This is a genomic window from Chitinivorax sp. B, assembly GCF_005503445.1.
Taxonomy (GTDB): domain Bacteria; phylum Pseudomonadota; class Gammaproteobacteria; order Burkholderiales; family SCOH01; genus Chitinivorax.
Window position 1 is genome coordinate 1 of record NZ_SCOH01000019.1, and the last position, 57,671, is coordinate 57,671.

General features: G+C 53.0%; 47 protein-coding genes and 2 CRISPR repeat arrays (1 of these 49 running past the window's edge). Of the genes, 13 read left to right on the forward strand and 34 right to left on the reverse strand.

What is annotated here, in order from left to right; genetic code table 11:
* Together FFS57_RS12865 and FFS57_RS25815 are read left to right on the forward strand one after the other, a co-directional pair.
* On the forward strand, nucleotides 1-414 hold a 414-nt coding region (locus FFS57_RS12865; protein ID WP_137938207.1), incomplete at its 5' end, for an RHS repeat-associated core domain-containing protein.
* Between the two features lie 1,032 nt (nucleotides 415-1,446).
* Nucleotides 1,447-3,375 (forward strand): DUF6445 family protein, encoded by a 1,929-nt coding sequence (locus FFS57_RS25815; RefSeq protein ID WP_137938208.1) that lies wholly within the window; start codon nucleotides 1,447-1,449, stop codon nucleotides 3,373-3,375.
* 12 nt (nucleotides 3,376-3,387) lie between these two features.
* Here the strand turns inward: FFS57_RS25815 and FFS57_RS12875 are convergent, their stop codons facing one another.
* From FFS57_RS12875 to FFS57_RS12925, 11 genes are all read right to left on the reverse strand, one after another.
* The gene (locus FFS57_RS12875; RefSeq protein WP_137938209.1) at nucleotides 3,388-4,812 is read right to left on the reverse strand and encodes an aminotransferase-like domain-containing protein; all 1,425 of its coding nucleotides are present in this window, start codon (nucleotides 4,810-4,812) and stop codon (nucleotides 3,388-3,390) included.
* A gap of 659 nt (nucleotides 4,813-5,471) precedes the next feature.
* Nucleotides 5,472-5,903, reverse strand: a complete 432-nt coding sequence (locus tag FFS57_RS12880) for a hypothetical protein (RefSeq protein ID WP_171013912.1) — start codon at nucleotides 5,901-5,903, stop codon at nucleotides 5,472-5,474.
* A 104-nt stretch (nucleotides 5,904-6,007) separates the two neighbouring features.
* Nucleotides 6,008-7,316: direct repeats of the CRISPR family, unit length 28 nt; unit sequence GAAACACCCCCACGGGCGTGGGGAAGAC.
* 47 nt (nucleotides 7,317-7,363) lie between these two features.
* Nucleotides 7,364-7,603, reverse strand: a complete 240-nt coding sequence (gene cas2e / locus FFS57_RS12885; RefSeq protein ID WP_249383990.1) for a type I-E CRISPR-associated endoribonuclease Cas2e — start codon at nucleotides 7,601-7,603, stop codon at nucleotides 7,364-7,366.
* Nucleotides 7,604-7,631: 28 nt separating this feature from the next.
* Nucleotides 7,632-8,504: a type I-E CRISPR-associated endonuclease Cas1e gene (cas1e, locus tag FFS57_RS12890; protein WP_137938212.1), complete on the reverse strand. Its 873-nt coding sequence runs from the start codon at nucleotides 8,502-8,504 to the stop codon at nucleotides 7,632-7,634.
* The gene (cas5e, locus tag FFS57_RS12895) at nucleotides 8,497-9,216 is read right to left on the reverse strand and encodes a type I-E CRISPR-associated protein Cas5/CasD (RefSeq protein WP_137938213.1); all 720 of its coding nucleotides are present in this window, start codon (nucleotides 9,214-9,216) and stop codon (nucleotides 8,497-8,499) included. Before cas5e ends, cas1e begins: the two co-directional genes overlap by 8 nt.
* A gap of 7 nt (nucleotides 9,217-9,223) precedes the next feature.
* On the reverse strand, nucleotides 9,224-10,246 hold the full coding sequence (cas7e, locus tag FFS57_RS12900; RefSeq protein WP_137938214.1) for a type I-E CRISPR-associated protein Cas7/Cse4/CasC: 1,023 nt from the start codon (nucleotides 10,244-10,246) through the stop codon (nucleotides 9,224-9,226).
* 12 nt (nucleotides 10,247-10,258) lie between these two features.
* Nucleotides 10,259-10,912 (reverse strand): type I-E CRISPR-associated protein Cas6/Cse3/CasE, encoded by a 654-nt coding sequence (gene cas6e / locus FFS57_RS12905; RefSeq protein WP_137938215.1) that lies wholly within the window; start codon nucleotides 10,910-10,912, stop codon nucleotides 10,259-10,261.
* On the reverse strand, nucleotides 10,909-11,427 hold the full coding sequence (casB, locus tag FFS57_RS12910; protein WP_137938216.1) for a type I-E CRISPR-associated protein Cse2/CasB: 519 nt from the start codon (nucleotides 11,425-11,427) through the stop codon (nucleotides 10,909-10,911). Before casB ends, cas6e begins: the two co-directional genes overlap by 4 nt.
* Nucleotides 11,424-12,920, reverse strand: coding sequence for a type I-E CRISPR-associated protein Cse1/CasA (gene casA / locus FFS57_RS12915; RefSeq protein ID WP_137938217.1), 1,497 nt, complete (start codon nucleotides 12,918-12,920; stop codon nucleotides 11,424-11,426). The genes casB and casA overlap by 4 nt, the downstream gene beginning before the upstream one ends.
* A 13-nt stretch (nucleotides 12,921-12,933) precedes the next feature.
* Nucleotides 12,934-15,426 carry a CRISPR-associated helicase Cas3' gene (cas3, locus tag FFS57_RS12920; RefSeq protein ID WP_137938218.1) on the reverse strand — a complete coding sequence of 831 codons (2,493 nt, stop codon included), beginning with the start codon at nucleotides 15,424-15,426 and terminating at the stop codon, nucleotides 12,934-12,936.
* A gap of 711 nt (nucleotides 15,427-16,137) precedes the next feature.
* Nucleotides 16,138-18,299: direct repeats of the CRISPR family, unit length 28 nt; unit sequence GTCTTCCCCACGCCCGTGGGGGTGTTTC.
* Nucleotides 18,300-18,503: 204 nt separating this feature from the next.
* Entirely contained in the window at nucleotides 18,504-18,992 is a 489-nt protein-coding gene (locus FFS57_RS12925; protein WP_137938219.1) for an Lrp/AsnC ligand binding domain-containing protein, read from the reverse strand.
* Between the two features lie 144 nt (nucleotides 18,993-19,136).
* Here FFS57_RS12925 and FFS57_RS12930 point away from each other — a divergent pair, with 144 nt between their 5' ends.
* Together FFS57_RS12930 and alr are read left to right on the forward strand one after the other, a co-directional pair.
* Nucleotides 19,137-20,450, forward strand: a complete 1,314-nt coding sequence (locus tag FFS57_RS12930) for a D-amino acid dehydrogenase (RefSeq protein WP_137938220.1) — start codon at nucleotides 19,137-19,139, stop codon at nucleotides 20,448-20,450.
* On the forward strand, nucleotides 20,447-21,541 hold the full coding sequence (alr, locus tag FFS57_RS12935) for an alanine racemase (RefSeq protein ID WP_137938221.1): 1,095 nt from the start codon (nucleotides 20,447-20,449) through the stop codon (nucleotides 21,539-21,541). Before FFS57_RS12930 ends, alr begins: the two co-directional genes overlap by 4 nt.
* Before the next feature lie 69 nt (nucleotides 21,542-21,610).
* Here alr and FFS57_RS12940 read toward each other — a convergent pair whose 3' ends face one another.
* On the reverse strand, nucleotides 21,611-22,459 hold the full coding sequence (locus FFS57_RS12940) for an alpha/beta fold hydrolase (protein ID WP_137938222.1): 849 nt from the start codon (nucleotides 22,457-22,459) through the stop codon (nucleotides 21,611-21,613).
* A gap of 180 nt (nucleotides 22,460-22,639) precedes the next feature.
* Between FFS57_RS12940 and clpB the strand changes: the two genes are divergently transcribed.
* Nucleotides 22,640-25,225, forward strand: a complete 2,586-nt coding sequence (clpB, locus tag FFS57_RS12945) for an ATP-dependent chaperone ClpB (RefSeq protein WP_137938223.1) — start codon at nucleotides 22,640-22,642, stop codon at nucleotides 25,223-25,225.
* 61 nt (nucleotides 25,226-25,286) lie between these two features.
* On the opposite strand, the gene FFS57_RS12950 is transcribed toward clpB, so the two are convergent.
* Nucleotides 25,287-26,111 carry a substrate-binding periplasmic protein gene (locus FFS57_RS12950; protein WP_137938224.1) on the reverse strand — a complete coding sequence of 275 codons (825 nt, stop codon included), beginning with the start codon at nucleotides 26,109-26,111 and terminating at the stop codon, nucleotides 25,287-25,289.
* A gap of 235 nt (nucleotides 26,112-26,346) precedes the next feature.
* On the opposite strand from FFS57_RS12950, the gene FFS57_RS12955 reads away from it, so the two are divergent.
* Nucleotides 26,347-28,416 (forward strand): Ig-like domain-containing protein, encoded by a 2,070-nt coding sequence (locus FFS57_RS12955; protein ID WP_137938225.1) that lies wholly within the window; start codon nucleotides 26,347-26,349, stop codon nucleotides 28,414-28,416.
* A gap of 38 nt (nucleotides 28,417-28,454) precedes the next feature.
* On the opposite strand, the gene FFS57_RS12960 is transcribed toward FFS57_RS12955, so the two are convergent.
* Nucleotides 28,455-30,932 (reverse strand): GGDEF/EAL domain-containing response regulator, encoded by a 2,478-nt coding sequence (locus FFS57_RS12960; protein ID WP_137938226.1) that lies wholly within the window; start codon nucleotides 30,930-30,932, stop codon nucleotides 28,455-28,457.
* A 369-nt stretch (nucleotides 30,933-31,301) separates the two neighbouring features.
* Here FFS57_RS12960 and FFS57_RS12965 point away from each other — a divergent pair, with 369 nt between their 5' ends.
* On the forward strand, nucleotides 31,302-35,864 hold the full coding sequence (locus FFS57_RS12965; RefSeq protein ID WP_137938227.1) for a PAS domain S-box protein: 4,563 nt from the start codon (nucleotides 31,302-31,304) through the stop codon (nucleotides 35,862-35,864).
* A 31-nt stretch (nucleotides 35,865-35,895) separates the two neighbouring features.
* Here FFS57_RS12965 and FFS57_RS12970 read toward each other — a convergent pair whose 3' ends face one another.
* The 4 genes from FFS57_RS12970 to FFS57_RS12985 all read right to left on the reverse strand — a co-directional run bounded on the left by FFS57_RS12970 (nucleotide 35,896) and on the right by FFS57_RS12985 (nucleotide 38,804).
* Complete coding sequence (locus FFS57_RS12970) at nucleotides 35,896-37,266, reverse strand: ATP-binding protein (protein ID WP_137938228.1); 1,371 nt, start codon at nucleotides 37,264-37,266, stop codon at nucleotides 35,896-35,898.
* A complete protein-coding gene (locus FFS57_RS12975; protein ID WP_137938229.1) occupies nucleotides 37,263-37,937 on the reverse strand; it encodes a response regulator transcription factor in 675 nt (224 codons plus the stop codon). Before FFS57_RS12975 ends, FFS57_RS12970 begins: the two co-directional genes overlap by 4 nt.
* A complete protein-coding gene (locus FFS57_RS12980) occupies nucleotides 37,937-38,179 on the reverse strand; it encodes a PepSY domain-containing protein (protein ID WP_137938230.1) in 243 nt (80 codons plus the stop codon). Before FFS57_RS12980 ends, FFS57_RS12975 begins: the two co-directional genes overlap by 1 nt.
* Before the next feature lie 94 nt (nucleotides 38,180-38,273).
* Nucleotides 38,274-38,804, reverse strand: coding sequence for a glycine zipper 2TM domain-containing protein (locus FFS57_RS12985; RefSeq protein ID WP_137938231.1), 531 nt, complete (start codon nucleotides 38,802-38,804; stop codon nucleotides 38,274-38,276).
* Nucleotides 38,805-39,042: 238 nt separating this feature from the next.
* Here FFS57_RS12985 and FFS57_RS12990 point away from each other — a divergent pair, with 238 nt between their 5' ends.
* Nucleotides 39,043-39,651, forward strand: coding sequence for a DUF6160 family protein (locus tag FFS57_RS12990; protein WP_137938232.1), 609 nt, complete (start codon nucleotides 39,043-39,045; stop codon nucleotides 39,649-39,651).
* A gap of 19 nt (nucleotides 39,652-39,670) precedes the next feature.
* On the opposite strand, the gene FFS57_RS12995 is transcribed toward FFS57_RS12990, so the two are convergent.
* The 6 genes from FFS57_RS12995 to nadD form a co-directional block, all read right to left on the reverse strand.
* Entirely contained in the window at nucleotides 39,671-40,039 is a 369-nt protein-coding gene (locus tag FFS57_RS12995; protein WP_137938233.1) for a diacylglycerol kinase, read from the reverse strand.
* Nucleotides 40,040-40,103: 64 nt separating this feature from the next.
* Nucleotides 40,104-41,558, reverse strand: a complete 1,455-nt coding sequence (rng, locus tag FFS57_RS13000) for a ribonuclease G (RefSeq protein WP_137938234.1) — start codon at nucleotides 41,556-41,558, stop codon at nucleotides 40,104-40,106.
* A 56-nt stretch (nucleotides 41,559-41,614) separates the two neighbouring features.
* Nucleotides 41,615-42,208: a Maf family protein gene (locus FFS57_RS13005; protein ID WP_137938235.1), complete on the reverse strand. Its 594-nt coding sequence runs from the start codon at nucleotides 42,206-42,208 to the stop codon at nucleotides 41,615-41,617.
* Entirely contained in the window at nucleotides 42,205-42,675 is a 471-nt protein-coding gene (gene rlmH, locus FFS57_RS13010; protein ID WP_137938236.1) for a 23S rRNA (pseudouridine(1915)-N(3))-methyltransferase RlmH, read from the reverse strand. Before rlmH ends, FFS57_RS13005 begins: the two co-directional genes overlap by 4 nt.
* A 33-nt stretch (nucleotides 42,676-42,708) precedes the next feature.
* Entirely contained in the window at nucleotides 42,709-43,077 is a 369-nt protein-coding gene (gene rsfS / locus FFS57_RS13015; RefSeq protein WP_137938237.1) for a ribosome silencing factor, read from the reverse strand.
* Between the two features lie 3 nt (nucleotides 43,078-43,080).
* The gene (gene nadD, locus FFS57_RS13020; protein ID WP_137938238.1) at nucleotides 43,081-43,746 is read right to left on the reverse strand and encodes a nicotinate-nucleotide adenylyltransferase; all 666 of its coding nucleotides are present in this window, start codon (nucleotides 43,744-43,746) and stop codon (nucleotides 43,081-43,083) included.
* A gap of 332 nt (nucleotides 43,747-44,078) precedes the next feature.
* Between nadD and FFS57_RS13025 the strand changes: the two genes are divergently transcribed.
* The gene (locus tag FFS57_RS13025; RefSeq protein WP_137938239.1) at nucleotides 44,079-44,558 is read left to right on the forward strand and encodes an Lrp/AsnC family transcriptional regulator; all 480 of its coding nucleotides are present in this window, start codon (nucleotides 44,079-44,081) and stop codon (nucleotides 44,556-44,558) included.
* Between the two features lie 6 nt (nucleotides 44,559-44,564).
* Here FFS57_RS13025 and FFS57_RS13030 read toward each other — a convergent pair whose 3' ends face one another.
* The 9 genes from FFS57_RS13030 to ilvB all read right to left on the reverse strand — a co-directional run bounded on the left by FFS57_RS13030 (nucleotide 44,565) and on the right by ilvB (nucleotide 55,024).
* The gene (locus tag FFS57_RS13030) at nucleotides 44,565-45,221 is read right to left on the reverse strand and encodes a fumarylacetoacetate hydrolase family protein (protein ID WP_137938240.1); all 657 of its coding nucleotides are present in this window, start codon (nucleotides 45,219-45,221) and stop codon (nucleotides 44,565-44,567) included.
* 64 nt (nucleotides 45,222-45,285) lie between these two features.
* Nucleotides 45,286-46,281 carry a C-terminal binding protein gene (locus tag FFS57_RS13035; protein WP_137938241.1) on the reverse strand — a complete coding sequence of 332 codons (996 nt, stop codon included), beginning with the start codon at nucleotides 46,279-46,281 and terminating at the stop codon, nucleotides 45,286-45,288.
* A gap of 18 nt (nucleotides 46,282-46,299) precedes the next feature.
* Complete coding sequence (locus FFS57_RS13040) at nucleotides 46,300-47,292, reverse strand: hypothetical protein (RefSeq protein ID WP_137938242.1); 993 nt, start codon at nucleotides 47,290-47,292, stop codon at nucleotides 46,300-46,302.
* A gap of 1 nt (nucleotide 47,293) precedes the next feature.
* Nucleotides 47,294-48,040, reverse strand: a complete 747-nt coding sequence (locus FFS57_RS13045) for a 2OG-Fe dioxygenase family protein (protein ID WP_137938243.1) — start codon at nucleotides 48,038-48,040, stop codon at nucleotides 47,294-47,296.
* Between the two features lie 615 nt (nucleotides 48,041-48,655).
* Nucleotides 48,656-50,458, reverse strand: coding sequence for a 2-isopropylmalate synthase (locus FFS57_RS13050; RefSeq protein ID WP_137938244.1), 1,803 nt, complete (start codon nucleotides 50,456-50,458; stop codon nucleotides 48,656-48,658).
* Nucleotides 50,459-50,566: 108 nt separating this feature from the next.
* Nucleotides 50,567-51,349, reverse strand: a complete 783-nt coding sequence (pssA, locus tag FFS57_RS13055; protein WP_137938245.1) for a CDP-diacylglycerol--serine O-phosphatidyltransferase — start codon at nucleotides 51,347-51,349, stop codon at nucleotides 50,567-50,569.
* Between the two features lie 332 nt (nucleotides 51,350-51,681).
* Entirely contained in the window at nucleotides 51,682-52,698 is a 1,017-nt protein-coding gene (ilvC, locus tag FFS57_RS13060) for a ketol-acid reductoisomerase (protein WP_137938246.1), read from the reverse strand.
* A gap of 63 nt (nucleotides 52,699-52,761) precedes the next feature.
* The gene (gene ilvN / locus FFS57_RS13065) at nucleotides 52,762-53,253 is read right to left on the reverse strand and encodes an acetolactate synthase small subunit (RefSeq protein ID WP_137938247.1); all 492 of its coding nucleotides are present in this window, start codon (nucleotides 53,251-53,253) and stop codon (nucleotides 52,762-52,764) included.
* Nucleotides 53,254-53,263: 10 nt separating this feature from the next.
* The gene (ilvB, locus tag FFS57_RS13070; protein WP_137938248.1) at nucleotides 53,264-55,024 is read right to left on the reverse strand and encodes a biosynthetic-type acetolactate synthase large subunit; all 1,761 of its coding nucleotides are present in this window, start codon (nucleotides 55,022-55,024) and stop codon (nucleotides 53,264-53,266) included.
* Between the two features lie 423 nt (nucleotides 55,025-55,447).
* Between ilvB and FFS57_RS13075 the strand changes: the two genes are divergently transcribed.
* From FFS57_RS13075 to FFS57_RS13090, 4 genes are read left to right on the forward strand one after another with little or no spacing between them, the layout of a single operon-like run.
* The gene (locus tag FFS57_RS13075; protein WP_137938249.1) at nucleotides 55,448-56,017 is read left to right on the forward strand and encodes an RNA polymerase sigma factor; all 570 of its coding nucleotides are present in this window, start codon (nucleotides 55,448-55,450) and stop codon (nucleotides 56,015-56,017) included.
* A complete protein-coding gene (locus tag FFS57_RS13080; protein WP_137938250.1) occupies nucleotides 56,010-56,381 on the forward strand; it encodes a DUF3619 family protein in 372 nt (123 codons plus the stop codon). Before FFS57_RS13075 ends, FFS57_RS13080 begins: the two co-directional genes overlap by 8 nt.
* Complete coding sequence (locus tag FFS57_RS13085) at nucleotides 56,363-56,812, forward strand: DUF3106 domain-containing protein (RefSeq protein ID WP_137938251.1); 450 nt, start codon at nucleotides 56,363-56,365, stop codon at nucleotides 56,810-56,812. Before FFS57_RS13080 ends, FFS57_RS13085 begins: the two co-directional genes overlap by 19 nt.
* A 6-nt stretch (nucleotides 56,813-56,818) precedes the next feature.
* Nucleotides 56,819-57,352 carry an RDD family protein gene (locus FFS57_RS13090; RefSeq protein ID WP_137938252.1) on the forward strand — a complete coding sequence of 178 codons (534 nt, stop codon included), beginning with the start codon at nucleotides 56,819-56,821 and terminating at the stop codon, nucleotides 57,350-57,352.
* A 45-nt stretch (nucleotides 57,353-57,397) separates the two neighbouring features.
* Here FFS57_RS13090 and lptG read toward each other — a convergent pair whose 3' ends face one another.
* Nucleotides 57,398-57,671, reverse strand: partial view of an LPS export ABC transporter permease LptG gene (lptG, locus tag FFS57_RS13095; protein ID WP_137938253.1) — the final stretch only. Its footprint extends 803 nt past the window's final position; 274 of the gene's 1,077 nt are visible here — the last part of the coding sequence; its start codon lies off the right edge, out of view; it ends in the stop codon at nucleotides 57,398-57,400.

Consider the following 57,671-nt stretch of genomic DNA (forward strand, 5'->3'; position numbering starts at 1 on the left):
AAACGCCTGACCTGGCGTTGGGAAAGCGAAGCCTTTGGCAATACCCTGCCGGATCAAGATGCGGACAAGAACGGCAGCCAGTTCGTGTATAACCTGCGCTTCCCGGGGCAGTATTGGGATCATGGCATCAAGCTGAGTCATAACTGGTATAGGACCTATAATCCGGAGACGGGGCGATATGTTCAGAGTGATCCGATTGGGTTGCAGGGTGGGTTGAATACATATGGGTATGTGGGTGGTGATCCAATTACTAAGGCTGATCCCACTGGACTAGTTCCATATGATCCGCCTGCTTGGACTGATAATCAGGCGGGATACCCAAATGCCCAAACCAATTGTTTTGGCTATGCAATTGATACGATGAGCAGCAGTAATCCTGGGGGATTCCAGCTTATTTCCGAGAGCGACGTGTGAAAACTTAATTGCCGGGGCGAAATCTCAGGGATTGATTGAACCTTCCGAAGGAGGGCAATGTGGAGGTGGATGCCCCTCGGGATCCCATAAAGTCCAAATATTCCTCGATGATCAAAACATATTTGATCGTGACTATCACGTGTATCGTCAGGATGACGATGGTGGCTGGTCCCACAAACTAGGAAGATCAGGTTCACCTAATAGAATAGATGCTTCAGGAAGGGCGTTGTCTTGCCCCATAAACGCTAGCCGAGATTATGGGAATAGAAACTACAAAAAATTCTGCGGGACACTATGTGTACGAGAAACTGGAGTGACCAAGAGGCTTAGGGAGTGGTTAAATAAATGATACGTAGACTTTTTTTCTTTTGTGCAGGACATGGCGTGTTTGCACTAGCCATCTTTGTACTATTGCTTTTTGAGCGGTCAGAAAACTCCTGGTCGGGTAACGACCCAATAAACAAAGCACTCTTGATACCATGCATTTTCATCGCAAATGTTGCGATATTCTTTGTGCTGCTGGCTCTATTTCGAATGAGAGTGAACGCCAACAGAACTGTAAGTACTTTTTTGGGCGGTCTGATTAGTGGCGCTTCGTTGCTTATCCTGCCTCACTTGACAGCGAGATTCCTCTCGGGGATGGAGATTTTTTTGCTTCTTGGATGTGGATTGAGTGGTATTGCCATCGCATGGCTAAGTGCAGTTCGAGGTTTTGGCAAAAAATAGGGGATTTACCACGAATTCGCTGATCCAACCCGGTGCTGGTTAATTCCGCACTGGCTTTTCCCACGGCATATCGTGAGATCAGAGATCATTGATCTGTCGCCGGCTTCCTTATGCGGCTGGTCGCGGTCGGCTAAGGCCCGGTTCTTCAGGGTGAGCCGATCAGACTGGATCAGCGCCCGTTAGCAAACTTGAGATAAGGTCATCCCCCTTGCCCGGCTTAGCCGGGCTTGTTTTTTGGGGCCGCCAGCCTGCCGACTGAAACGGTCGGCAGCGTACTTTAACACAAAGCTCTCCAGCACCGCCTTGGTGGTTTGTAACGCCAGTCGCCCCCGCGTCGCCTTGAAGAACGGCCAGAGTTTCAGCAGCTTCTTCTACAACGCCCAAGGGCAACTGGCACTCAAGACCGCCAACAGCAAACCGATCCAGTTCGTGTACAACCTGCGCTTCCCGGGGCAGTATTGGGATAATGGCATCAAGCTGAGTCATAACTGGTATCGGACTTACGATCCGGAGCGAGGAGGGTACATCCAGAGTGATCCGATTGGGCTGGATGGTGGGTTGAATACTTTTGCCTATGCGTTGGACAACCCAATCGGATTTGTTGATCCATATGGTTTGTGGGTATGGGGAGATCCGTTCCCGCAAGGTGCGGTTGATTTCGCAGCGGGGTTTGGAGACACATTGTCTTTTGGGGCAACCAATTGGCTTCGCGATCAAATGGATGTAAATGGATCCGTTAATAAATGTTCAAGTGCTTACAAAAATGGAGAATGGGGGGCAATTGGCCTTAGTATGGCATTTGGGGGCGCTCATCTCGGTAGGAACACCCTGTATCAGATGGGAATGCTTGACCAGTACATTCATCTTCATCTCAAAACAGCCATGGGTGAAAAAAAACGTCGTCAGCATGCACCAACATCGCCAACCCAGCAGCGGCCGGTGACATCACCTTGGCTGGCTGCTGGTGATCAGGCATTCAATGAACGGCGTTGGCAGGATGCGTTACAGAGTTACCAAACCGCCTTACGGCAACAACCCGACCTGGCCCAGGCTTTATACGGCCAAGGCCTGACGTTGCTGGAAATGCAGCAAGGCATCGCAGCATTGGTCAGCCTTAAACAAGCCGCCCAAATGGCCCCCACCGATCCTCAGATTGCCCTGATCTTGGCACGTACACTGATGGCTGCCGGCAATTTGGATGCCGCATTGACAGAAGCCAATCGCTTGTTGGCCATTGATCCACAACAAGTAGCATTAAGGCACCTGCGTGGCGGTCTGTTTGAACACCAGGGCAAAATTACCGACGCGATCCAGGAGCTGACATTGGTGCACCAGCTAGCACCCACACAAGTGGAGATCACCATGGATTTGGCAGAAACCTGCTACCGGCACAACTACCTGTCGCAGGCTATCACGGCCTGGCAAGCAGCACATGACCAAGCCCCCGCACAAGCTGCACGATTGCATATCGGTTATGCGTTACCTTCAGGAAAACGCCCCCATACCACCCGTTTAGCGCCAACGCCCGGCACATCTATTTCCGCCCAGAAAGCATTGGATGCGCTATTGGCCGCCTGCGATCTACATGTAATCGATGACCTGCTAGCCGACTCGCTTGCCTATCGTCAGCAAGCATTGGCCTTGCAATTTGTTGCCGCACCTTATGCCGGTCAAAACTACCCTGGCATCCAAACAACCGGACAACCCTGCCAACCCATCATGCAGATCATTGCTGACACCTTGGGGAAGCCGATCAAATTCAGTTCGCCAGACACCGGCGCCTTCCGGATCAGCATGGTGGATTCCGAAGCGAGAACCGACATTCATGTCGACAACGAAATGGCCGAGGCCACCAACCAGTATGCAGCAGTGTTGTATCTCAACCTGCCAAGCCAGTGCCAAGGCGGCACCACCTTCTGGCGGCACATTGAAACAGGCTGGGAAGCACGACCAGATACAGCGACTTTGGGGAAAGCGGGCTACGCATCGTTTCGAACGTTTCAGAAACGCTGGCTACCACGTGACAAGGCCATACGTTTCAATGACCTGAAAGCGCGCCGCGACGGCTGGCAAGCTCTGTTCGAAATCCCGATGCAGCATAACCGGCTCGTGTTTTACCGCAGTCATTTCTTCCATTCCATCAGCGACGTGTTCGGCAGTGACATGGAAGATGGCCGTCTGGTGCAGTTGTTTAATTTCGAGACATTCGAGCCAGCACCTGGTATGCCTGGTTGATCCACCTCGCAATCAAGTTGAAGATACCATCATGCCCTTGATCAATTCACCCAAAGTAGCCAAGCCCATCTCCTGCTGCTCAGTGAAAGGATGACCATAATTCAGCCGGATAAAATGTCGAAACTCGCGTTTCGCAGAAAAGATGGGCCCTGGTGCAATGCTGATCCCCTTGCTCAGCGCCAGACGATGCAATGCAACAGCATCGACCATGACAGGCAGCTCGATCCACAAAAAATACCCGCCCTGCGGCTTAGTCAGCCGGGTACCTTCCGGAAAATAACGTGCAATGGCATCACTGGTCATTGCCAACTGGGTCGCCAATGCGCGGCGTAAACGGCGCAAATGGGGTTCATAACCACCATATTTCAGGAAATCGGCCAACGCCACTTGAGGCGGAATACTGGATGCCAACGTTGTCATGAACTGTAACCGCTGTACTGCTTGGCTGTAACGCCCCGCCGCCACCCAACCGACACGATAGCCGGGCGCCACAGACTTGGAAAACGACGCGCAATGCATCACCAAACCTTTCTCATCATAGGATTTGGTCTGGCGAGGTGGCTGGCGGTCAAAATACAATTCACCATAAACATCATCCTCAATCAGTGGCACTTCATGACGGGCCAACAAGTCCACCAACGCTTGCTTTTTGCAGTCTGGCATCAAGCTGCCCAGCGGGTTCTGAAAATTGGTCATGAACCAGCATACTTTGATCGGATGAGTCAGCAAGGCCTGCGACAATGCCACCAAATCCACCCCTTCATCAGGATGGGTTGGAATTTCAATAGCCTTCAACCGTAAACGCTCAATCGCCTGCAAACAGGCATAAAATGTCGGGGACTCAATCGCAACCAAGTCACCTGGCTGGGTCACGGCCTGCAAGCAAAGCGTCAATGCCTCCAATGCCCCCGCTGTCACTACGATTTCACTGACCGGTACATTGGCACCTGCCGCCAGATAACGCAAAGCAATCTGCCGGCGTAATTCATCGTTCCCGGGTGGCAAGTTGGTGACCGCACTCCAAGGGTCGATCCGTCGCATGGCGGTAGTTAGCGACCGGGACAGGCGCTCATGTGGAAATAGCCACGGGCTTGGAAAAGCCGAACCAAGCGGTACTGCCGAGCGGCTTCGGGTTGCTTCCAGAATATCGAATACGAAATCGCTGACATCCAGCTCAACCGATTGCTGAGTTGGACGCGTCATTTCAGGTACCGCCATCCGCTTGACCAACCGAGCACGCACGTAATAGCCAGACTGAGGCCGAGCAGCCACCCAGCCCTGGCTTTCCAGCAGTTGATAGGCTTGCATCACAGTCAAAGGATTGACCTGATGCGAACGGCTGGCACTGCGAATCGATGGAATACGATCACCTGGCCGTAACACGCCCTGATTGATCAACGTGATCACGCCCTCGGCAATTTCCTCATATCGTGTCATGGGAACTTCTTATTTGCTTCAGAGTACAAGCATGTGTGATGGGCCATTCATCATGGCAGGCAAGGCCTCGAAGGCATTCAATCCTTGATGGCCAAGTAATGTTCATTGACGGATGCGGAATCAAAAAAATACAATTAAAACAATGCACATACACTAATTATCGTCAGCCAACATCCGGCTAGATTCTTTTAAAGCCGGTCGATAGTTGGGGTAGAAAAAGGGGTATACACTGCCCCCTTATACTTGATTCCCGACTTACAGACATGTCCTTGACACATCTAGCTATCGAAAAAGCGCTTCCTCACGACAAATCCTACAAACTCTCGCATTGCCACGGTATCCCGTCCACATGACCGGTGTGCATTTTTAACTCGCCAGTCGCGACTTTTTTGCGAAACAGCGGCAGGATTTGCTGCTGACATGGCTACTTGCCCGTCAGTAGCGGCATTCAATCCCCTGCAACAAGCCATCCCAGGCTACAAACCAACGTATCCGTTTCGGTGGCAGGGCATAAGGGTCAATCTCATGCCACACCTCCGCTGGGGCTCTGCCATGCAAATGCCGATGTGGCCGTACTTAGTTGTACCAGTCTGCAAATATCGTCAGACCGTCATTCAACCCCATCAACGACAGTACCGCCCAGCGATCCAGCTTGGCTTTCAAGGTGCCAAAGAACCGTTCCACCCGCCCATTGCACCATGGCTGACCAGAGGGATACGCTGGTGACCAATATGTGCCATTTGCAGAAATTGGCGCATGACTTTGCCAGTGAACGTCGCTTCGTTGTCCGAGCGAACAAACCGTGGCTTACCGAAGCGCCCGATAGTCAGGCACAAATAGCCGACCAGCGTCCACGCCGCTTTGTTCAGTAACGCCGCCAGGCACAAGGCCACCCGGCTACCATGCTCGACCACCGCCAAAATCGGATGTAATTGCCTTGTGTCATTGGTCTTGCCGGTTAAATCCACTCCCCAGACTTGATTCAACGGGATATCCGGTGGTCGCCGATGCTTGAGGTGACGCCGTAACCGTAACAGGTCCAGCCAATGCCGTTTCAAGATCTCCGTCACATAGGTTCGCCCGACCGTCACCTTTTGCGCCGCATAGTGACGAGTAAGTATCCCCCGGCAAAGCCGGAGGCTTTAAAAATGTGAGCCACTCAAAGCGACTAATCGGTGGCACTAAATTGATATCGGAAACACCCCCACGGGCGTGGGGAAGACCATTCCTCCACTGCGTATCAAGTTGATACATTCGAAACACCCCCACGGGCGTGGGGAAGACCACTCAGCGCGCTCCACGTAGCGCTCTGTGGTTGAAACACCCCCACGGGCGTGGGGAAGACTGCCATCGCAAACGGCGCAAGAGCTATCGGCGAGAAACACCCCCACGGGCGTGGGGAAGACGTGGCCGGGAAGTGGCACGGAAACGGGCCTGAGGAAACACCCCCACGGGCGTGGGGAAGACAACAGTCAGGCGTCATACGTATCAGGCGGGTTAGAAACACCCCCACGGGCGTGGGGAAGACGCCTATAAAGCGCTTTTTGCGATTTCCAAAGGGGAAACACCCCCACGGGCGTGGGGAAGACATAAACGACCAGGCACAGACGGGACCGTAGAAAGAAACACCCCCACGGGCGTGGGGAAGACGATGGTGCGAATTCCATCGCCACCTTGATATGGGAAACACCCCCACGGGCGTGGGGAAGACCAGTAGTCGCTTGTGTCTGGATTTTAACTAGAGGAAACACCCCCACGGGCGTGGGGAAGACCTTACCCACCCCCGAGCCATTTGGGATCTGCGGGAAACACCCCCACGGGCGTGGGGAAGACCCCACAAACTCGACGAGCGTAATCCACTTCCTGGAAACACCCCCACGGGCGTGGGGAAGACGACGGAGTGTACCGAGGGATGCTGCAAGATACGGAAACACCCCCACGGGCGTGGGGAAGACTTTTAGATAATGCCCGTGTCTTAGACCGGCTGGGAAACACCCCCACGGGCGTGGGGAAGACCAAGGTGCCGCACTAGTAGGGCAGATCACTGGGGAAACACCCCCACGGGCGTGGGGAAGACGCTCAATATATGCACTTCGGTTCGTATAATCAGGAAACACCCCCACGGGCGTGGGGAAGACCCCATCCACCTTTGGCGTTGATCGGGAAACTAAGAAACACCCCCACGGGCGTGGGGAAGACGTGTACATATAGCACATGAACTTAGCAACCCCGGAAACACCCCCACGGGCGTGGGGAAGACAAAGGCTTAGCAGCACTTCGCATAAGATATAAAGAAACACCCCCACGGGCGTGGGGAAGACTTTTTGTAAAGGAGTCAAAAATGACTAACGTAAGAAACACCCCCACGGGCGTGGGGAAGACGTGGTCACGGTGCCACCGGCAGCAGACCAGCGCGAAACACCCCCACGGGCGTGGGGAAGACGCGGCGGGTATCGAGCTGAAGGAAACCGCCGTGGAAACACCCCCACGGGCGTGGGGAAGACACCAAGATATAGTGAACGAAAAACATCCGACATACCAGACGTTGTGCTTATGATGAAATCAGGGTTTCCACAATTAACTGTAGGCCACTGATGTTGATTTGGGGTTTTCGGGGGGTACCAATGGTAAAAATTTGATAGCCTGGGGCCTTCGGTAGTGACATGAAGATCATTACCCCGGATTCTAACGGGCAGTGCTTCAGCAAGTAATCGACCACAGTCTGCGCTACGGCGTCTTTAATACCAGAAACAAAGACATTGGCGCGTGGCTCGACGAACCACAGCTTCATGCGCCCGCGAACAGCCGGTGGCAGGTCATTAGCGAGCACGACGACCACGTTTGCCTCCCATCAAGTTCTGGACATCGTCCACTGCACAGGCCAGCAGATCCATAGCCAGCGCCCGTTCACGAAAACGAGCCGAAACGAGCTGTTTATTGTAACGCCCGGCTAGTTCGTAAGTCAGCGCAAATGCCAAGTCGATGCACAGGTGCTCCTTATACAAATCCGCCAAGTCATAGACAAAGGGCAGCGGGCTACCGGAGTGTACAAAACCAATATGGGGTGAGTAGCCAAGACTGTGCACGACAGAACACAGAATTCCGTAAAGTGCCGCATTGCAAGCAGTCAGAACCTGATTCGTAATGTCGCTCAGCGCCATTTTACCTGGTACATACTGCCGCCCCTGCCAACCTACTTGATAGTGTTCTGCCTTTTGCTGATACAGGGCGCGAACACGTTGCCCCTCCATACCCATCATCTCGGCTAGGGTCTTATCCACTAGATCCGCATCTGGAAAGCGGCGGGTAAACATTTGCCGAGCCACAGCCAGTGCTTGCTGCTCATCTGTTGCCAGTTCAATTTGGCGTTTGAGATTGCGAGTATCAGCCGTGGGTAGAAAACCAGCAGCGTAAAACAACAAGCTATCTTCACCCACCCAGCTGACCGAACAATTGGCTGCCACTAAGGTTTTGACAGCCTCATGCGTAATGCTGGTACCTGGCCCCAACAGCAATGTATTGATGGTCGCGATAGGCAGTGGAATGACTTGGCCATCGGCATCCAGCCATTTGACGCTACTGTCGTCCACTTCCAGCCGGCCACGCTCCAGATACAGGAACGGGTATTTATCCCGTATCTGGGGCAGCGACTCTCTTGTTACCTTGATCAGGAGGCGGGATGATTCAGCCATGAGCAGAGACGGGCACGATAGTGACGCGACGATCCCGATAGCGCTTTTGCGGGCCAAATTGCAACGGCACATCGTTGACCGTGAGCACTTCACCTTCGTGCTCACCTTGGCGCACCATAAAGCTGGCTACCCTACCTTTGTTGGTGGCAAGGTCAGCAGCAATGCCCAGGGCGGTATCTGCATCCGGGTATTGCCCTTGAAAAACCAGTTCGGTCGGTACGCAGGACTTTCGACCCAAATAGAGATCCCACACCGGTTGCTGCAAAGCACGGGTGATGGCGTCTGCATCCACGGCTGGCACTTGCAGTGCAACGGCAAAGGCAACATCTTGCAGATAGTAGCGATAGGTCATTTTGGTACCGCCACCCACAGCCTTTTTGCCATCATTGGTTTTGGGGATGAGCAACGTTTGCCACGGATCGCTGTCGTCATAACCACTACCCACCATATGAAAGTCCCGCAATAGGGGCTGACGGGTGCTGGTATGGCCGTCGGCATCTTGCGGTGCATAGGCGACAAGCTGCATATCCAGGTCCGCCAAACGCGAGAGCAGTTCGTGCTGTTCCCCCCCCGCGCCGAGTGCACAACACACTAACCCCAATACACCCGACTTGGTGGGAAATGCCAGTGTGTCGCGTCGACCAAAACGTGAATCGTGTCCCCAAGCCTGTAGTGGGCCTTCCAGCCACAACAACAGATACGGATTATTCATGCTGGCCTCACTCTATGTGACTTTGCAGGCGGGTAATCAGGTCATCAATGCTAAAGTCCGCATTCTCGCCCCACTCATAATCCCCTTGCTTGCCAAACAAGCTGCCGACGAGCTTTTCTTTTTTGCCCAGATAGGTTTTCAGCTCGTTAATACTGGGCTGTAGGTAGCCACCACCCTCAGCCCTGACCGCAGTTTCAAACGGTACTTGTAACCGTTGGCCACGGCGCACCAGCACTTTGGCAAACTCCCATGGCGAAGCACCAGACTGTGTCGTCTGACGTGCCGATGGAACAGCAACGAACAAGGCTTGGGTAAAGGCGGCGACTGCTGCTTTGAGATCGTCTGTGCCCAAGACTTGGGCCAATTGCCCCAAATCCAGACTGATGTAACGATAATAAGTAGCCGAATTGAATTCCAAGCTACCCATGTGGGTAGATCCGGGCTCGTCCTGTAGATCGTCCAATGCAGTGAAGAATTCGACCTCATTGCTGACTTTGTGGGTGGAAACTGCATGAGCAAAGCTGGCAGCGGCTTCGACGTTCATGTCCGATGCCTTGGCAACCATGCGGCCGAACAGGGCGATATCCAGTGCATCCAACCCCGGATTCACCGCTTTTTTGGCGACCTTACCCAGTTCTTTCTCTTTAATAGCCGCTACATCAAAACCCTGCTCGCGGGCATAGGTTGCAAGCACATCCGATTCACTGTCACTGATGAACAACAGGGTGTCATCACTGAGTACCGAGGCGATTTTCTCAGCGCAGGCCTGGGCAGCGCTCTCGTTTGCGCCGGCACGTAAAAGCGCGCTATGCAGCAGCTCGGAGACCTTCTTGGTACGTACCCCCAGCTTGATTCCAAAATCCTGCAGTGCCAAGCGCACTTGCCGCTTCCAGCACTGCGAACTGACCCGTGCGCGAACAGTTCCGCCAACGACTGCAGTTTTGGGCGCACCAACATCATCGCGGTTGAGGCAGGTAACGGGGAATGATTGCAGGATGTGGTATTCAATACGAATTGGGGCTTGGATCATTGTGACTTCCTTCTAATGAGATGAAATGAATTGGGTCAAAGGTACAATCTGCATGAGGCCACAACCGAAAGCACGCCCCCGACCAATGCCACTGGCAAAGCTATCGCGAAAAAGTACCGGGTCAGCAACACTTAGCACACCGGTAAGGTGGGCTTGGGCCAAGGTGATGTCACGTTGTGCCTTATCCTGGAAACGCAGTACATTCACCTGTTCTACTTGCAGTTGCTGTGGATCTACTGAAAACCCCCAGCTTGCTTCGGCACGTGCCATAAACCAATCAGCAATTGCATCGCGACCGCGTACAGCCAACAATTTCTTGCTCGTGTTGTCTCGTCGGGTGGGATTGATGATGAGTTTGAAGCGGTAAAGTCGGTGATCCAGAAACCCTTCAGGAATGGTTCGGGTTTGCACCTGACCGTACTGCCCAGCTACGCACATGGCGGGGGGGCGGTCTGATAACAGCAATACCTTACGCCCGGTTGCATCACCCCCTAGGTCGGCAAACTGAATGCCGCTCGCCTCGCTGACCTGTTTTTCCTCTGTGCTACGCACATCGGGAAACAAGCTATACACGACACGGTGCACTGAATAGGGATCTGTCAGGCGCAATGCTTGACAATCTCGCCGGGAAAGCTGCAATACACTGGCAAACAAAGAGTTATTCATACCTTCTCCTCGTTTGGTTGTCCATAGAACTCCTGAGCCCATTGCGCCTTGACGCGCTGACTATCCCGACCAAACCGCAGTAATTGCCCCAGTAGTCGAACATAATCAAGCGGCTGCCCTGCTTTACTGTCGATCAACGATAATTGGCTACGCAAGATACGGCAAAGCTCTGCGCTGTCATCACAAGCCAGTAAGCGACGTAGGCGAGCTTTGGCTTGGTCACTTTCCCGTCCATCGTCGTAGCAAGCCGCAATCGCGCGACCGAGTGACAAACTGCCATTGAGTGGAATTTTGGCGCGAGCCATGCTGGCAGCTACCAATTGATAAGCCTGACGTGGGTGGTCAAATTCCAGCGGGATGCCAAACGATGCCAACAACTCCCAGCTTTGGTACTCAGTCGCCGGATTGTCGGCACGGCGCAGACGGGCTGCAAAACCCTTGTCGATCTGACAACGTGACAATACATAATCAATAAAACGACTTGTCTTATCAGACTGGCCAGTTGTCTCGCTCATGAAGCCTCCTGTTGCAAATATTTGTTGAGATTGGGACGGCTTTGAGCCCAAGCATCTAGTTGCCGGGCAGTTTGATTAGGGCATTGACGATCAAAGGCCTGGTGGACATTGGTCGCGAAGCGTCGGCGCAGCACTTGGCGTGACGCAAAGTTTTCTTCACCACTCGCGCAGGCATTGAACAACCCCTGCGCATCGCGCTCACACAGCTGCCAAAAGCTAGCCGTGGCCTGTTCAGCCAACTGTTTGCCATCCATCAGCTGAGCTTTGTAATAGCCCATCACACAGCCATAAAGCTGCTTGGCCAAATGATTCAGGCTCTCCATTTCACGACTGACTTGGCTAAACCAAATGTCACCTAACGTTGCTGAATATAGCCAGACCGTGGAATCGACGTAATCGTCGTCACCCGAAGGATACTGTTCTCCAGCATTACTGCTCACGCGTAAACCGCCTGACCATACCGCAAAGCAATCCGTACTACGCGTTGCCCGACGGGTGGCAATTTGTAATTGCAAACAGTCGAATCCATTCTGTTGTGTATCCAGGAAGCCCAGCAAACTGGTGAGTTCACGCCAGGGGCGTCGCGCTGGATTAACCCACAGTACTTTGGGCTCCTTGCCTCGTCGGTCAATCGCAATGCTTGGGTCAAGGCCACCTGCCTTGTAGTCAGGGTGGGCAATTCCCTCGCTGTAATGCAACCCTTCGTCAGCCAGCAAGCAGAAACGCGAGAGCGGTATTAAACGCCCGACAAGTGTCGTTTTATGGGCTCGGGCTGTAGCGCAATCCTCCCCTAGTGGCATGCCTTCCCATGGTGGTCGCCCCACGCCACCTGGAAACAGTGCGCTACCGCGGATATCCTCTTGAGTCAGCAGATTGAGACGTAGCGTTTGTCGCAGAGAGATACCCAATACAAAATTGTGCAATAAACCCATAAAACCAACAGACGGCCCAGGCTTACCGGTGGCGGGCTTACCCTTATCATTCGTTTTGCCTGGATAACCGGGGGTCAGGACCACACTGTTGTCGGTTTTTTTACCCCCCAAGGCAAACCCCATTTGCACCAGCAACAGTAATGCCTTGTCGCCATCATCAAGCTGCCCTTCGCGCTGGCTTTGTGTCAGTACGGTGGTATTACCTGTAGACACCTCTGGCAGCACAGTACCAAAGCTTTTGCGCTCAGCATGAGCGATGGCCGGCATCTGCAGGAATGGCATATCCCCATAGAGATAGAATCGGTCATGCCACTGGCGCAGATAAGCTAAACAACTGCCCGCCAAGTCATTTTCACTCATCACTTGCCAGCCGATATCGTCATCCGGCGTGGTCGCCGCTTGAGCAATGGCCAGTAATAACTTCATCACTGCGATTTTTTGCACCGGGTTACCACCGAGTGCCCGGTAACTAGCGCTGCCAAACAATTGCGCCAAGCTGACTCGCCCAATATCGGCCACGGGCAGCCATGGCTCGTCAATCAAATTGAAACGGTTTTCCATGATTTAATCCTTATTACGTAATACGCTGATAACCCAAATCATCTCGATAACGATACTGGCGTACGCCAGGGAAGGCTTGTCCATCCAAGGTACAAATACCATCCAGGTCATCGACCAATGCCACTCGCAACAAGGCATCTTCAAACTCAGGGTCACCTAGATAAAAAACATGGTGCAGACCCAGTGCTTCCAGTTTCTGCCGATCACAAGCCGGTGGAGCGGCATTTGGCCGTAAACTGAGTAACTCGTGCTGCAAGCAGATGCTCAATTGGCGCCAGTCTGCCAGTGCAAGTTGATGGCGGCGTTGAGGTAGCTCAACAACACTGCCATCAAGCAGCGTCAACCTGGTCATGGGCTGTCCAGGTATCATTCTGATACCGCGCAATAACAGCGTATCCAGAGCATCCTGCTCGCTGTAACGGGTTTGTACTGCTACATCGGATTCGACATTCCCTGTTGTCGCGAGTGTGGCCTGGGCAAGTCGCTGCAAATCCTGCCGCCCAAGTCGACGTTGTGTACCCCGCCGGGTACTGTGCTCCAGCTCATACAGCCATCGTGCCATATCGCCGGTTTCTTCCTTTAATGCGTAAGTTGCTTCAATCAGACTTCGAATGTCATCTGGCAAGGTAATCGCCGTCAGCGATTGCCAGCATTGCAAGCTACGGCACAGCACATAAGGGCTATACACTGCAGCGCTATCGCCAAAGGCCATCTGTGGGTTGGCGATGGCATCAGGTAGAACTGGGGTAAGCAACCAAGCTTCCGGACGCGTATCAAAAGGACGCGGTGTGTCATCGTGTCGCCATAGGCGACCCAACCGTTGCAACAGCATGTCGGTGGGGGCAAAACGGGTAATCAGGAAATCAGCGTCGATATCTAGGGATTGCTCCAGCACTTGGGTGCCAACCAAGATTCGCCCGTGTAAGCGACGTTGCGGCCAGCCTGCTTTACCGAAAAGGCCTACCCACTTATCCTCATTTTGCTGCCGGTGCGTATGAGTAAAGCGAGCATGCAACAGACCGCATTCCAGTCCAAGTGCTGCCGCGTGCACCGCCAACGTTTGATAAATAGTCTGGGCATCGGCTACAGTGTTTTCCACCCACAGTACCTGTTGGCCCAGTTCAGCTCGTGAAAGGGCTTCATCCAGTGCAACCTTATCTTGTTGTTGCAGGCAGAGACTGATTCGACGTGGTAACGGCGGTACCGTTGGAATTTCGGTGAGTATCTTGGCACTACGGGGTATTGCAGAGATCAGCGGGTAGTCCTGCCGATCAACTTTAGTGCCGATCAACTGCTCACGACGTGCTTGCGCCAATGTGGCACTGAGAATAATGACGGTGCAACCCAGCTCACGTAGCAGCGTGACTAGGGCATCAAGGATGGTTCCCGTGTAGATATCATAACTGTGTACCTCATCCAGAATCACGACCTTACCGGCGAGGCCAAATGCCCGTACAAACCCATGCTTGACGTTCATCGCCGCCATTAATGCCTGATCAACTGTCCCTACCGCAAAAGGTGCTAAGAGTCCGCGTTTGGCATGATGGAACCAGGCACCACCGGGCCGACCCTCTTCACCCATGGCCGCTTGCATCAACCAAGCCCGACCATGTACCAGCAGCCCTTGGCGATGTCGGCAGTCTGGCTGAAGAATTGCCTCCAGAAACGGAATGAAACGCTCATACAATTTGTTGGAAGTCAGCTGGGTAGGCAGTGCAAAGTAAATACCGCAGGCCTTTCCCGATATCAGCATTTGGTACGCGGCATACAAAGCAGCCTCTGTTTTGCCTTGACCCATCGGCGCTTCCAGCACGTAAACACCGGGCTCGGTAATGCTGTCAATAAATGCCTGTTGCAGCGGTCGTGCATTAAAGCCAAAGATGTCAACAAAACGTAATTCATTCCGAAGCTTGGGGGGGACAAATCCTGCTTCATCCAATGCCCGTGCAATCAAGGGTTGCCAATCTTGATCCGGATCTTCGAACAGGCTGCCAGAACCAATCCAGTCCGCTACGCTGGTCAACCCCGCAAGCAGCCGCGCCTGTGAGGGGTGATCCAGTTGAGGCCAATCCAATCCCAATGCCGATTTGAGCTCGGCCACTAAATGTGCGCGCTCGGCTTGCCAGTTTTGTCCGCCGAACATTTCACAATCGGCTCGGTAAGTATCCGCCTTGGGACGAAAACCATGGTGTTGGCCCAATGCCTCTGCCAGCAAACGACTTGCCCCAATCGCCTCAGCCGCAACCTGACTGACACCGGCATGTCCTCCCCATTGCTTTTCCAATTCTGGAGAGACACCCGGTAACGGGAGCAACTTACTGCTCTTACTCGCTCGCCGTAGCTTTTCGTAAAAGGTTGGGCTCACCTTTCCAATATCGTGACAAGCCGCGACCAACGGTGCCCCGCTGGGGTACAGCTGTTGTAAGGTGTGGGGGAATCGAACTAGCAGTGCTTTGGCAACCTCGCCAACAATCCGGCAATGGGTGAAAACATCACGTCCAAGCATGACGCTACCATCTTGAGCAGAGTAAGTTTTAGCCGGGCAGAGCCGAAAAGAAACTGCTGTGGGCAGTTGGGAAGAGGTTGTCAATGGTGGGCGCGGCACGAAATTCTTTCGATGAGAGTAGGTCGGTTCAGCTCGCCTTCTTAAATCGCTTGACGAGCGAGCATGCCCTGCATGCTCTTTGTAGCCCTGGTCAGCAAGCGTCGTCAACACGACTTGCTATCCGTCACATTTCCCTTACTTGCAACCTACACATATTCCAATTTTTACCCCGAAACCTTGTAACCGTGGAAGTCAAGTTACTGCCATTTCATTACCTTTGTTTTTAAAGGAATAAAAGTAAAATAGAAGGGAGGTGGCAAGGCAAAGGCTTCCACGGTTAAAAATGGCAAGTCATGAAGAAGTGGGGACAAACCGTAGAATTTCACACCCAAGCCGTGAAATTGTTATGATAAAAAATCAATAAGTTAGATTGGCTTCCACGCTTTCCCACGGTTTTTTCTACTTGCTCAATCACGGTACTTTTGCCGGGCTTGGCTGACCTGACGCAAAATTGGCTTTACGTTGTCATAATTTGGGGGTTTTGGCTTCGATTGATTCGGTCGCTTATACGTGGCTGACCAACAAAGGGCTTTAGTAGATTGCAGATACCCTGATATCCTCAAAACCTACTACATATAGGTAATTCATGTTTTGAGATTGCCAAATGTTGGTGTCTTCCCCACGCCCGTGGGGGTGTTTCCGCCAAGCTGGCGTTGCTCGGGCTGCTCGTGCTGTCTTCCCCACGCCCGTGGGGGTGTTTCTACGTACGCAGTATTTGCAGACCGTCTGGTACAGTCTTCCCCACGCCCGTGGGGGTGTTTCCTCCTTGCATCAAATAGCGGCCATTCCGTTTCTGTCTTCCCCACGCCCGTGGGGGTGTTTCCTCACACTCAGCACCCACCACTGAGTAAGCCGGGTCTTCCCCACGCCCGTGGGGGTGTTTCGTGCGCAAAACAGACTTCCAATACTGGCATGGAGTCTTCCCCACGCCCGTGGGGGTGTTTCCTAAATCGTCGAAAACACCGTCCGCGTGTCTTGGTCTTCCCCACGCCCGTGGGGGTGTTTCTGTCACGACGGCGCCACCAGACGGCAGTGCCGTGTCTTCCCCACGCCCGTGGGGGTGTTTCTATGTAGGCGACAGGGTAGCGTCGTTCAAGGCAGTCTTCCCCACGCCCGTGGGGGTGTTTCCTGTGCTTTCTGCTCTAGCAAAGCCAGCCGCTCGTCTTCCCCACGCCCGTGGGGGTGTTTCTGTGATGCTGACATTACCGCCAGCGCCGATTGTGTCTTCCCCACGCCCGTGGGGGTGTTTCTTCACTTCATCGCAGCACAACACTGATAAGGAAGTCTTCCCCACGCCCGTGGGGGTGTTTCCACGTGGGCTACCGAGACCGGGAAGCCAACAATGTCTTCCCCACGCCCGTGGGGGTGTTTCCAAATAATGGCCGAGCCTATCGAGTGGGCCCCGGTCTTCCCCACGCCCGTGGGGGTGTTTCTGCAGCATGATGGCTACGGGCTTTATGCGGTCTGTCTTCCCCACGCCCGTGGGGGTGTTTCTACCTAAGGTACGCCGCTGGGAAGCTTGGGGTTGTCTTCCCCACGCCCGTGGGGGTGTTTCCAAACTCGGGTGGTACTGACGCCGCGTTACGTGGTCTTCCCCACGCCCGTGGGGGTGTTTCCCCTTTCTTGTCGTACTTCCTAACCTGAGTACCGTCTTCCCCACGCCCGTGGGGGTGTTTCTGTTCGGATGTTTCTCACATAAATCTGATCCATGTCTTCCCCACGCCCGTGGGGGTGTTTCCGTCTCTATCGCTTACGATATCGCCACTTGGACGTCTTCCCCACGCCCGTGGGGGTGTTTCCGTAACCGTTCGTGGGTCAGCGAGACAGGCTGCGTCTTCCCCACGCCCGTGGGGGTGTTTCCACTACGCCCGACGGGCGGCACTAAAGCGCGCAGTCTTCCCCACGCCCGTGGGGGTGTTTCTCACCACATCATCAGAGTTAAGCCGATTACGAAGTCTTCCCCACGCCCGTGGGGGTGTTTCCATCGTACTGGGTGGGGCTCAAGCTCAAGTCGGGTCTTCCCCACGCCCGTGGGGGTGTTTCCGCGCCGTCCATACCGAGCTCGTTACGAGATACGTCTTCCCCACGCCCGTGGGGGTGTTTCTGGCGGCTCATACCAGACGATTACAGCCAGCCCGTCTTCCCCACGCCCGTGGGGGTGTTTCCGAAATTGGTAGCCATCGTGCCATGTTGTACTGGTCTTCCCCACGCCCGTGGGGGTGTTTCTACGGATGCTCATAGCGCACGTCGGTGCCTACTGTCTTCCCCACGCCCGTGGGGGTGTTTCCGCAGTCGTAGTCGACTCGCCAACGGACGGGTCGTCTTCCCCACGCCCGTGGGGGTGTTTCCCCTATGCGGCGTAACGTCTCTATCGCTTACGAGTCTTCCCCACGCCCGTGGGGGTGTTTCGTTGTTGCGTGCCAAGGGCTGGCTAACATAGTGTCTTCCCCACGCCCGTGGGGGTGTTTCTGACGCGAAGCCCCTGATCGATAAGATAGTCGCGTCTTCCCCACGCCCGTGGGGGTGTTTCTCACAGCGAATGGCTGCAAGAAATGCCACATCAGTCTTCCCCACGCCCGTGGGGGTGTTTCCAGAGGCGAGTACACCCGGCAACTTACCGTGAGGTCTTCCCCACGTCCGTGGGGGTGTTTCCCTCGTGACGGCTATCAGTAACGCGAGTACGGCGTCTTCCCCACGCCCGTGGGGGTGTTTCCTTAGCGTAGGCTGTCGAAGCTGTAGCGAAGTCGTCTTCCCCACGCCCGTGGGGGTGTTTCGTAGCCGGAGGTGAGTGCGAAGTTGCATCCAACTACACACTAAGTTTGTATGATGCTTGGACACCGATTTAATCGAGGCACAGATTTCTACTGATTTCGCCATGTAAAATTAATTGTTTATTTGGGGGTATATAAATGGGTATCCAACCCAGAAGCCACAAACAAAAATAAATTAAAACAAAAACATAAAATCAATTAAACCCATCAATCCTTGATAGCCAGCTCCAGTCCTTCCTTCACTTCCTCCATCACCACATAGCTGCGTGACTCGGTCGCGCCGGGCAAGCGCAACAAGATATCGCCCAGCAATTTGCGATACAGCGACATATCGGCAATACGGGCCTTGATGAGGTAGTCAAAGTCACCAGAAACCAGATGACACTCCATGATCTCAGGTAGTTTGAGCACCTCACGCCGGAAAGCCTCGAAGATTTCGTCCGACTTGCTGGATAGGCGCAGCTCGACAAACACCAACAAGGAGGCCCCCATTGATATCGGGTTAAGCCGTGCGTAGTACCCCATGATCACGCCATCACGTTCCAGACGCTTGACGCGTTCGCTGCATGGGGTTGTTGACAATCCAACACGTTCAGCCAGATCAGTCATCGGAATGCGCCCTTCCTTTTGCAGGATTCGCAGAATTTTTCGATCGGTTCGATCCAATGCTTTGGGATTCACAGCAGTATTTTTCATTTTTTCTTGCACAATGCCTTCGCCACAGGAAATAGTCTGGCATAAGCATTCAATTATGGTGAATATTTCTATGCATTCATCAATATACTACGCCACATAACTGAATACACGGCCAGACGGTCGTTACGTTGGATGGAGCGAATAATGAAGGTACTGATTCTGGGCGGTGGCGTGATTGGGGTCACCAGTGCATATTACTTGGCCCAAGCGGGTTGCGACGTCACCTTGGTCGATCGCCAGGGCGGCCCTGCACTGGAAACCAGCTTTGCCAATGCCGGCCAGATTTCCCCTGGCTACGCGGCCCCATGGGCAGCGCCAGGCATCCCAGCCAAAGCCGTGAAATGGCTATTTCAAAAGCATGCCCCACTGGCCATTCGGCCGGACGGCACACTGAATCAACTGAAGTGGATGGGCAAGATGTTTGCCAATTGCAACGAAGCCCGCTACCACGTCAACAAAGGCCGCATGATGCGGCTGGCAGAATACAGCCGTGATGTGATCCGTGCATTACGTGCAGAAACCGGCCTGGAATATGAAGGTCGCAGTCTGGGTACCCTGCAGATTTTCCGCAGCCAGGAGCAAGTGGATGGTGCTGCAAAAGATATCGCAGTACTGAAAGAATGTGGTGTTCCGTTCGAGGTGCTGGATCGCAATGGTTGCGCCACAGCGGAGCCTGCACTGCAAGCAGTACGCGAAAAAATCGCCGGCGGGCTGCGGTTGCCCAATGATGAGACTGGCGACTGCCAGCTGTTTACTACCCGCCTCGCTGCCATGGCCGAAAAGCTTGGTGTCAAATTCCACTGGAACGTATCGATTGATGACGTCATCACAGATGGGCGCCGTGTCACTGGCGTACGTATCGGCCAGGAAACCCTGACTGCAGACCACTATGTAGTGGCCTTGGGCAGTTATACACCACTACTGATGCGCAAACTCGGGATGGATCTGCCTGTCTATCCAGTAAAAGGGTATTCACTGACCATTCCCGTACTGGATGGCAGCAAAACACCCGTCTCGACCATTCTGGACGAAACCTACAAGATCGCCCTGACCCGCTTCGACAACCGCATCCGCGTTGGCGGCATGGCCGAATTGGCCGGTTACGATCTCAGCCTGAACCCGCAGCGCCGGGCTACACTGGAAATGGTCGTTACCGACCTGTTCCCCGGTGGTGGCGATGTAGCGGCTGCCAGCTTCTGGACTGGTCTGCGACCAATGACACCGGATGGTACCCCGATCATTGGTGCCACCCCATTTGCCAATCTGTCGTTGAACACTGGCCACGGCACACTGGGATGGACCATGGCTTGCGGCTCTGGTCGATTGCTTGCCGACCTGATCACTGGTAAAACGCCAGAAATCAGCCCGGATGGACTTTCCATGGATCGTTATTCCCACGGCCAATCGGCCACCCAGCAAAGCTTGCGACCCGCGACCGCGTTCGAGGGCAAGGCATGAGGCCGGCTCGCGTCATCGTCGATTTGGCCGCATTGCGCCATAACTATCGTGTAGCCAAACAGTGTCATGGTGGCAAAGTGTTTGCCGTCATTAAAGCCAATGCCTATGGCCATGGTGCCGTGGCCTGTGCCAAAGCATTGGGGGCTGAGGCAGATGCCTTTGCCGTAGCCTGTATTGAAGAAGCGTTGGAATTACGCGCTGCCGGTATTCAACAGCCCATTCTGCTGCTGGAAGGGGTTTTCGAAGCCAATGAACTGGTATTGGTCAATCGGCATCAGTTATGGATTGCAGTAGCAACCCCAGAACAAGTTGCCATGATTGAGTGCACCCCGGTTGCTGCACCACTACACGTCTGGTTGAAAGTGGATAGTGGCATGCACCGCTTGGGCATCACACCCTCCGAAGCTGCAGACGTTGCCAAGCGTCTACAAGCCACCGGCAAACTCGCATCGCTGGTCTGGATGACCCATTTCGCCCGCGCTGACGAACCGGACGAAATAGCCACCCAGCATCAGACTGAGTGCTTCGATCAAGCCATGCTTGGCCAATCTGCAGCAGCCTCCTTGAGCAACTCAGCCGGCATTCTGGCCCACCCTCGCGCGCACCGTGAATGGGGCCGGGCGGGCATCATGCTGTACGGTTCATCGCCATTTGCAGAACGTTCGGCTGCAGAACTGGGTTTACGCCCGGTGATGCGATTTCTCAGTAAATTGATCAGTGTCCGCGATTTACCAGCAGGCGAAGCCATTGGTTATGGGGGCACTTTCGTGACGGACAAGCCAATGCGTGTCGGTGTGGTTGCCTGTGGTTATGCAGATGGTTACCCGCGCCATGCCAGCACAGGTACACCCGTTTCCATCAATGGCCGGTTGAGCCGCGTCATCGGTCGGGTATCGATGGATATGCTGGCAGTCGATCTAACGGATTTACCTGATGCCACTGTCGGCAGCACGGTTGAATTATGGGGCGAACATATCCCGGTTGATGCAGTTGCCAAACGCGCCGGCACCATCTCGTATGAACTGCTGTGCAATGTGAAACGCGCGGCATTCGAGTGGCAAGATGGCGATACACCTCAACAAGCCAGTTGACTATGTGTAACCCTTAATACAACAGGCCCGTTACGACGGGCCTGTTGTATTAAGGTGCAGTCCATCCTGTCAAAGCACCTGCAATCCTGTCTCTTCGATTGTTTCCGGTAGCATTTCTTTGATCAGCTGACGAATCATTGTTGCGGTCTGCGCTGGGTACTCCAATGGAAACAAATGACCACCAGTTACCTGTCTACACCGAATACCATGATGCCGGCGCATATTGTCGATATCGATGCGATGTACCAGATCTGATTCCCGGCCACTGACAAAAGCAGCGGGTACAGTCAAACGACCACGGGTTTCCGGGTATCGGTGTGGCAAGCTGCAATAAATCTGGTACTCGATGCGGGGATCAAATTTCAACCGTACCCCCTGCCCTGCGTCAATGGTGCCGTGATAGACATAATCCGCCAGGCACTGCGGATCAACCCTGGCAAAGAGCGACTTGGCCTGAAAATAACGAATGGCCTCCTGCTTGGACGGCCAATAGGCACGGCGTCGTTTGCAGACACCTGCCGGGGTAATGTACTCCATCATGCCCAATCGCTTTGACAACCCAACTGCAACTGACTTCAAACGCCCCATGATGGGCGAATCCAGCAAGATGATGGCCTTGAACAGATCAGGCCGTTGAATGGCTGTCAAGTAAGTGAGAAATCCCCCCAACGAATGCCCGACACCGATGACCGGATAAGATGCATTGCGCTCGATGTGATTGATCAATTCGGTAATCAGATGTGGCCAACCATCGGTTACCGGGTAATCGGGATTGTGGCCAATGGTATCGATATAGCCAATGCCGAACGAGCCCCGCAGGTGGTCGAACAATTTACAATAGCTGCCAGCCGGAAAACCGTTGGCGTGGGAAAACTGAATCCAGTCTTGATGGCTAGGCGCAGGGTCTTGCGGGGTCATTGCGGGTAACTGATAACAAACCGATAAAGGCCAGCATAGCCCGTACCACCGGCCGCGTCACTGACTTCAACTGCAAAGTGAATTGACATTTGTCAAACCTGCCTGCTTGAAACCTTGTTGATACGCCCCATCTTTCTAGCATGAAATCAGGCGGCCAAACGCCGCACCAAGGAGATTCACATGCGTTTTGACAAGCTCACCACCAAATTCCAGCAAGCCCTGGCTGATGCCCAAAGCATGGCCTTGGCTAACGACAATAGCTTTATCGAGGCCCCGCACCTGCTGCTGGCCATGATCAATGATGCCGAGGGTGGCATCAGCTCGCTCCTGTCCCGCGCTGGCGTCAATGTACCGCCGTTGAAAACCGCGCTGGATGCCGCAATCAAGCGACTGCCGCAAGTGGAGGGCACCGGCGGCGAGATCACCGTATCGCGCGAGCTGGGCAATCTGCTGAATATCACGGACAAACTGGCGATGAAACGTGGCGACCAGTTCATTGCCAGTGAGCTGTTTCTGCTGGCACTGTTGGAGGACAAAACCGATACCAGCCGAACCCTCAAAGAAAACGGTGGCAACAAGCAAGCATTGGAAGCCGCCATTGATGCCGTACGCGGTGGCCAGCATGTCGGCAGCCAAGATGCCGAAGGCCAACGCGAAGCATTGAAGAAATATTGTCTAGACCTTACTGAGCGTGCCCGCCAAGGCAAGTTGGACCCGGTGATCGGCCGCGACGACGAAATCCGTCGTGCCATCCAGGTGCTGCAACGCCGTACCAAGAATAACCCAGTCCTGATCGGCGAACCGGGCGTGGGCAAAACGGCCATTGTCGAAGGCTTGGCACAACGGATCGTCAATGGTGAGGTGCCGGAATCGCTGAAACATAAACGCGTGCTGGTGCTGGATCTGGCGGCACTGCTGGCCGGTGCGAAGTACCGTGGCGAATTTGAAGAGCGCCTGAAGGCCGTATTGACCGATCTGGCCAAAGATGAAGGCAATACCATCGTCTTCATCGACGAAATCCATACCATGGTCGGCGCCGGTAAAGCCGAGGGTGCGATGGACGCCGGCAATATGCTGAAACCGGCCTTGGCTCGTGGTGAGCTGCACTGCGTCGGCGCAACCACGCTGGACGAATACCGCAAATACATCGAGAAAGATGCAGCGCTGGAACGCCGCTTTCAAAAAGTGCTGGTGGACGAGCCGTCAGTAGAGGACACCATCGCCATCCTGCGCGGCCTGCAGGAAAAATATGAGATCCACCACGGTGTGGAAATCACCGACCCAGCCATCGTCGCCGCGGCCGAACTGAGCCATCGCTACATTACCGACCGTTTTTTGCCGGACAAGGCCATTGATCTGATCGATGAAGCGGCCGCACGCATCAAGATGGAGATCGATTCCAAGCCAGAGGTGATGGACAAGCTCGATAGACGCATGATTCAGCTCAAAATCGAGCGTGAAGCGGTGAAAAAGGAAAAAGACGAAGCCTCACAAAAGCGCTTGGGTCTGCTGGAAGAGGAAATTGGCCGACTGGAAAAGGAATATGCCGACCTGGAAGAAATCTGGAAGGCTGAAAAATCGCAAGTACTGGGTAGCCAAGCCATCCGCGAGCAGATCGACAAACTGAAAAACGCCATGGATGACGCCAAGCGTAAGGGCGACTGGCAAAAGGTGTCCGAAATCCAATACGGTGAGTTGCCAAAACTGGAAGCCCAGTTGAAGCAGGCAGAAGCCCATGAAGGTAGCGTGCAAAGCAAGCCACGATTGTTGCGCACCCAGGTTGGCGCAGAGGAAATCGCCGAGGTGGTCAGCCGTGCTACCGGCATCCCCGTCAGCAAGATGATGCAGGGGGAACGCGACAAACTACTGCAGATGGAAGGTGTGCTGCATCAGCGTGTCGTGGGGCAGGATGAGGCCGTCCGGCTGGTATCAGATGCCATTCGCCGCTCGCGTTCCGGATTATCTGACCCGAACAAACCTTATGGCTCGTTCCTGTTCCTGGGGCCGACTGGCGTGGGCAAAACCGAACTATGCAAAACGCTGGCCAGTTTCCTGTTTGATTCGGAAGAACACCTGATCCGTATCGACATGAGCGAATTCATGGAGAAACATTCAGTATCACGCTTGATCGGCGCCCCACCAGGCTATGTTGGTTACGATGAAGGTGGCTACCTGACCGAAGCGGTACGTCGCAAGCCATACAGTGTGATTTTGCTGGATGAGGTCGAGAAAGCTCATCCTGATGTGTTCAACGTATTACTGCAGGTACTGGATGATGGTCGCCTGACCGATGGCCAGGGCCGTACCGTGGACTTCAAGAATACGGTGATCGTGATGACCTCGAATCTGGGCAGTCAACACATCCAGGCAATGGCAGGTGATGACTATCAGGTGATCAAGCTGGCTGTCATGGCGGAGGTTAAAGGCTATTTCCGGCCTGAATTCATCAACCGAATCGACGAAGTGGTGGTGTTCCACGCGCTGGACAATGCACATATCCGCTCTATCGCCAAGATTCAGCTAGCTGGTCTGACCAAGCGACTGAATGCGATGGAGATGGATCTGACCATCACCGATGCCGCACTGGATCTGATCGGCGAGGCCGGTTTCGATCCGGTCTATGGCGCACGACCGTTGAAACGGGCAATTCAGGCAGAGATCGAAAACAAATTGGCCAAAGAAATTCTATCTGGTCATTTTCTGCCGAAAGATATCATCACGATAGATGTGCAAGATGGCAATGTGGTGTTCAGCAAACCTCATTGACGCCGTTTAGAGGAACGTAGTTGGAAACCGGCTCAAGCCTCGCCGCTTAGCCGGTTTTTTCTTACTCTTTCGCCAGCACCTGCTGCATTTCCGGCGTCAGCTCCATCCGATATTTATCAAACAGCGCCCGATAGTTAACTGAACGACGCAGCGCACGCATGTGACGATTGAAACGCTCACGCACCGCCGACATGTCTCGTGCCTTGGTAAAGGCCAGTTGGCTGGGAACAAGGTCCAGTGGTGGGTTCAACCGAACCACTTGTTGTGCCACCTGGTCGGGCATATGCGCTAGCGTATAATTGGCGGCAAACAATCGGCTGGGGACCAGATCAACCCGGTTCGAAGTCAAGCTGGTAAAAGCTTGATCCAACGAGCTGACCTCGAACATGATCAACTGTGGACGAAGTAATTCGAACTGTTTACCAAATACATAATTGCGGATGGCACCGACCCGCATACCGGTCAACGCCGCCCAATCGCCGCTGAATTGCGGAAATGCCCCCTTTCGGGCATAAAAATAGATTGCGTTCGGTACAATCATTTCTTGTGCATAATCCAGCCATTGCGCTCGCTCCGGGGTATAAGCCACGGTAAAGATGCAGTCACGTGCGCCTTGCTTGACCAACTCCAGTGCACGTGACCAGGACACCACGCTCACCTCCATCTTATCCCCGCCCTGTGCCATGGCCTCGCGAATCACATCCACGGCAAAACCCACTACTTCACCCTTGGTATTCTGATAAACCATGGGTGGAAAATGTTGACTGACACAGCGTACAGTATCGGCCATCGCCAGCTGGCTGGCACAGCATGCAATCAGCATCCAACCGACTTTACCACTCAGCTGTTGGTGAACAAACGCTTTACGCTCATGCCGGCCAAGCATAGGTAATCCCTATCAAATCATCACATCTGGATTTGGTGGATGAACATCGTAAGCAACCCGGCCTGTCTGACTACCACCTTGAGTTACCACAATCATCGCCCTACCCGATTTGATTGTAGTACCCATCAGTCAACCGGATCACCCCTTCTACAGCATGCCCACCCTACGCTTTACACCATGAAAGTTGGCAATGTAGCGCCTAAGATGGGTAGAAGCCATCAGAATGGATTGAGACATGCCAACCCCGTCACGCGGGCCATCGCTTCGAGCATTACTTGCCTGGTTCATCTGCCTCGTTGCTGTTGCCTGTGGTGGTGGCTCAGGCCCCAGCCCATTTCCGGACCCGACCACACCTGGCACCACTGGCCAGAATCAACTGAAACTGTCGCTCAGCAAAAATAGCTTCACCGCAGGCGAAACCGTAACCGCCACTGCCACGCTGCTGAATACCAGCGGCAAACCTGTAGCCAACGAAATCGTACAATTCACTGTAGATGGCAGCTTGATCCGGCTGACCCCTGTCACCGGCGCAACCATGACCAATGCCAGTGGCGAAGCAACGGTGTTGATGACCTCGACAAACGGTACGGCAATAGGGGCTTCACGGCTGGTTGCAACCAGCAACATTGGCAGTACTGAAATCAGTGCATCACTGGCGTACCAAATTGGCGCAGCAGATTTACGTCTGGGTACCCTGACTGTCGGAAACAGCCATCTGTCTGCCTATGCAACCACCAGTCTCGCTATTAATGTTACGCAGAATGGCGAACTGGTCAGTTCGCCGGTCACAGTCAGTTTTCGTTCGATCTGCGCGGCCAACAACAAAGCCACACTGGATAGCCAAGCCAATACCGTCAATGGTGTTGCCACGGCCAGCTATACGGATCAAGGCTGTGCAGGGCAAGATACCATCACCGCCAGCCTGGCCGGATCAGATCAGACGGCCAGTACCAATTTGACTGTTGCTGCGCCCGGTGCCACGTCACTGCAGTTCGTCAACGTTGTTCCGGAAGATGGCATCCTTGCACTCAAAGGTTATGGCTCCGGTAACCGTGGTGAATCGGCCAAGATCACCTTCAAGTTGGTGGATGCACAAGGCACTGGTGTAGCCAACCAGTCATTACACTTTTCACTGAGTACGGCCACGGGTGGGATTCGTTTTGACAACGGTGGCACCACAGTCAATGGGCTCACCGACAACAGTGGTCAAGTTTCAGTCACCGTATTGTCAGGAAACCAACCCACTCCCATTCGCGTCATCGCCAGCACAGCCGACAACAGTCTGGCCACCCAATCCAGCGGGTTATCCGTCAGTACTGGCTTTCCGGACCAGGATAGCTTTTCGTTGTCGGCCTCGTCTTTCAACATTGATGGCATGCGCCTGGATGGCAATACCACTGAGTTACAGGTTCGGCTGGCGGATCACTTCAATAATCCAGTACCGGATGGCACATCAGTCAGCTTTGTCAGCAACGGTGGCCGAATTGGTAATTTGACCAGTGGCGAATGCAAGACCGAATCCAGCACCTGCAAGGTCATGCTGACTTCACAAGCACCACGCCCCAATAATGGACGGGTGCAGATCACTGCTTATGCAGTAGGAGAGGAAAGCTTCGTCGACCTGAACGGCAATATTGTGGCCGACAACGATGCCGAATTACGTGACATCAATGGCTTGTCGTCCGATATGGGTGAAGCCTTTGTCGACAATGATGAGAATGGGCAACACACACCCAATACAGACACCCCAATCGATTTCAACAGTAATGGGGTTTATGACGCCCCAGACGGCAAATTCAATGGCGCCTTATGTCAGCCTGGCTTTGCACGCTGCAGCAGTCAGAAATTTGTCCATGTTTTTGCCCAGGCTACCGTTATCTTTTCCGATCCTGACAGCATGCAAGCTACCTGGACCAGCACCAGCGCGGGTTATCCAGATGTTGCACTGACGACCATCAATGTCAGTTGCACAGGTAACGTTCAAAGCTATGCGGTGTACCTGCGGGATGGCAGAGGTAACATTTTACCCAAGGATACCGCCCTGACCCTGTCACTGGATGGAGAAAGCGCCGCCTATTTCGGGTTGAGCGGCACCAGCGCCACGATACCCTCGGGTGCACCTACAGCCAATACCCGTGTACCGGGCATGACGATTTTCCCGTTCAGCCTCTCGGCAGTCACCAACGATGCTGGGCAATGCGTGATTGGCGCACGGGTCCAGCTCACGGCCAGAGTCACCTTCTCGCGTGCCGATGGGACGGAATTAGGGACGACGCTTCAGGTACCGGTGGCAATTGGCCCCTGAACATGGATTGCTGACGATCTATCAACCATTCAGCTTATTCAACGTCCAGTGGTTTGGATGCCCGTATGTAACAGGGTTGTCATCAGCGCTGCGGGGCAGGGACGGGAATAGAGGAAGCCCTGCATGATATGGCAGCCCAACCCGATCAGCGCGGTAACCTGGTCCGCCTGTTCCACACCCTCTGCGACCAATTCCAAGCCCAGACTATGCCCAAGGTTGATAATCGCGGCAATGATGGCCGCGTCACTGCTATCGGTCTGCATGTCGCGTACAAACGACTGATCGATTTTCAGTACATCCACCGGAAAGCGTTTCAGATATGCCAGGCTTGAATAACCAGTACCAAAATCATCGACTGCAATACTGACACCCAATGCTTTCAACGCACTCAATGTATTTCGGGTCCGCTCCACATCATGCATCAACACGCCTTCTGTGATTTCCAGCTCCAGCGCTTCTGGCACAATACCTGTCTGGTTCAGTACTTCGGCGACAACCCCAGGAAACCCTTCCTCTACAAACTGCACTGCAGAAATATTCACACAGACACGAACCTTGTGACCTTCCTCATGCCATGCACAGGCCTGTTGGCATGCCTTCATCAGCACAAATTTACCAATCGGAATGATCAGACCACACTCTTCAGCCAGCGGAATGAAACGGGCCGGTGAAATCAGCTCACCCTCATCATTACGCCAACGCAACAACGCCTCCACCCCCACAATGGCATCAGTATCAGCATCCACCTTGGCCTGGTAGAACACCTCCAGTTGCTTGCGATCAATGGCTTCTCGCAGGTGCCGTTCCAATAAATGGCGGCTGAGCAGAATCTCTTCGATATCACTGGAAAAGAACCGGCATCGACCCCGCCCTTCTTGCTTGGCCCGATACATGGCTGAATCGGCATGGCGCATCAGGGCTTCCTGATCTTCGGCATCATCGGGGTAGATACTTATCCCGACACTGGCAGTCAAATTGAACGTACTGTCCTCCACCGCCATGGGTGTCATCACATTGTCCAGCAAGCGCTGCGCCACCTGTCCCACCCGTTCGATCGATTCCAGCTCCGGTAGTAACACGATGAATTCATCCCCACCCTGCCGACTGAGCGTATCCGTTGGCAATAACGTTTGACGTAGCCGGATGGACAGTTGCCGCAACAACGCATCACCCGTGCTATGCCCGACGGCATCGTTGATGAATTTGAAATGATCAATATCCAGAATCAGCATCGCTACGCGCATATTGTTGCGATGGGCAAGCTGCAATGCCTGGTCAACACGGTCGTTCAGCAGAATACGATTGGGCAGATCAGTGAGCGCATCATGCTGGGCAAGGTGTGTCATTCGAATCGCCGTAGCCTGTACTTCGCTGACATCTCGAAACACGACAATCACCCCAGAAAGATTGCCACTCGGGTCACGGATTGGTGCAGCAGCATGCTCGATACCGAACTCTCGCCCACCTCTGCCACACAGCCAGCAATCACTTGATGTCGATACAACGTGGGTTTCCCGCAGAGCAAGGCGCACCGGGTTTTCCAGTACCGTATCGGTAGTCTTTTCATGCAACGGCATGACCACTTCGATCGGTGCACCGATCGCATCCTTGCTCATCCAACCGGTCATCTCTTCCGCGATCGGATTGAGGAATACCACATGGCCATCGCTGTCAGTCGCGATGACAGCATCGGCAATCGAATCAAGCATGACACGCATCCGCTCCTTTTCCTGATAGAGTGCCGTTTCCGAATGCTTGCGTTCTGTAATGTCCGTCACCAGCATCAGAAAACCATCGCCAGCCTGCTGTCTGGACGCCACCAATGCAACCATGGCGTATCGTACCGCCCCCCTTTCATCGGGCAACACACACTCAAATGTGACGTCATCCCCAGCCAGCACGGTAGATAGATAAGGTTGGATAGAGGCGTAGGCCGATTGCCCAATCACATCACGAACATGCATACCACACATAGCATTGGCGGTGACACCAAACCAACGGCCAGCGCTGTCATTACTGAACCGGTTGCGTAAATCTTCATCCCAATAAGCCACCAAGGCCGGGAGATGTCGCATCAGATCAGCCAGATCTCGCCGCGCCTGCACAATGTCCCGAGTCTGCCGTTTCAGTGTCAGTTGCGTCTGAACACGTGCACGGGCTACCGGGATATTCAGTGGTTTTTGTAAAAAATCAACCCCCCCACGTGTCAACGACTGCACTTCATGCTGGTCGCTATCGTGCGCCGTCACAAAGATAATGGAACATTCGGCCGTGGTTGGATCTGCCTTCAGCGACTCGCATACTGCGTAACCATCCATGCCTGGCATCTCGATATCCAGCAGGATCACATCCGGCTTGCGTTGGCGAGCGATATTCACGGCACCGGCGCCGTCGGTGGCAAACAGTACCTCACCCATACCAATGACCGCTTCGCTCAACAACTTGATGTTTGTAACCGAGTCGTCAACGATAAGAATAATTGGTGCCTGACTTCGTTTCTCATTGAACACCAGCATCACCTTTTGAGCTTTGTTGACAAGCGATCAAGCCCACGCTAACGGTGGTCTTCATCACATGGTCGCCGTGTCGGTGTCAGTCTGAAAATGAGAATCTGGCAATGGCACGTGTCCCCGCCTTTCTGTCAAGCGGGTTGGATATCGCGACAAATCGTGCTCATAATCAAGACCAGCCTGGTCACCTGCCGGCAACACGCGGGACAGGCTTAGTTGTTTGCAATCCCTTGATCAGTTTCTTTATAGACGATTCGCCCTGTGGCAGGGTATGACGAGTGCTTTTCCTTTCGAACAGTCTGGCACCCATCTTCCACCCAACGTGCCCACACATTGCACCTGCCGTGCTACGGTAAAATCTGAACGAGGTTTGCGATGCATTCCTTCATGTACCATTGGCGTACCGTGTTCACCCCTAAGACGTTGCTGCGGGTGGCCCTGCCGGGTTTGCTCGTTCTGGTGGGGTTGGTCTGGTGGCACGGCCTGACGGAACGGGCACGCCTACTCAGAGAATGGGATTCACGGCTCAGTGGCATGGCAGCCAACAGAACCGCTAATCTGCAACGGCAGTTGAATGAGCTGGAACGAAGTGTCACCTTTCTTGCCAGCGTCCCACCGATTCAAGGCATCGTCCGAGCCACCAGTAATCAGGATTTCGATGTCACTGAACACAGCCCCCGCTCCTTGTGGGAAAGGCGCCTGCAGACCATTTTCATCGGCTTCATGACGGCTTATCCGGATGCAACTCAAATTCGACTCATCGGCATAACCAATAACGGCCGTGAATTGGTACGGGTCGACCGGCATCAGGGACGAGTGTTGTTGATTCCCCCGGATAAGCTGCAGTCCAAAGGCGATCGGGACTACTTCCAAGCAATCGCTAAACTGAAACAGGGAGAACGATATCTATCCAATATTTCGTTGAATCAGGAGCATGGCCGTATCGAGGTACCCCATGTTCCGACATTGCGAGTGGGTACACCAGTCTATTCGGAACAGGGTGAGCTTTTTGGCATGGTGGTACTCAACGTCAATGTCAACAGTCTGTTTCTTCCGTTACAAGCCAATAAAACAGCCGATATCAAAATTCATGTCACGAATCAGGATGGCGACTACTTGGTGCATCCCAACCCATCGTTCACCTTTGGTTTTGATCGTGGATTACGTCGTCGCTGGCAGGATGACTGGACGTTAGCCTCCAAAGCATCCAATCCGCTTCAGGATTTCGTGCTATATCGATCCGCCTCAGGCAACGTACATACTGCCACTCGGCAGGTGCCGCTTGATGGGCCACACCACAGACGGTTTCTGAATGTCATGATCTCACTGCCTGAACAATTGATTGACGCTTCGGTGGCCCAATCCACTCGTTACTTCATGCTGGCATTGCTGGGTGGCACGATATTGGTGGCGACTTTCCTGTCGCTTTATGAACAGATTCGACAACGGATCAACGTGGAGCAAGCCAGGCTGGCCGCCATCGTCGAAAGTACACAGGATGCAATCATTGGCAAATCGATGGATGGCATCATCAACAGCTGGAACGCCGGCGCAGAGAAAATGTTCGGTTATTCGGCACAGGAAGCCATTGGCCAGTCGTTGGCCAGGTTGATCATTCCCGAGGAGCATTTGGCTGAAGAGCACGCCATCCTGGAACGGATCAGCCAAGGGGACATTGTCCCCAGCTTCAATACGCAACGCCGACGCCGTGATGGCAGCATGCTGGATGCAGCGGTCACCCTCTCTGCCATTCGTGCCAAGGATGGCCATCTGGTTGGTATTGCCAAGACCGTGCGCGATATCAGCGACCAGAAAGCAGCAGAAGCGCGTATTTGTCAGCTGAATGACTCGCTGGAACAGCAGATCGCCGAACGTACCCGGCAATTGCAAAATACATCCGCATTACAACGCGCCATTCTTGACAGTGCCGGGAATGCCATCATTGCCACGGATCCAAGCGGGCTGATTACGCTGTTCAACCCTGCCGCAGAGGCGATGCTAGGCTATCACGCTGATGAACTGATCGGCAAACAGACGCCCACGTTGTTTCATTTACGCGATGAAGTGAATGCACGGGCAGCCGAACTGTCACGGGAAATGCGGCGCTCGATCTCGTCTAATTTTGATGTATTCGTTTTGAAAGCCCGGCAAGGGCAAATCGACAACCATGAATGGACCTACGTTCGCAAAGATGGTAGTCACCTGACCGTTCAATTGTCAGTCAGTGCGATTCACAAGGTATCGGGCGACATTGCTGGTTTTCTGGGTATTGCTACCGACATCTCTGAACTCAAACGTACCGAGAAAGCCTTACAGGATCGTGAGCATTTCCTCAGCAACTTGACCGACATCATTCCCGGTATGGTGGGTTACTGGGATCGCGATCTGCGCTGTCGATTTGCCAATATTGCCTATCGGGAGTGGTTCGGCCGTTCACCCAGGTCCATGCTGGGTATCAAGATACAAGAGTTGCTGGGGCCAGAGCTATATGCCAAAAATGAGCCCTACATCCTCAACACTCTGCATGGCGAACCCCAACGGTTCGAACGTACGCTAGTCAAGGCCGATGGCAGTATCGGGTACACCTGGGCGCACTATATTCCCGTCTGGAAAGGTAATGCCGTTGATGGATTTTTCGTGATGGTGAGCGATGTCACGGAGCTGAAGCAATTGCAGGTGGAACTCGAAATTCGCAATGAACAACTCAAACAGGGGCGTGACCAAGCAGAATCGGCCAACCGTGCCAAATCGGCGTTTCTTGCCAACATGAGCCATGAAATTCGCACGCCGATGAACGCCATTATCGGTTTGACAGAATTGTTGCAGCACACGGATCTGACCGCACGGCAAAGCGACTATGCCAGCAAGATCGAATCTGCGGCTCGATCACTGCTTGGCATTCTCAACGACATCCTGGACTTTTCTAAAGTAGAGGCCGGCAAGATGGCGCTGGAACAGGCGCCATTCCAGCTGGATCAGCTGGTACGGGACTTGTCGGTCATCCTGTCCGCAAGCACCGGGCAAAAAGACATCGAAATCCTGCTGGACGTGGACCCACGACTACCCAACAGAATCATCGGCGATGCATTGCGGCTGCAACAGATATTGATCAACTTGTCAGGGAACGCCGTCAAATTTACAGAACATGGCGAAGTCATTGTCTCGATTCGCCTGCTTGAGCAAGCACCGCACAGCGTGCTGATTGAATTTGCAGTACGCGACACCGGTATTGGCATTTCAGCCGAGCAGCAGGAGCGAATCTTCGAAGGCTTCTCACAAGCCGAGGCCTCCACCACTCGTCGTTTTGGCGGAACCGGACTGGGGCTGGCGATCAGTCGGCGGCTGATCAGTCTGATGGGTGGGAAGCTACATTTGGACAGCGCCCCTGGCCGGGGTAGCATCTTCAGCTTTGACTTGCAATTGCAACTGGCCGCTGAACCAGAATCGCTTCCAACGGAACCGCCCCACACGCTGCACGTACTGTTTGTTGATGACAACACAACAACCCGTGATGTCCTGAGCAAAATGGCACAAAGTCTGGGCTGGCATGCCAGCTGCGTTGAAAGTGGCAACCAGGCGTTGGCACTACTACAAGCAGCAGACTGCCCAGCTTACCAGGCCATTTTCGTCGACTGGAACATGACAGGATTGGATGGCTGGGAAACCTGTCATCGCATCCGACAACTATCTGGTCATGACCATACCATCTTGGTCATCATGGTGACTTTGCATGCCCGGGAAATGTTGGCACAACGGGTCAAGGAGGATCAAACGCTGGTGAATGGCTTCGTCGTCAAACCAGTGATTGCTACCATGCTGCAGGATACCATTGCGAATACCAACAAGCGTCCGGATTTGTTCAACCTGCATACGACACCCGCCAGCCGATCCCGCTTGAGCGGTCTACGGCTATTGGTAGTGGAAGACAATATCATCAATCAGCAAGTCGCCCAAGAATTGCTGTCCAGCGAAGGAGCCTATGTAGAAGTCGCCAGTAGCGGGGAAGCCGGTGTTGAAGCAATCTGCAATGCCACGCCACCTTTTGACGCCGTGCTGATGGATATCCAGATGCCAAGTATGGACGGATTCACCGCAACCAGCGAAATCCGGCATCGCTTACACGAGGCTACCCTACCCATCATTGCCATGACGGCCAACGCCATGCCAGCAGACCGTGCAGCCTGTCTTGCAGCCGGTATGAATGATCATGTCGGCAAACCGATTGAATTGGACAAGCTGGTTACCGTGTTGCAAAAACACACTGGCCGAGGCGATGCAACCATCTCGTCTACTACTGTCCTCCCAGTCAACCCGCCTGATGCGACATGCCTGGACACTGCCAATGCCTTACGTCGGATTGGCAATAACACCGCACTGTATTTACGATTGCTGAAGTCATTCCAGTCCGATGCGGACAATATGGCCCAGCAATTGGCACAACATTTGGCCCAGCAAGATTTCAAACAGGCCCATCGCGTGGTGCATACGCTGAAAGGGCTAGCTGGCGCGGTTGGCGCCACCATTCTCGCCAAACAGGCTGCCGAATCCGAATTGGTGCTGAAACAGGCCGCAGCTGATCTGGACACATCCAGTTTCTACGTTCCATTGCATCAGACCATTGAACAGACCCTGCTACAAGTATCAGGCGTCATTCGATTACTGGAAGTGAAACCCACCAGCCCACCACCAAACCAACCAACTGCCGAAACCAGCGAATTGCGAAGTCGATTACAAGAACTATCCCAACTGCTTCAAAGCTCAAATCTGCGGGCAGCCGATGTCTTCACCAGTCTGCAGCAACAATGCCACGATTCGCTTGCCGACTCTTTGACGCTATTGGAAAACATGGAAGCTGCCATCAGCCATCTGGATTTTCCTGAAGCTGACCGACTTTGTCAGCAATTGATCCAACAGACCTTATCACAACTGATCCCGTGATAAGGTTGTAGCAAAGCAGGAAAATCCGTGGTCACGCACCGGCTACAATGTTCAGGTTGACGGTAAAACAGGCCCCACCCAAACGCTTACTTCGTCCAACATCCAGCGTACCGCCATAGGCCGTTACAATATCTTTGACCAAGGCCAGCCCCAGGCCATGACCTGGGGCGCGTTCGTCGATACGTCCTCCACGGGCAAAGATGGCTTCGGCATCAGCTACTCCTGGGCCATTGTCTTCGATGACTATTGTCAGACGCTTGGGACTGCTGGCCATCGCCAGGTTCACCTGGCCTTTTGAAAACTTACAGGCATTGTCAAGCAGGTTTCCCACCAGTTCATACAAATCCCCCTGATCAATACGTGCCTGTAGATCTGTAGCAACATCCAGCGCAATGTTCACTGCCTTGTCAGCGTAGACCTTGCTGAGAGAACCGACGATCTTATCAATGTCCGGGCGCAGTAGAATCGGTGGTTGCAGGCTCGATGAACCTGCCGTAGATGCTCGTTGCAACTGGTATTGCACAATCTGATCCATCCGGCCCAGCTGCTCGGTCACCGTGTGGGCCATGGCAGGGTCGTTTTCCACTACTGCGTTACGCAGCACTGCCAATGGTGTCTTCAGACTGTGTGCCAGATCTCCTAATGCGTCACGATAACGCTGCTGCTGTGCTCGCTCGCGTCCCAGCATGTCGTTCAAGTTACGGGTCAGGCCAACCAGCTCGTCTGGATAGTCTTCGGCCAGATGATCACGCTGCCCACCTTCCACCTCGCGCAATTCGCGTACCACTCGGCGCAAGGGCTGCAGGCCCCAGCGCAATACCAGAAACTGCGTCACAATCAGCAGACAGGCCATGCCGCCCAACCAACCCCACAAGGCCCGACGATATCGTTGAATCTGGTTGAGGAAGGCTTGTTCATCCTCCGCCACACTGAATGTGAGTACAATGTGCTTTCGGCCGATCTGCCACTTCACACCGAAACCCAGTACAAAATAAGGCCGGCCGTGGCGATCACGCATCTCGGAAAACCGTTGTTCGCCGGGTGTCAGGACGCGTTCGAATGGAATATCAAGGCCAATAGTAGAGTTGGATTGCCATTCGGAATGAGCATTCAGGTCAGCAATGTTGGCATACAGACCCGAGCCCGGCAGGCCAAAACGCGGTTCGTTGAGCGCGGAAGGCATCACTACCTTGCCTGATGGGTCCAGTTCTGCCGCTGCCATCAGGACATAAAGTTGCCCAAGCAGGCGCTCCTGTCGAGCTTCCAGCGCACTTTCACGGAAAGCACGATCCAACGCCGCGGCAGTCAATGCAACAAAGACCAACAGTACCAACGCTGCCGACACCGCCACGCGCGCACGGATCGACATCAGTACGCGCATCAAGGGGGTGCGACGGGTCATGTCAAGGCAAAGCGATAACCGCGGCCACGCAGGGTTTCAATCGGCAAGAGCTTGCCTTCTGGGTCCAGCTTTTTGCGCAAACGTCCAATGATCACCTCAATCACATTGCTGTCACGCTCTTCATCGTGCGGATAAAGGTAATCACCCAATTCATCCTTGGCTACCACTTTATCGCGATGTTTCACCAAGTATTCCAGCATACGGTATTCAAACGTAGTCAGATCCAGCTCGACTCCTTCACGCCATACCTTTTGCGCGGACCAATCCAATGCCAACGGCCCAAACTCGATACGTGAGGATTGCACAGTACCCGCCGAACGACGCAACAGAGCTCGTACCCGAGCCAATAATTCCGGGAAGTCGAAAGGCTTGGTCAGATAGTCATCCGCCCCGGCATCCAGCCCTTCCACTTTTTCCTGCCAGCGGTTACGGGCCGTCAAAATCAGAATTGGCAAGGTTTTACCTGCGGCCCGTACGCGTTTGATCACTTCAATGCCAGACAATTTAGGTAGACCAAGATCGACAATCGCCACGTCAAACGGAAATTCACCTGCCAGATACAGACCATCTTCGCCATCGGCTGCGGATTCAACGGCGAACCCTTCCTGAGCCAACTGGCGGGTCAGAAATTCGCGCAATAGCGGCTCATCTTCAACAATCAATACTTTCATTACTGAACCGCTCCAGATTCGGCATCCACCAATATGATCCGTACTTCGCCCTTGGGGGTCAGAATCTTGACGCGATACACCTCGCGCCCACTCTGATCGGCCTTGTCGACCGACAGCACTCGCCCACCCGTAGAACGTTGGGCCGATGCCGCAGCCTCGTCACGGCTGACTTTGGCCGACCAGGCCGGAGCGGGCCCGAAAAGCATCGCCAACACAGCGACTAAGAACAGCGAACGGCGCATGGTGGATTTCCTTAATTTGTTCCTCACTGCCCCGCATTCTAGCTTGCGTCGGGGCTGGTGCAAATGTTACCTGTCAGGATAACGCATCACCGGCTCACTCTGCCGGGTCAACCGATACTCTTACGCGCATACGATTACCCGGATCATGCGGCATGATCGTTGTATAGCGCTGGCCCGCATATTCATATGTCACACGATATCCGGTTACGCGCGATTCCCAATTATCGATATTACGACAACGGCGCACTTCCCGCGGTTCATCATTGTAGACCTGCTCGATGCGCTCTCCGCCATTGTCCATGCGATCGCCGATCAATGCCCCAATCACTGCACCTGCAGCAGTCGCAGCCTCACGCCCATGACCTTTGCCCACTTGATTCCCCAGCACACCACCAGCAATACCACCAATCACAGCACCACCATAACTACGGTCCTGGCTGGGCAAGGCGGCACGACGGCCACCATCATAAATGTACTCGGTTGAGCAATCCTGGCGTGGCCGATTGACGCGCTCATACTCCGGAACGGCGCTTTTCACCCGTGCATAGTCGGTAAAAGACTCCGCGAAGCTTGGTACTGTCGCCAGACCAGTCATCAGCAATACAGTCAATTTGAGCTTGTTCATCTTGTTCTCCTGAGCAACGAACCATGTCGTCTTTTGATGAAGCCATGCTACGCTCCAGCGACTGAACCCAAACTGAATGTTTCCAACCCATTCAATTACTTGCGGATATAGCTTGTAGCGGTCTGTTGCGACTGCTATTCATGACTCCTGTCCACGCAACATACTGATTTGGTTATACCGATGCCAATGCCTATACTAGTGCAATAGCTCTAAAACAAATCAGACAGGACAATGGATCATGCTCAAGCTTTTATTGGTCGGCACGTTATGTTGCGGTGTCTGCCTTCCTGCTCAAGCCGATCTTTACCCGATGGATGACACTCGATTAAGTGAAACGACCGGACAGGAGGGGATCAGTTTTACCCTGAAACTCAAAACGCATATCGATTCGATCTCGTGGATCGATGACGGAAATCAGTTGGCCTTGGGGGATTTCGCCCTGGGCACTGGCAATTTGGTGGTCATCGATAACCAATCGAACCCGCTGACCCGCCTGTTGGGCTCAGTCATTAGAACTGGTTATCAGAATCCCATCCTGTTTCTGGCACCACTTCGTGTTGATGTCAAACCCTTGGGTGATGCCACGTTGACATTGACGCCGCTTGGCGGTGGTACACCACAAACCATAAGCTACGCAGACCTATATGGCACCATGGCAGTTGGAATTGGTATCGTCAATGATGACACCTCTCCTGCCGTCAACGCGATTGTGGTGGATTTCCCGCAAACCATTACTAACATGCGGGTAGGCTATATTTCGGTGGGGAAAGGCCCATCAATGGGAACGGTGGAAATGCGAGGCCTGGAACTATCCAGCATGCCGATTGCAATTTGGGGCACGCCCTAACAAGCTATACCATGAGTATTCAAGGGGTCAGAATCAACCCCCAGGTCAGGGCAATAATGCACAGCCCGATCATTTGAGCAGCACTACCCATATCCTTGGCACGTTTGGACAACTCGTGCCGCTCCAAAGAGATACGATCAATCGCCGCTTCGACTGCGGAATTGAACAGCTCAATCACCAGTGAAAACAGCACTACGGCAATCAGCAGTGCTTTCTCCAACCGCGTAACCTCTAACCAAAATGCCAGCGGAACCAGTACCAGCGCCATCCAGGTCAATTGCCGAAATGCAGCCTCACCGGTATAAGCCGCCTTCAAACCGTCGAGCGAATACGACGCGGCATTCAAAATACGTCGGATACCGGTTTTCCCTTTGAACGGACTCGTCATCTTGGCTACTCGACTGTTTCTTGGCTTTGTTTGCCAGGCTCACCATGAACCTGGCAATGGACTGTTACATCAGCACCACGTCGAACTGCTCTTGAAAATAGGCTGTTTCGACTTGCAGACTGATCGGCTTACCGATGAAGTCTGCCAGTTGCGCCAGACTTTGCGACTCTTCGTCAAGAAACATGTCGATCACGCTTTGCGAAGCAAGAATGCGGTACTCCTTCGCATTGTATTGCCGTGCCTCTCGCAAGATTTCCCGCAGGATTTCATAGCAGACGGTCTGAGCGGTCTTGATCTCACCCCTCCCCTGGCAGGTTGGGCAAGACTCACACAGCTGATGAGCCAGGCTTTCGCGGGTACGCTTTCGGGTTAACTCCACCAACCCCAAACTGGTGAAACCATTGACGGTCACCTTGGTACGATCTTTCGCCAGCGCCTTTTCCAACTCTGCCAGCACTGAATGGCGATGATCATCTGATTCCATATCGATGAAATCGATGATGATGATGCCACCCAAGTTACGCAACCGCAGTTGACGTGCAATCACCTGGGTTGCTTCCAGGTTGGTCTTGAAGATGGTTTCATCAAAGCTGCGATTACCGACAAAACCGCCAGTATTCACATCGATCGTTGTCAGGGCTTCCGTCTGGTCGATGATCAGATATCCGCCAAACTTAAGGTTGACCCGACGTGACAATGCGCGTTCGATTTCCGCCTCGACTCCATATAGCTCAAACAGGGGCCGGTCACCCGTATAGTGCTGAACTCTCTCAGTTGCATTTTGCACATAGGAGGTAGCAAATTCGGTCATCTTCTGGAAGGTTTCACGCGAATCGACAATAACGCGATCAGTTTCCAGATCGACAAAGTCGCGCAGCACGCGAATCGGCAAACTCAAATCCTGATACAGCACAGTTTGCGGTGGAACGCTACGAGATTTCTGGCGGATGTCCTCCCAAATACGGGACAGGTAGTCGATATCAGCCTTCAGCTCTTCGTCACTGGCCGTTTCAGCACTGGTACGAATGATGTAGCCATGACTGGATTCAGGGGGAAGGAGCGCTTCCAACCGTTCGCGCAGGTGTTCGCGTTCTTCCTCATCGACGATCCGTTGTGAAATACCGATGTGATTCTCTTGTGGCAAATGCACCAGGAAACGACCGGCAATGCTGATCTGCGTCGAAAGACGTGCCCCTTTGGTGCCAATGGGATCTTTGATCACCTGCACCAGCACTGCTTGTCCTTCATGCATCAGATGCTCGATACGTTGCGGCTCCCCCGGTGCCTGTCGCTGCTCAATCACATCGGCAATATGCAAAAATGCCGCGCGTTCCAAGCCAATTTCAATGAAGGCGGACTGCATGCCAGGTAATACACGGCGCACTTGGCCAAGATAGATGTTGCCAACCAAGCCGCGCTGCGCGGAACGTTCCAGGTGAATTTCCTGCACCACGCCTTCGGCCATGGTGGCCACGCGCGTTTCCTGCGGCGTGACATTGATAAGGATGTGTTCTTTCATGTCGCAAAAACGGCGGGTATGGCCCGCCGCTTTGTTGTGGATACCAGTCCAGACGGTTATAGCACGGGGCGCCCAAAATCGGCTAGTAAAGCCGCTGTCTCACACAATGGCAGCCCGACGATACCGGTAAAGCTGCCACGGATTTCTTCAACAAAGATACCGGCCAACCCCTGAATACCATAGGCCCCCGCTTTGTCCATCGGTTCCCCGGTATGGACGTAACCGTCAATTTCGTCGTCACTCAACGAACGAAAACGGACCGTACTCACGGATGTACGGACGATCATTCGCTCTGCATCGCACATTGCGACCGATGTGATCACTTGATGCTCGTTGCCCGACAAACGTCGCAAAATTGCTGCCGCATCGGCTGCATCATATGGCTTGCCAATGATCTCGTTCCCCAGTACGACCGTGGTATCAGCCGCTAGCAACGGACGTAGTGGTAGACCAAACTGGAGTACATGCGACCAGCCGTTCTTCGCTTTTTCACGTGCCAATCGCTCGGTATAGGCGATCGGGGCTTCGTCAGGTAACGGATCTTCGTTGATATCAGCGCGGATAACCTCAATCGGAATACCCAACTGGGTCAGCAATTCTTTACGGCGCGGGCTGCCGGACGCAAGATAGATTCGACGGTCAGAGATCATTCTCGATGATAGGGATGGTTGTTGATAATCGACCAGGCACGATAGAGCTGCTCGGCCAGCAACACCCGCACCATGCCATGGGGCATGGTCATGGCGGAGAGTTGCAACAGCTTACCAGCCTGTTGTTTGATAGCTGGATCCAGGCCATCAGCACCACCAATCACAAAGGCCACGTCACGCCCTTCGCTCAGCCATTGTTTCAGGCGCTCGGCCAGTTTGACAGTGGTCCAGTTCTCACCGCGCTCGTCCAGCGCAACCACTAGGCAGCCTGCCGGCAAAGCAGCGCCAATGCGGGCTTTTTCAGCCGCCATTACTTGGTGAGCAGTTTTGCCCCCCACGCGCTTTTCTGGTTTGATTTCCTTGAGTTCAATACTGCATTCGCGTGGCATGCGCTTAACATACTCGTTGAAACCCGTGTCGATCCAGTCCGGCTGCTTATGACCAACGGCCAGAATATGCAACTTCATTGCATCACCAGATCGATCAACAGTAAACCGGTTTTACTCAGCATGTTGCCAAGCTGCGGTCTTGGGGACATAGGTCGGTTTTTGCCCACCCCACAGTGCTTCCAGGTTGTAGTAATCACGAACAGCTGGCTGCATGACATGTACCACAATACTGCCCAGATCGACCAACACCCATTCACCGGATTGCTCGCCTTCCACACTCAGCACTTCGCCGCCAGCTTCTTTGACGTCTTCACGTACATTATTGGCCAGTGCTTTGACTTGGCGATTGGAGTCACCACTTGCCACGATCAGCCATTCAAACATTGATGTCAGCTTGCCAACATCCAGTACTACAATATCCTTGGCTTTGACATCTTCCAGGGCTTCGATCGCAATTTTCTTCAATTCTTCAGTATTCATGCATTACTCAACATACAGGGAATGTTCTTCAATGTAGCGCAATACGACATCCGGCAACAGATAACGTGGGCTGCGCCCGTTTTGTACCATGCGTCGGATGGCAGTGGACGAGATATCCAACTGCGTCACCGTCAGCGCCATCACCCGACCAGCTGGCGATTCGGTCAATGCCAATACATCATGGCAGACGCGATTTTCGTACTCCTGCAGCAACACTGCAGGCATCGCATCCTGCCAGGCATCAGACAGCAAACCAGGGCGATGGGCGACCACGATATGCGCCAGCTCAAACAGCTCACGCCAGCGATGCCAACCCGTCAAACCCACAAAAGCATCCGCCCCAGTCAACAGTACCAAAGGTTGCACCGGGCCATATGCACCGCGTAACTCCGCCAGTGTATCGACTGTGTAGCAATAGCCATTTCGAACGATCTCTCGCTCATCCAGCACAATCGATGCATGTCCTTGCACCGCGAGTCGCGCCATTTGTGCACGCTGCTCAGGCGATACCACCGGAGCTGCACGGTGTGGTGGCGTGCCGGTAGGAATCAAGTGCAAGCGCTTCAAACCCAAGGCATCAATCAGCTCTTGAGCAATACGCAGGTGGCCGAAATGAATAGGATTGAAGGTGCCGCCGAAAATACCAACAGGGTGTAAAGGCGTAGGCATGACGCGATTATAACCGAGTCAAGGACTTCCGACGGTACGTTCGTCGATCAGGATCAACTTGAAAACTTGCAGATGTATGCATAATTCCACCAAATGGCTGAAATACCTCAGCGATAAGTCGAACCTATTTCAGATCATTTCCGACCTTTGGTGGGGTTATTTTCCGACCTTTGGCTGATAGCCGTTATCAGTCGGCCCTGCCTACAATCGGCGCCCACATTGAAATCGTTCACATGAAATCGAATATGCGGCTAATGAAAAATTTATTTAGAAACCAGGTCGGATTCCGGCCCGATTTGACAGTACGCGCCACCAGCCTTTGAACGACCGCCATGATGAGTAAGACCACTCTCGATAACTATGATCTACAACTCCTTACCCTACTTCAGGAAAATGGGCGGCTAACCCAGTATGAACTTGCTCAGCACGTGGCTTTATCGCCATCTGCCTGCTATCGCCGTGTTCAGCGCTTACGCGAACTTGAGGTGATTCAACGAGATGTTGTCTTGATCAATCCGGATGAGGTTGGTCAGAAAATGCGCATGGTGCTCCAAGTTAGTCTTGCACATGAGCAAACTCACTTGCAGCAGCACTTTCACCGCGTCGTTCGCGAATCCCCGGAGGTACTGGAATGCTATAACGTTACTGGCAGCGCCGACTACGTATTGATTGTCAGCGTGCCAGACATGGCTGCCTTCAACATTTTTTCGCAGCGTGTATTGCTCTCCAACGCCAACATCCGTGAATTTGAGACAATGGTGGTGATCAGCACCATCAAATACTCCACGACCATTCCCATTGCGCAAACCTGACGTGAGCTAGGCAACGTCAAATTTAGCATGCAGCCGGTTCGCCAAATCCAGCTCGACGACATCCCCTGACTGCAATCGGCCAACGCCTTCAGGTGTCCCAGTAAAAATCAGATCACCTGGGCTTAGTGAAAATACCGTACTGAGATAGGCAATCAGATAAGAAATGTTGAACAGCATCAGCCGCGTATCACCTTGCTGTTTGATTTCGCCGTTCTGACGCATCCGGAATTGACAATGACCCGGATCGGGCAGCTCAGCTGCTGGCAAAAAATGAGAAACACAGGCTGCCCCGTCAAAACCTTTAGCCAGGGTCCATGGAAGCCCTTTCGCTTTGGCTTGTGATTGGATATCCCGCGCCGTGAGATCCAGGCCAATGCCATATCCCGCAATGTGCGCCAAAGCATCATCAGGTGCAATATGCTTACCACCCTTGCCAATCAACAGCACCAGTTCCGTTTCATAGTGTACATCTGCCGAAAAGGTTGGCAACACGATAGATTCGCCATCTGAATTGATTGCCGAAGTCGGCTTCAAAAATACCAGTGGCTTTTCTTCGATCTGGTTTCCCAGCTCTGCGGCATGTGCCGCATAGTTACGACCGATACAGAAGATGTTGGCTACCACAACCGCCTGACCATCATGTTGCATATAGACTTGTTTCATTACGCCCCCTTTTTACATCCAGAACTGGCCAATACAGGCCCGTTCTGGATGATCATTGACACAATCAACCAGCTTTCACACCGTTGACAATGTTCTGCAGTCGCTGATGTTGCAACGCCAACCACACGGTTCCCAACGCATCACGACGCATGTCCACGTATGCAGCATCCGAGTGGTAGGCATTGTGCGGGTTGATGACCAATCGCTCATGCAACCAGGGAGCACGTTCACGCCATGCGGCGATCAACGGATGGTCACTCGGCGGCTCTTGTGGCAATACGTCCAATGATGCACGGAAATATGGATTGGCCTGCATGTGCTCATACAGATCATCCAGGGAACGCAGAATCTTGCCGCGTGCAGTATTCACCAGAATGCCATCTGACCGCATGGCAGCCAGGAAACGTTGATCAATCAATCCTGTCGTTTCCGGGGTCAATGGGCAATGTAGCGAAACCACGTCGCAAGCTGATAACAGCTCGTCCAATTGTGACACACGTTGTACACCCAGCACTTTTTCCGTACCAGCCGGTACCACCGGATCATATGCCATTACCTGGAAACCCAGGGCTCGAAGACGCAACGCAGTAGCTGCACCAATCCGGCCGATACCAACCAGGCCAACTTTGCAGGCACGGGAACGCAGGGACCGTAACGAATTCTCCTGCCAGGTTTTGCCATAACTACGCGCCAATGCATCATGCCTGCCAATATTGCGGGTCATCGACAGAATCATGGCAACGGCACTATCTGCCACCTCTTCCGTACAATAGGAAGGATTGTTTGCAAAAGGGATACCACGACGCGCCAGAGCATCCCCATCCACCTGGTCATATCCAACACCATAACGCACGACGATTCGGCATTTCCTCAAGCGGCTGGCAGTGCAGTCGGTGAGCTTGGCGTGCCATACCAATAAGGCATCCACTTCGGCCAGATCCTGCTCGTTGAAGTCATATTCGTTCAGCGAATTGAAGAAGCGGAAGGTCATGCCATTTTCTTCAAATTCCTGCTCGATCGGGCCCAGGCTGGTAATTCTGTCTGTAATTCCAATAATCATTTCTGTCTTTCAACACACTTAATTCGATATGACCCGTAGCCGGCTATTGGCCAGCAACCGACTATTGACCAACACCGGGAGCAACATCAATGCACCGCCGAGTAGAAAAGCCGCGGCCACAGCCAATAACAGGCGCCCCAGCAATACACCGCTCCAATGCGCACCCAAGGCCATCATCAGTAGCGTCTCTTCGATCAAACCATGTGCCAACCCCATGAATGTCATGGTGACAAGAATGTCACGACGGGTGAATGCACGCTGTTTCAGCTCGTTCATCATCAATGCCCCACCGTATGAAATCCCGGCAATCATTCCAATTACATTGAAACTGGTGGTTTTCTGATCAGTCTTTAACAATGCATTCAATGGCCACATAACGTACTCCAGCAGCACATCAACCCGCAGCAGACGCAGTATTTTCATCAGCAGAATCAATGCCAGCACGATGAAATAGATCATGAACAGATTACGTACCTCACCCAATGCCCAGTCAGCCCATCCTGTTGCCGGCCCTTGCGCTGACAATGCAGGCAACGGTGCAATTGTCTGAAACAAGCCAAGCGACGCGTAGACCTTGGTCAACACCCAACCGGTCACGATTGCTCCGAAGAAGCGCAAGCAGCCCATATACATCACACGAATGCCAACCAGCTGGGTTACTCGCAACTCCATTGGAAAGGAGTGAGCGACCAGCACCATGGTCATCAGTACTGTTACCTGCGATACAGTTAATTGCAGATCGCCGGCATGTGACAAAAACACCAGAAAGGCAGAATACAGGTTGCCAACCAGTGCCGATGCCCACACGATGCCAGCTTCGGGCGGCAGCCCAACCCAAGTCATAAAGGGACTGAGCCCCTGATTGATCCAGACATTCAGACCCATCAAGTGAAATATCCGCACCAAAATCACAACAGGGACCGTGATTTTGATCAGTGGCAAGCTAGCCGACCAAGCCTCTTTCAGCAATGCATACGTGGCAGCACGCCAATCCAATCCGCTTCTGTTCATCTCATTCATCCAACAGGTTGTAATCGATCACCATAACGTCACGGTAACCCGCCTTTTCAGGTGATACTGGTAAAACCGGAGTCACTGCATGCATCACAACTTCGTCCGCCATCAAGATGCTGTCCATCGGTTTCTCCAAGGTCACTTCCGCGATTTCCCGTTTATCGTTGCTATAAATCTTCGATACCCCACCCATTACCGCTTCCCTGGCTATTAAGTGCATGCTGATAAACTTGTGCCCATCACGATGAATACCTTCTGGTGTTGGCAGCCCACTTTGTTGTGATGACGCCAAAATACGGAATTGATGAACAGTGATATCCCATCTCCTGGAAGTCACACTAAATGTTTGCCTTAAATGATCAAGGCTAGTATCGATTACATATTGCAGAAATCTATTTCTATAGGTCAAATCATGCATCGGTTCAAATACTCGATTAATACCACCAGCATAGGTATTAATATTTTTACCTTGGAAAAAGGTATTATTCTCAGACCGCTGCAGACTACCTGTCGCTTCATCCAGTACAAACCGTCCAAATCTACGCTGCCGAAAGGTCGCACCACCTTGCATGTATGGGTCAACAGGCAGATCATCCCAAGTTCTTGCCAAGGCTTGCCAGTGTCGAATTACTGATGACGGGATCAGCCATTCATTGTGTTTGATGATTTGAAATCCATTGGCTTGAAGTGATTCCTGCCCGTCATCAAAATTAATTACATTGACATCCAGATTTGTTGTTCTCATTCGCTTCTCCCATATTCTTCATAGCCTCCAGCCTTTCTTCCTGATTGAAGCGCCATTTCCATATTGATCAATATGAATTAGCTTTTATTTAACAGGGAATTTTCTAATTATTTATAACGATTTTCGCCTATTCGAATTCAATTTTTATCATAAAAAGCGGCATATTTTCTTATTTCAGGATTCTTGAGGATGGGAAACGCATGAATTTTTATCGACATGCCAACAGCAAGCGAAATGCATAATGCGCTAGTGCAAAAGTAGTTATTAATAAGCAGTCAGTAGGCGGATGTAGCTGAAGGGAAGGCAGGAGACTGCAGGTGAGACGAAAACGTTACTCAAACCGTGGAGAGCAAGTGTGCTGATTGTCAGCGAAATCAGACAACTGGAATGATTCTGATCGGGAGTGGTTAACCTGTGCTAAGAGCCGCTAACAAAACCCTTCTGGTGTTGTTGTGCAAACTCGTCGTACGCTCGTACTGCCTTTGTTTGCGCGCCTAACCAGAACCACTTCGCTGGGTTTTGTTAGCGGCTCTAAGTCAGGTAATTGGAAGAAACGTTAGCGGAAATTAACATAGCAAGAATGGGCGAACCAGGTCCGCCCCCCTCGTTCATTCTTTAGACCAGTGGCTGGGCGCGCACTTTTTCGGCCTTGTTGACCAGTTTGTTCAATGCCGACAAATACGCTTTGGCAGAAGCGGCAATGATGTCTGTGTCTGCCCCTTGGCCGTTGACGATGCGGCCGTCTCGAGCCAACCGCACTGTCACCTCGCCTTGGCTGTCAGTACCACTGGTGATCGCGTTGACCGAATACAATTGTAATTCGGCATGGCTTTCCACCAGCGCTTCGATTGCCTTGAAAGTGGCATCCACCGGGCCGGAACCCGTGGCCTTGCTACGTTTCTCATGTCCGTGATCAACGAACACGATTTCGGCGACGGGCTGTTCTCCTGTCTCCGTATGAGTCGCGAGCGAGACGAACTTGTAGTCCTCCTGCTCATGGGTAATCAGCTCGTCGCTGACCAGCGCGTGCAAGTCTTCGTCAAAGATCTCGCTCTTCTTGTCGGCGAGTTCCTTGAAGCGGGCGAAGGCGGCATTCAATGCCTCTTCGCTTTCCAATTCAATACCAAGCTCTTTCAGGCGTGTACGGAACGCATTCCGGCCGGAGAGCTTGCCTAATGTCAGTTTGTTGGCGTGCCAGCCCACATCTTCGGCACGCATGATTTCGTAGGTTTCGCGGTGCTTGAGCACACCGTCCTGATGGATGCCGGATTCATGGGCAAATGCGTTAGCCCCGACAATCGCCTTGTTCGGTTGAACCGGATAACCCGTAATGGTGGACACCAATTTGGATGTCGGGACAATCTGCGTCGTGTCGATCCGGGTATCCAGATTGAATAGGTCACGGCGGGTCCTCACCGCCATCACGATCTCTTCCAGGCTGGCATTACCAGCGCGTTCACCCAAACCATTGATGGTACATTCCACCTGTCGACAGCCTGCCTGCACGCCGGCCAGCGAATTCGCAACCGCCATCCCCAAATCGTTATGGCAATGTGTCGACCAGATCACCTTGTCAGCGCCTTTAACTCGCTCAATCAACGTCTTCAAGCGGTCGTACCAAACCGCAGGGATACTGTATCCCACGGTATCTGGGACGTTGATGGTCTTGGCGCCAGCCTCAATCACCGCTTCGAACACACGTACCAGAAAATCCGGCTCAGAGCGAACTGCATCCTCGGCAGAGAATTCGACGTCCTCGGTGTATTCCAAGGCAATCTTCACTGCTTTGACTGCGGCATCGACCACTTGATCTTCACTCATCCGCAGCTTGTTCTTCATGTGGATGGGGCTAGTGGCGATAAAAGTATGGATACGGCCCGACTTGGCTGGGCGAATCGCTTCACCAGCACGGCGGACATCATTCTCGTTGGCACGGGCCAATGAACAGACTGTCGAATCCTTGACGATTTCGGCAATCGCCCTGACCGCTTCAAAGTCACCCGGGCTGGCGGCAGCAAAACCCGCCTCAATCACGTCTACTCCTAGCCGTTCCAGCTGGCGCGCAATGCGGATTTTCTCTTCCTTGGTCATCGATGCGCCGGGGCTTTGTTCCCCATCACGCAAGGTGGTGTCGAAAATAAACAAGCGATCAGTCATGGTCGGCGTACTCCAGCTGAAGGTGGGATGAGCCATCGCACCAGATTGGACAGAATAATCATGAATATTGAAAGGTCGGCCGATTGCCTGGGCAAGGGCAGCCAGCTTGGTGATCTGGGCCGACGGAATACTGCCTCGCTCCCGCCATTTATAGATGGCGGCTCGCGATAAAGGGTCATCAGGGAAAATGCGATTGAAGTCTTCGGCCAGCTTGGAGGGACCGCCAAAGTCGGCGATTAGACGTTCAATGTCGAATGACATGGCACTATCCTGTGAGTACGATGCCTCACAGGATAGTTACAAATAGACTATGTGTCAAACAACAGAATTAAAGCTCGAGAAGAACCGAATCATAATTAGACTTTTTGTCTAACTATGATTCGGTTCATTGCTTACCTTGCTAACAGGCTTACGCTTGATCAACCGCCATAAAGCCAAGCCATAACCGACCAAGGTATATATTACGAACAGACCGAACATAACTTCAGCCGGACCACTGGACACTGCCACGATAAACAGCACCACCATCAGCAAAGTCACAAATGGCACAGCCTTACGAGCATTGATTTCCTTGAAGCTGTAAAACGGTATGTTGCTGACCATGGTCAAGCCTGCAGCAAGCGTAAAAATCAGCGCAATCGGACGAACCGCCTCACCTTCGATACCATATTCAGTACATACCCACACCAAGCCAGCCACCAATGCTGCAGCTGCCGGGCTGGGTAGCCCTTGAAACCATCGTTTGTCCTGCACTGACAGCATAGTATTGAAGCGGGCTAGTCGCAATGCCGCACCAACTGCATAAATGAAAGCAACGATCCAGCCGATCTTGCCAAGGTCCTTCAACGCCCAGACGTATACGACCAATGCGGGTGCAATCCCAAAACTGACCATATCCGACAAGCTATCATACTCCGCCCCAAAAGCGCTCTGCGTATGTGTTAGCCGTGCCACCCGGCCATCCAGTCCATCTAGTACCATGGCCACAAAAATGGCAACTGAAGCATGCAGAAAGCGGCCATTCATGGCCTGTACAATGGCATAGAAACCACCGAACAAGGCGGCGGTGGTAAATAGATTAGGTAGCAGATAGATACTTTGCTGGCGCAAAGTCATATCGCGCACATCGCGACGACGATTGGACGGGTGCATAAATTCTGCTTAAAAAGTTAGGGGAATTTTATTCGTCAAATAAACAACACATCGGGTAACTTGTACCAAGCCCCCAGACCCAATTGCATTGTCTTGGACATCAACCCAGGGCAGGCTCTCGAATCAGGTATGCCTGCACCTGAATAGCAGTTGGATCGGCTGTCAATTTTACTATGAAAGCATAGCGGATTTATGTTGCTAAACGGCATTCTTACCGACAGGCTCGCCGCAAACCATATCACCAGATGGCGATACTGCCAATTTCCCACCTGAAAAGTAAAAACGGCCCCGAACCTGTCGGAGCCGCGTCGGATCAAATCGCTTGAGGCGATTTAGTTCTTGGACTGATCAACCAGCTTGTTGGCCTTGATCCAAGGCATCATGTCACGCAGTTGCTCACCCACCACTTCGATCGGGTGAGCTGCAGTCAGACGACGACGCGCGGTCATCGACGGATAGTTGGTCTTACCTTCCAAGATGAACATTTTGGCGTACTCGCCGCTCTGAATGCGCTTCAGGGCGTTACGCATCGCCTCACGCGACTTCTCGTTGATCACCTCAGTACCAGTGACATATTCACCATATTCGGCATTGTTGGAGATCGAGTAGTTCATGTTGGCGATACCGCCTTCGTACATCAGATCAACAATCAGCTTCAGTTCGTGCAGACACTCGAAGTAAGCCATTTCCGGTGCGTAGCCTGCTTCGGTCAGGGTTTCGAAACCCATTTTCACCAACTCCACCGCACCACCACACAATACAGCCTGTTCACCGAACAGATCCGTTTCGGTTTCTTCACGGAAGTTGGTTTCGATCACGCCACCCTTGGTGCCGCCATTAGCCGCAGCATAAGACAACGCGATATCACGAGCCTTGCCTGATTTATCCTGGTATACCGCGATCAACGATGGCACACCACCACCACGCTTATATTCGGAACGAACAGTGTGACCCGGGCCCTTCGGTGCAACCATGATTACATCCAGATCAGCGCGCGGTACGATCTGGTTGTAATGGATGTTGAACCCGTGAGCGAACGCCAGTGTGGCACCCTGCTTGATGTTAGGCTCGATATCGTTCTTGTAAACCTCTGGTTGCGATTCGTCCGGCAACAGGATCATGACGACATCAGCGTTTTTGACTGCGTCGGCCACTTCGGCCACTTTAAGGCCGGCACCTTCTACTTTTTTCCAAGAAGCACCGCCCTTACGCAGGCCAACCGTTACATCCACACCAGAGTCAGTCAGGTTTTGTGCATGAGCATGGCCTTGCGATCCATAGCCAACGATGGTGACTTTTTTGCCCTTGATCAGGGAGAGATCGGCGTCTTTATCGTAAAAAACTTTCATGGGAATTCCTTTCGTGAAGGCAAGCCTATCTGGCATGCACTTGTTCTATATTAGTTTGGTGGATCAGATCTTCAGGATACGTTCGCCACGGCCAATGCCGGATGCGCCAGTACGGACAGTTTCGAGAATCACCGCCCGATCCAGCGCTTCGATAAACGCATTGAGTTTGTCACCCGTACCGGTCAGCTCGATCGTGTAAGTCTTTTCAGTGACGTCGATGATGCGGCCACGGAAAATGTCGGCCATCCGCTTCATTTCCTCACGGTCTTTTCCGGTGGCACGCACCTTGATCAGCATCAATTCGCGCTCGATATGATCCGACTCGTTGAGGTCGATTACCTTGACGACTTCGATCAACTTGTTGAGCTGTTTGGTGATCTGTTCGATCACGTCGTCAGAGCCGGTGGTCACCACTGTCATACGCGATAGAGTTGGGTCTTCAGTTGGCGCCACACTCAACGATTCAATGTTGTAGGCACGCGCCGAGAACAAGCCAGCCACACGTGACAGCGCACCAGCTTCGTTTTCGATCAAAATGGATAGTATGTGTCGCATGGGCGTCCTCTTAACTCAGATTGCCGTAATCGCGTTCTTTGCTTGATGCCACTTGCTGCAGATTGCGCATGTGGGGCGGCAAATCCATCTGATTCAGGCCTTTGCCGTTTTGAACCATCGGGAACACGTTTTCTGTCTGGTCGGTGAGGAAATCCATGAACACCAGACGATCTTTCATCGCCAGTGCTTCTTTCAGCGCCCCTTCCACATCAGCGGGGCGCTCAATACGCATGCCAACATGGCCATAAGCTTCAGCCAGCTTGACGAAATCCGGCAAGGCATCCATATAGGACTCAGAATAGCGGTTGCCATAGAAGAATTCCTGCCACTGCCGAACCATGCCCAAATAGCGATTGTTCAGGCTGATGATCTTGACTGGTGTATGGTATTGCTTCGCGGTTGAGAGCTCTTGGATGTTCATCTGGATTGAAGCTTCACCAGTGATACAGCAGACATCCATGTCCGGATTGGCCAGTTTGGCCCCCATTGCATATGGCAAGCCGACACCCATAGTGCCCAACCCACCAGAGTTGATCCACTGACGAGGGCGGTCAAATTTATAGTATTGCGCAGCCCACATTTGATGCTGACCCACATCCGACGTAACAATCGCATTACCGCCGGTCAGCTCGTATAAGGTCTGCACCACATATTGTGGCTTGATGATTTCATCAGAATTCTGGAAGAACATGGAGTTCGGCGCACGCCACTCACTGATCTGTTGCCACCAGGCATCCAACGCCTTCGGGTCTGGGCGCTCATTGGTCTGTTTCAACAGGTTCAACATTTCGTCCAGTACATCGCGTACATTCCCGACGATTGGAATATCCACTTTAACCCGCTTGGCAATTGAGCTGGGGTCGATATCAATGTGAACAATCTTCTTCGGGCTGGACAGGAAATGACTGGGAACGGAGATTACCCGGTCATCAAAACGCGCACCGATTGCAATCAGTACATCGCAATACTGCATCGCCAAATTGGCTTCATATGTACCATGCATGCCCAGCATGCCGAGGTTTTGCTTATCCGAACCTGGATAAGCCCCCAAGCCCATCAGGGTATTGGTACATGGCAATCCAAGGCTGCGAACCAGCTCAGTTACCTGGGCTGATGCATTGGACAATACCGCGCCACCGCCAATGTAAACCAGCGGCCGCTTCGCATCCATCAACAGATTGACGGCTTTTTTAATTTGGCCGGGATGCCCTTTGGTGATCGGCGTATAAGAACGCATGGTCACACTACTTGGGTAATTGAATTCGGCCTTCTTCAGCGTGACATCCTTCGGGATGTCGATCACTACTGGGCCAGGCCGGCCTGTTGTGGCAATGTAGAATGCCTTCTTGATGGCTGCCGCCAGATCATTGATGTCTTTGACGAGAATATTGTGCTTCACGCAAGGCCGGGTACATCCGACCATGTCTACTTCCTGAAAAGCATCCAGGCCGATTGCCGCGGTGGGCACTTGACCAGAGATTACAATCAATGGAACAGAATCCATATAAGCAGTCGCAATACCAGTGATGGCATTGGTTGCACCGGGACCACTCGTGACCAGCGCCACACCGACTTTGTTACTGGAACGCGAGTAGGCATCGGCCGCATGGACGGCCGCTTGCTCATGTCGAACCAGCACATGCTTGAAGGCTTCTTGCCTGAAGATGGCATCGTAAATTTCGAGAACCGCGCCGCCCGGGTAACCGAAGACGTATTCAACGCCTTCTTCCTGCAGACAGCGCACAACGATCTCTGCGCCTGAAAGTTCCATAACAGTCCTCTGCTCACTCGAAGGAGCTTTTTTCAATTGAAGGATTTTTCGTTCCCGAAGGGTGCTTGCCTTGGGATCAGGAACAGGCTCAGTCACTGGTGGTCAACTTTGCTGTCTGTGGTTACACGGAGCTCAAAGAGCATCACGCATGAGTCGAAACACGGTTCCGACTTTTGGCCGCTCGCAACCAGCTTTGTGTGCCAATCGTGCAAGCGACGCGGGGAACCCGGTAAGGGAACCTCAAAATTACCCGAACACCCGAAAGCGGTCAAGCCCCTTTGATGCGGCGCAACAGTCAATATGGCACAGTACGCACATGGGAAGAGTCGTTTGATTTTGCTAAGATTGCCGGCTTGCTCGGGCAAACACAGGCGAAATGGTTCGGCGTCTGACGAATCGGAACTTAATTAACGGAGGCAATGTCTGGCAAGCTTCGAGGAATTGTCGGCTTTTTTGGGCAGCGTCGATCGACGTGCATTCAAGTACGCCTTGTTCGCAGTGCGCGACGAGGATACAGCCTTGGATATTGTGCAGGACACCATGCTCAAGCTGACGGAAAAATACGCCGGACGGCCCGCCGACGAGCTGCCTGCCTTGTTTCAGCGCATTTTGCAGAACCAGATCCGCGACTATTATCGTCGGACCAAGGTACGATCCCTGTGGCTAACCTTGGTGTCGGCTTTCAATACCAAGAAAGACACTGTCGATGGCGATACCGCTGACATCATCGATATCGATTCGGAACAGGAGTGTCACGAATCTGCAGAAACATTGTTGGATCGCGATCGGATACTGGCAGTAGTTGAGGAAGGATTGTATCGACTACCTCCTCGTCAACGAGAGGCCTTCCTGCTGCGTTATTGGGAAGAGATGGATGTGGCAACAACTTCAGCCATCATGGGGTGCTCGGAAGGTAGCGTAAAAACGCATTGCTCCCGGGCAACTCACACATTGGCTGAATGGCTGCGGAATCGAGGAATAGGCAATGATTGAAGACAGGATAGTCCGACAGGTCAAACAGTATCTGGATGCCAACATGGCACAGCTGGATGACAATGCTGCCCAACGTCTGACATTGGCCCGTCAACGCGCGCTGCAAGCCTATGTGCAGAAAACACCTTTTTGGACACGGGTTATGGCAGGGCTACAAAGTTGGCTGATACGTCATGGCTGGCAGCCACGTGTGTTGTCAGCTTGGGTTTCCGCGGCCTTGTTGCTAGCCATGGTGACCGGCACCCATCACGTCTTGAACGACGATTGTTATGACGAAGAAGTCGATGCAGTACTACTGGCAGATGAATTGCCATTGGGTGCTTATGTCGATAATGGGTTTGATCAATGGTTAGAACAGCTCTGATATTGGCAGTCTGGTGGGCTCAAGCCAGTTTGGTTTGGGCTGGTGCTCCTGATGGATGGGAAACACTGACAACAGCACAACAACAAGTATTACAACCGGTGCAAAGTGAATGGCATCAATTTCCGGCCTTACAGCGCCAGCGATTGATTGTTCTGGCCAACAAATTCCCAGCCATGAAACCCACTGAACAACACCGCATTCAGTCGAAGCTGCGAGAATGGGCCAAATTGACACCGGAACAACGTACACTGGCGCGAAAAAACTACAGACAATTACATCAACTCCCGTCAGACAAGCGTCGCCATGTCAAGCAACGCATCAAGCAGTCTGGAAATCGAACCATCATGCCCAAGACAACGACAACGGTGACACCATTGCCGCCTCAGGAAGCTGACAAGCCTGCTCCCTCCTCCCAACCACCACAAAACTGAACCATCATGCCACTTGAAGAAATGACGCGCGCCGGCCTTGGCCGGCGTTTGCTTTGCCTGGTTTATGAATTTCTGATTCTGTTTGCACTGTCGTTTGTGATTTTGTTGATCCCGATGGCAATCCTACCTCTGCTTGGCAAGACAGAGGCGAATAGCCAGGCTGACCACTTTTGGATTTGGCGAATCGTCTGGTTGTTATTGTTAGGTGCCAACGCTTGGTATCTACTACGTAGCTGGACACACGGTGGCCAGACATTGGCAATGCGAGCTTGGCGAATGCGACTTGTGACACAAACTGGCCAGCCATTGATATTGGGACAGGCAGCAATTCGGTTGCTATTGGCTTCTTTAGGCTATGCAACCCCACTTGCCATGGCGGTCTGGGCCTACGCTCACCCTGAAAGTCGCCCATTGCTTTGGGGTAGCCTGGGGTTTCTTGCAACAATGCTGGCCTGGGCCTTGATTGATAAGGACAAACAGTTTCTGCATGATCGGCTGGCTGGTACTTGCATTATTCGGGTACCTGCTGCAAAAAAATAAGCGCTGTTTTGACAGCGCTTATTCCGGGATAGCAGAATCAACAGGCTAACGCCGTTCCTGATACCACAACATACCTGCTCCCAGCAGAATCACGATCAATGAAGGGAATCCGGCGGACAACAATGGATTCCAGTCATACAACAATCCCAAATGCTTGAACAAGCTGTTCACAAAATGGAAAACCAGTCCAAGCATGATACCAACAAACAGCTTCAAGCCAACGTTGCTGTGACGCCGCTGAGTTTGCGAAAACGGTAACGCCAACAGCATCATACAGATCGATACCATCGGGTACAGCAACTTGCTCCACAAAGCGATT

Bases quoted from the DNA above. Each gene is read 5' to 3' on its own strand.
- FFS57_RS12875 (WP_137938209.1), bottom strand. From the start codon at position 4,812: ATGACACGATATGAGGAAATTGCCGAGGGCGTGATCACGTTGATCAAT.
- cas2e (WP_249383990.1), bottom strand. From the start codon at position 7,603: ATGAAGCTGTGGTTCGTCGAGCCACGCGCCAATGTCTTTGTTTCTGGT.
- cas1e (WP_137938212.1), bottom strand. From the start codon at position 8,504: ATGGCTGAATCATCCCGCCTCCTGATCAAGGTAACAAGAGAGTCGCTG.
- cas5e (WP_137938213.1), bottom strand. From the start codon at position 9,216: ATGAATAATCCGTATCTGTTGTTGTGGCTGGAAGGCCCACTACAGGCT.
- cas7e (WP_137938214.1), bottom strand. From the start codon at position 10,246: ATGATCCAAGCCCCAATTCGTATTGAATACCACATCCTGCAATCATTC.
- cas6e (WP_137938215.1), bottom strand. From the start codon at position 10,912: ATGAATAACTCTTTGTTTGCCAGTGTATTGCAGCTTTCCCGGCGAGAT.
- casB (WP_137938216.1), bottom strand. From the start codon at position 11,427: ATGAGCGAGACAACTGGCCAGTCTGATAAGACAAGTCGTTTTATTGAT.
- casA (WP_137938217.1), bottom strand. From the start codon at position 12,920: ATGGAAAACCGTTTCAATTTGATTGACGAGCCATGGCTGCCCGTGGCC.
- cas3 (WP_137938218.1), bottom strand. From the start codon at position 15,426: ATGCTTGGACGTGATGTTTTCACCCATTGCCGGATTGTTGGCGAGGTT.
- FFS57_RS12925 (WP_137938219.1), bottom strand. From the start codon at position 18,992: ATGAAAAATACTGCTGTGAATCCCAAAGCATTGGATCGAACCGATCGA.
- FFS57_RS12930 (WP_137938220.1), top strand. From the start codon at position 19,137: ATGAAGGTACTGATTCTGGGCGGTGGCGTGATTGGGGTCACCAGTGCA.
- alr (WP_137938221.1), top strand. From the start codon at position 20,447: ATGAGGCCGGCTCGCGTCATCGTCGATTTGGCCGCATTGCGCCATAAC.
- FFS57_RS12940 (WP_137938222.1), bottom strand. From the start codon at position 22,459: ATGACCCCGCAAGACCCTGCGCCTAGCCATCAAGACTGGATTCAGTTT.
- clpB (WP_137938223.1), top strand. From the start codon at position 22,640: ATGCGTTTTGACAAGCTCACCACCAAATTCCAGCAAGCCCTGGCTGAT.
- FFS57_RS12950 (WP_137938224.1), bottom strand. From the start codon at position 26,111: ATGCTTGGCCGGCATGAGCGTAAAGCGTTTGTTCACCAACAGCTGAGT.
- FFS57_RS12955 (WP_137938225.1), top strand. From the start codon at position 26,347: ATGCCAACCCCGTCACGCGGGCCATCGCTTCGAGCATTACTTGCCTGG.
- FFS57_RS12960 (WP_137938226.1), bottom strand. From the start codon at position 30,932: ATGCTGGTGTTCAATGAGAAACGAAGTCAGGCACCAATTATTCTTATC.
- FFS57_RS12965 (WP_137938227.1), top strand. From the start codon at position 31,302: ATGCATTCCTTCATGTACCATTGGCGTACCGTGTTCACCCCTAAGACG.
- FFS57_RS12970 (WP_137938228.1), bottom strand. From the start codon at position 37,266: ATGACCCGTCGCACCCCCTTGATGCGCGTACTGATGTCGATCCGTGCG.
- FFS57_RS12975 (WP_137938229.1), bottom strand. From the start codon at position 37,937: ATGAAAGTATTGATTGTTGAAGATGAGCCGCTATTGCGCGAATTTCTG.
- FFS57_RS12980 (WP_137938230.1), bottom strand. From the start codon at position 38,179: ATGCGCCGTTCGCTGTTCTTAGTCGCTGTGTTGGCGATGCTTTTCGGG.
- FFS57_RS12985 (WP_137938231.1), bottom strand. From the start codon at position 38,804: ATGAACAAGCTCAAATTGACTGTATTGCTGATGACTGGTCTGGCGACA.
- FFS57_RS12990 (WP_137938232.1), top strand. From the start codon at position 39,043: ATGCTCAAGCTTTTATTGGTCGGCACGTTATGTTGCGGTGTCTGCCTT.
- FFS57_RS12995 (WP_137938233.1), bottom strand. From the start codon at position 40,039: ATGACGAGTCCGTTCAAAGGGAAAACCGGTATCCGACGTATTTTGAAT.
- rng (WP_137938234.1), bottom strand. From the start codon at position 41,558: ATGAAAGAACACATCCTTATCAATGTCACGCCGCAGGAAACGCGCGTG.
- FFS57_RS13005 (WP_137938235.1), bottom strand. From the start codon at position 42,208: ATGATCTCTGACCGTCGAATCTATCTTGCGTCCGGCAGCCCGCGCCGT.
- rlmH (WP_137938236.1), bottom strand. From the start codon at position 42,675: ATGAAGTTGCATATTCTGGCCGTTGGTCATAAGCAGCCGGACTGGATC.
- rsfS (WP_137938237.1), bottom strand. From the start codon at position 43,077: ATGAATACTGAAGAATTGAAGAAAATTGCGATCGAAGCCCTGGAAGAT.
- nadD (WP_137938238.1), bottom strand. From the start codon at position 43,746: ATGCCTACGCCTTTACACCCTGTTGGTATTTTCGGCGGCACCTTCAAT.
- FFS57_RS13025 (WP_137938239.1), top strand. From the start codon at position 44,079: ATGATGAGTAAGACCACTCTCGATAACTATGATCTACAACTCCTTACC.
- FFS57_RS13030 (WP_137938240.1), bottom strand. From the start codon at position 45,221: ATGAAACAAGTCTATATGCAACATGATGGTCAGGCGGTTGTGGTAGCC.
- FFS57_RS13035 (WP_137938241.1), bottom strand. From the start codon at position 46,281: ATGATTATTGGAATTACAGACAGAATTACCAGCCTGGGCCCGATCGAG.
- FFS57_RS13040 (WP_137938242.1), bottom strand. From the start codon at position 47,292: ATGAACAGAAGCGGATTGGATTGGCGTGCTGCCACGTATGCATTGCTG.
- FFS57_RS13045 (WP_137938243.1), bottom strand. From the start codon at position 48,040: ATGAGAACAACAAATCTGGATGTCAATGTAATTAATTTTGATGACGGG.
- FFS57_RS13050 (WP_137938244.1), bottom strand. From the start codon at position 50,458: ATGTCATTCGACATTGAACGTCTAATCGCCGACTTTGGCGGTCCCTCC.
- pssA (WP_137938245.1), bottom strand. From the start codon at position 51,349: ATGCACCCGTCCAATCGTCGTCGCGATGTGCGCGATATGACTTTGCGC.
- ilvC (WP_137938246.1), bottom strand. From the start codon at position 52,698: ATGAAAGTTTTTTACGATAAAGACGCCGATCTCTCCCTGATCAAGGGC.
- ilvN (WP_137938247.1), bottom strand. From the start codon at position 53,253: ATGCGACACATACTATCCATTTTGATCGAAAACGAAGCTGGTGCGCTG.
- ilvB (WP_137938248.1), bottom strand. From the start codon at position 55,024: ATGGAACTTTCAGGCGCAGAGATCGTTGTGCGCTGTCTGCAGGAAGAA.
- FFS57_RS13080 (WP_137938250.1), top strand. From the start codon at position 56,010: ATGATTGAAGACAGGATAGTCCGACAGGTCAAACAGTATCTGGATGCC.
- FFS57_RS13085 (WP_137938251.1), top strand. From the start codon at position 56,363: ATGGTTAGAACAGCTCTGATATTGGCAGTCTGGTGGGCTCAAGCCAGT.
- FFS57_RS13090 (WP_137938252.1), top strand. From the start codon at position 56,819: ATGCCACTTGAAGAAATGACGCGCGCCGGCCTTGGCCGGCGTTTGCTT.